Raw genomic sequence first — 55,825 nt, forward strand, 5'->3', positions numbered from 1 at the left:
CGCCGGTTTCGACTGCACGACCTGCTGCCGCGGCTGACGCGCGCGATGGTGCTCTGCAAGCCTTGCCCGGAGCCGATGCTGCGCTTGGCGAGTAATTTTCTTCACTGAGGTTCGACGCTAATCAGGTACTTCTATACCAAAGACCGTCCCGCCGATGAAACGGCAGCGCGCCACACCACGTACTACGTGAACCGACAACTTCCTGATTGCTACCAGGAAGGATTGACGCTGACTCGTGGCCACGTCGCCGAGCTCAAGCATCTCCTTGAAATACGGGATGGTCACATCAAAATGATGTACGCCGAAAATACCGCGATGCGCAAAGCACAGGACGGAGGTTTCTCGGGCCATCTGCTCTACCTCTTGAAGAAAGCCTACGTGCGCTACTGGAAATAGAAGACAAGTCGGCATGACGGCGGCCGACGATGTGGGACAATGCAGCAGCAGATGCCGAGCGATACGCAAGCCTGCGTGTTGCGTACAGTGAGCGTCAGGCACGGACACAGATGGCAGATATGGACATCAACGCACATAACATGAGCCGACTGGATGTATTCGATCGTTCCGCGGTCGGTCTTGCTCTTGGATTGATTGGTGCAAGCGGACTGCTGCTCGCCCTTGCCGATACGGGGCTGCCGGTGCCTCGGGCGGTCTTCGCTGTCCTGTGGTTGGCACTCTGGGGTGTGGTTCTCGCTGCAGTGCTGGTGCAGCCCATAGCCATCGCAAGGCGTGGCAGCTGGCACCAATGGTGGCCGCTGATGGTGACGCTGCTGCTGTTCATCTATGCCGCGATCAGGCTTGGCGGCAGCAGCTTCGCGATCGACGACGAACTGACCAGCTGGAACTACTGGGCGATCCAACATTTTCTTTCGATGCCTACGGACTACGCTTACACGCAAGCAGCGTATCCGCAGTTATTCGCCGAATGGGTGGGATCCATCTATCGCGCTCTCGGCTCCTTCGATCAGCAGGCGACGGCGCGCGTGACGATCTCGCTGGCCACGGTGATGCTGGGGTTGCTCATGATGCGTGCCAGCGCGTTGGCGGGCCGGTACGGATCATGGCTGGCCGCGTTGCTGCTGCTGGTGCTGTGGTTTTCAGGGTTCCGACTTTCATTTATGCGCGGGCTTGCCGATCCCCTGATGGTGGTGGCCTTGCTGGCGTCGGTGCACTATTTCCTGGAGTACGCGGCCGAGTCGGAGCGTCCTTTGGCATTCTGGTGGTGCGCGCTTGCCGCTGTGGTGGCGAGTTACGCCAAACAGCCTGCGTTGATATGGGGCTGCGTGGTGTTGCCAGTGATTTGTGCATGGTGCGTCTGGCGCAAAGGCTGGAAGCCATGGACCTTCGGGCTTGCGTTGCTGTCTGCTGGTGCAAGCGCGGTTTGGCCGCTGGCGATTGGCCGGGGGTTCCAGAACAACCAGGGGGTTATTTCACGTTCTCTGGGCGACAGGGAGTTGTTGCAGCAGTTGGTTCACTCGGCACACAGCTATTTGCTCGATCGGCCGCTTGTTCTGCTGCTGCTCGCGGCCAGCGCCATCACTTGCTGGTCCAAGCCACTTCTGCGTGGCATCTGGTTGCTGCTGTTGTTGCCGATGCTGCTGGCCTGGTTCATCTGGGGGTCGTACGCATTCCGGCTGGGCATGCACGTTGTTGGCCTGGCCGGGTTGCTTCTTTTGCATGCTTGCAACCGTAAATCGGTTCTGAGCGACTCCAGGCAAGCATGGTCATGGTCGTCTCAAGCAGCCCGGCGTGCCTATGGCGCGCAGGCGGCTATGCTGGCGGTGTTGGCGTTGACGACATTCGGCGCGCTCGCTGTGGCGGCGAAACGCAAGCTGGATCTGGAGCACGGTACGGACCTCACGATTCGCCATTACTTCGAGGCGAGCGCCGATACGGTGCTGGCCATTTACCGAGGCAAGCAGCCTGTCTGGGTCAGCAGCAACTATCTCAATGGCATTTTCTACGGCAACAACCCTGTGATCGTGCCGCTTTACACCAAAGATGGATATTCCAGGCACCGCATGCTGAAGGAACTGATGAACAGCGGGGCGGCGTACGCCTTCTCGGCCGGGAAGGTGCCTTATGGCGCGGCTTCGGCCGTTTTGCTGCAGACCGCCGCGGCTTGTCCGCAGGCTTTCCGGGAAATCGTTCATGGACGGAATGCTTTCGGTTACAAGGTCTTCAAGCTGGATGTCCCCCTTCTGCGGACGGGTGCCTGCCAGTCATGAGGCACTCCGGCGATATCGATCAACCAAGTCTGTCGTCAAATGAGGCAGGAACAGCCGTGACCGTTAACGGATTGCCGCCGGCTGGCGCCCATGACAAGCGGCAGTGGTTCAAGTCGCGTGCGCTTGCAGCGGTATTTTCGCGCGACCTGTTGTTGTCTTTGGCGTCGTCCGGGCTGGATGTAGGATTGTTTCTGCTGTGCTGCTCCATGGGCCTCGACATTGCTGCCGCCACGTTCTGGGCCCGAGGTTTTTCAGTCGTATTCAATTTCGTCGGATGCAAATATCTGGTTTTTTGCCGCACTTCTCGACAAGAAATTGTCCGTGAAATCCTGTCGTACGCCGTACTTGCCTTGCTGCTGGTGATGGCATCGGCGTGGCTCGTGCGTACATTGCGCGAACAGACCGGGATGGCTTTGGCCATGTGCAAGCTGGTTGCCGATGGCGGACTGTATGGCGTCGCCTTTCTGATCAAGCAGCTGGCGATTTTCCAGCCCGGGCAGCCCGGGCCGGATACCGCGATGCAGGCTGATTGATGGGGTGACGACGCAAATCACGGGATCTTCGAGATTTCCTTGCGGGAAGCGGAGGCAACATCCCGAAATGGCTGGTGTCGTTTGCCACCCCGGTCCTGGAAGGAACCGCTGAAGCGTTCCAACTCCGGTTGGATCAATGTTCCCTGGGGCTATCCAATTGTGCGTCGCAATGGTGCTAACACGATCATGTCCGCCCTCTATTGGGGCAGGGCAGGCCTTACGGTATGAGGCCTGCCAGGTTCAAGTGGCTGACTGTGGCCGTTTCCCCCGGTGGCACAAGTATTGCTCCGCACCATAGCGAAGAGACCACAACCGATGCTGCCTGTTGTTGGCAGACATGGCTGCGCGTCATGGCAATTGTTGAAGCGTCGAGGTGGCTATGAAGCTCGTTGTGATGGGCAACGACATGGTGGGCCACAAGCTGCTGAAGGAGCTGATGGCCGCACGGCATGCGAGTACCGGGATCCTGTGCGCCGGTGAATGCTCTGGGGCGCCCGGGCGCGCTGCGCAGCGGGGCGATGACGCCCAAGTGCCGGTTCGATGAGCGTGGCCGGCGCACGCGCGTTGTCACGCGGGAAACCTCGGCTGGTGGTGATCGGCAATGGCATGGCGGGAATGCGCACGGTGGAGGAGCTGTTGCAGCTCGCCCCCGATCTGTACGACATCGCGGTGTTCGGCGCCGAGCCCTACGGCAATTACAACCGCATCCTGCTGTCGCAATTGCTCAGCGGCGAGAAGGGCGCCGACGAGATCATGCTCAACACGAAGGCGTGGTATGCCGAACACGGCATCGCCCTGCACGCGGGCGATCCGGTGGTGGCGATCGATCGCCGCCGCAAGCGCGTGCGTTCGCGGCACGGTGTCGAGTTGCCCTACGACCGGCTGCTGATCGCCACCGGCTCGCAGCCGATCATGCTGCCGCTGCCAGGGAAGGAGTTGCCGGGCGTCATCGGATTCCGCGGCATCGGTGACGTCGAGTGCATGCTCGCGGCCGCCCGCGCACATCGCCGCGCCGTGGTGATCGGCGGCGGACTACTCGGTATCGAAGCGGCTAATGGACTGTCGCGGCAAGGCATGCAGGTGACCTTGATCCACCGCGGCAGCGTGCTGCTCAACCAGCAGATCGATGCCGATGCGGCCGGGCTGCTCGGCCGCAACCTGCGCGCGCGCGGGCTGGCCTTGCGGCTCGATGCGGAAACGGTCGCGCTGTACGGCGGTGAGCGGGTCGAAGGTGTCGCGCTGGCCGACGGCGAGCGCATCGATGCCGATCTGGTAGTGATGGCGGTGGGCGTGCAACCGGACACGGCGCTGGCCCGATCGGCTGGGCTGCACTGCGAACGCGGCATCGTAGTGGACGACACGCTGCAGACCTACGATCCCGGCGTCTATGCGGTCGGCGAGTGCGTGCAACACCGCCAGGCCACCTTCGGCCTGGTCGCGCCGGTATGGGAACAGGCGCGGGTGTGCGCGTCGCATCTGGCGCGCTTCGGTCATCGCCGCTACCGCTCCACGCAGACCGCCACCAAGCTCAAGGTCACCGGCATCGATCTGTATTCGGCCGGCGATTTCCTGGGTGGCGCGGGTACTGAGGACCTGGTGTTGCGCGATCCGCGTTGCGGTGTCTACAAGCGGCTGGTGCTGAAGGACAACCGGGTGATCGGTGCGGTGCTGTACGGCGACGTGCAGGACGGCGGCTGGTACTTCGAGCTGATCCGCAACGCCACCGACATCACTCCGTTCCGCAGCCGTCTGCTGTTCGGCAAGCGCTATTGCCAGGCGCTGGACGAGCGGCAAACCCGGGCCGTGGCATGAGCGCGACGGCCACCACCTGCCCGTATTGCGGCGTGGGCTGTGGCGTGCTGGCGCACGTCGATGCGTCCGGCGCGACTCATGTGGAAGGCGATCCACAGCATGGCTCCAATCTGGGCCGCCTGTGCGTGAAAGGCGCCGCGCTGGGCGAAACCGTCGACCTGCGCGGCCGCCTGCTGCACCCGCTGCTGCGCGAGTCCGGCGCCCTACCGCGCCGCGCGAGCTGGGACGAAGCGCTGGACCGCGTGGCCCAGGGCTTCCGCCGCGTGATCGATGCGCACGGCCCCGACGCGGTGGCCTTCTATGTATCCGGCCAGTTGCTCACCGAGGACTACTACGTCGTCAACAAGCTGGCCAAGGGCTGGCTCGGCACCGCCAACATCGACACCAATTCGCGCCTGTGCATGTCTTCGGCGGTGGCCGGGCACAAGCGCGCGTTCGGCGAAGATCTGGTGCCGGGTTGTTACGAGGACCTGGAGCTGGCCGAGCTGGTCGTGCTGATCGGCTCCAACACCGCGTGGTGCCATCCGATCGTGTACCAGCGCATCGCCAGGGCCAAGGAGGCGCGGCCTTCGCTGCAAGTGGTGGTGATCGATCCGCGCCACACCGCCACCTGCGAACTGGCCGACCTGCATCTGCCGCTGAAGCCCGGCACCGACGTGTGGCTGTTCAACGGCTTGCTGGCCTTTCTGTTCCGGCATGGCGCGATGCACGCCGGCTTCGTCGACAAGCACACGCAGGGTTTCGAAGCAGCGCTGGCAGCGGCCGAATCGGATGCCGGCGATCCAGCCGAAGTGGCGCGTATCTGCGGCCTGCAGCTGGCCGACCTGCTGGCCTTCTATCGTTTGTTCGCCCGTCACGAGAGAACTGTCAGCGTGTTTTCTCAAGGCGTGAACCAGGCTTCCAGCGGCACCGACAAGGTCAACAGCATCATCAACTGCCACCTGCTCACCGGACGCATCGGCAGCCCCGGCATGGGGCCGTTCTCGATCACCGGCCAGCCCAATGCGATGGGCGGGCGCGAGGTGGGCGGCATGGCCAACATGCTGGCGGCGCATATGGACCTGGACCGTCCGGTGCATCGCGACATCGTGCAGGCGTTCTGGCAGTCGCCGCACATCGCCACGCGTCCAGGGCTGAAAGCGGTGGAATTGTTCGAGGCGATCGAGCGGGGCACGGTGAAGGCGGTATGGATCATGGCCACCAATCCGGTGGTGAGCCTGCCCGACGCCGACCAGGTCAAACGCGCGCTGGCCCGCTGCGAGCTGGTGGTGAGTACCGACATCGTCGCGCAAACCGACACCGGCGCTTTCGCCCATGTGCTGCTGCCCGCGCTGGGCTGGGGCGAAAAGGACGGCACGGTCACCAATTCCGAGCGGCGGCTTTCGCGCCAGCGCGCCTTTCTGCCGGCACCGGGCGAGGCGCGCGCCGACTGGCGCATCGTGTGCGACGTGGCGCAGCGCATGGGGTTCGACCGGGGTTTCGCGTTCGGGGCGCCGCACGAGATTTTCGACGAGCACGCGCGGCTCACCGCGTTCCGCAATCGCGCTCCGCGTGACGACGCGCCAATGGCAGCACGCCGTGTGCTCGACCTCGGTGGTCTGGCCGGACTGGATCGCCAGGCCTACGACGCGCTGACGCCGGTGCAGTGGCCGGTGTGCGCGGCGGGCGAGGGTACCGCCCGACTGTTCGGCGACGCGCGCTTCGCGCATGCCGACGGACGCGCACGCTTCGTCGCCACTGTCGCGCGCCTGCCCGTGCATGCGCCGGACCGCGAGTATCCGTTGATCCTCAACACCGGTCGCGTGCGCGACCAGTGGCACAGCATGACGCGCACCGGCAAGTCGCCCCGGCTTGGCGGGCACATCCCCGAGCCGTTCATCGACATGCATCCGCGCGACGCTTTGCTGTGCGGTGTGCGCGAGGGCGAACTGGCACGGATAGGTTCGCGCTGGGGCACGATGGTGGCCCGCGTGCAGCATGGCGGCGGCATCCTGGCCGGCAACGCGTTCGTGCCGATCCACTGGAACGACCAGTTCGCGTCGGATGCGCGGGTGGGCAGCGTGGTGAATCCGGTGGTCGATCCGATCTCCGGCGAACCCGAGTTCAAGCACACGCCGATTCGGGTCGAACCGTTCCCGGTTCGCTGGCATGGCTTCGTGCTCAGTCGCCGGCCATTGGCGACGGATGAGCTGACCTACTGGACGTCCGTCCAGGGCCAGTGCTTCCTGCGCTACGAGATCGCAGCCCGCGAGTTGCCGTCGGGATGCGGTGCATGGGCGCGTGCCTGTCTCGGCGCCGGCGACGCCGAAGCGGACTGGCTCGAATACGAAGATCCGTCAGCCAGGATCTACCGTGCGGCACACGTCGTGGATGGCCGCGTCGAAGCCTGCGTGTTCTTCTCGCCGCGTCCGGACCTGCCTTCGCGCGCGTGGCTGTCCGGGCTGTTCGCTAAGGAGCGGCTGGAGGACATCGACCGTGTCGGCCTGCTGGTCGGCGAACCGCTGGAGGCCGGTGCCGATACCGGCACTATCGTGTGTTCGTGCTTCGGCGTGGGGCGCAACACGCTTCGGGAGGCGATCCGCACGCAAGGCCTCAGGACGCCGGCACAGATCACCGCGAGCCTGCACGCCGGGGGCAATTGCGGTTCCTGCGTACCGGAGCTGAAGCAGTTGATTACCGAAGTGCACGCGGCGGCCAACGCATGAACCGGCATCTTGCACGGTGCACCTCAGCGCAGTCGCTCATCCTGCGCGGCGCCAAGACGGCGGATCAGCGCCTGGGTGAGCGGCTTCAAGTAATAGCTGCCGCCCGGAATCACCTGCGGCTCGATGCCGTGCGCGACGAGAAGTTCCGCTACCAGCGGGCCCACGGCCGCCACCATGGTGCGCGCCAGTGCCTGGCGCAGAAGGTCGTCCCGGCCGTGCTCGGTGGCCACGCGGAACAGCCGCGTCACCTGCTGCATGCTGGTGAAGGCGATCGCATCGATGCAGCCATCGAACATGCGCTCGATCAACCCCAGCACCTCGCCATCGGCCGCGCCATCGACATAGACATAGGGCGCCACCGGCAGCGGATGCGCGCCGGCGGCGATCAGGAAATCCATCAGCGGCAGATTCGGTTCGCTGCCGTACAACTGCACGCCGATGCGGCGGCCTCGCAGCGGGCATGTCTGCAGCAGCGCGATCACCCCGGCGGTCGTCGCCGGCTCGGCGACCAGCTCCGGCTTCAGTCCCAGCTCGCGCAGCACGCGGCCCGGCTTGGGGCCGCGTGCGATCGTGCGCACCTCGCCGAGACGCTTCACGAATGCCGTGCGCAGCTCGGGAACATGCCGTTCGAGCGCATCGAGCAGGCGGCGCAAGCCTTCGCCGGTGAACAGGATCAGGTCGTCGCAGCCTTCCGCGCAGAAACGGCGCAGCCAGTCCAGTACCGGCGCCGGATCCGGCGCATCGCGGATATCGACCAGCGGGCAACGCAACACTTCGGCGCCGCGACGTTCGAGCAGCGCGGCGAACACATCGAGCTCGCGCGACTCGGGCACCGCAATGCGGCGGCCGCGGAGGCTGGAGCCGATTTCAGCAGGCATAACTTCAACAGGCTTGGGCATCGAAACGTTTCGGTCGAGGCGGACGGGCGCACAAAGGCTGTGCCGTGCAGGCATCGTAGCAAGCAATCCGTAACCGCAGCGTCGGCACACGCGTTACGCAGTCGTGATGTCATCCATGGACTCACCGGCATCGCCGATGCATCGATGAAGGCGGCGAAGCCATGAAGCTCTATCCGCTGTTCGCCAATCTCGATGGCCGCCGCGTTCTGGTGGTCGGTGGCGGCGTGGTGGCCGAACGCAAGGTCGCCCCGCTGCTGGCAGCCGGCGCGCAGGTGATCGTGGCTGCGGCCGCGTCGACGCCTGCGCTGCGGAACCTGGCGGCGCAGGGGCGGATCGAGCTGCGGCCGGACGAGTTCGAGGTGAACTGGCTGGACGCGGTCTGGCTGCTGGTGGCCGCCACCTCCGATCAGGCGCTCAATCGGCGCCTGGCGATGCTCGCGGAACAACGGCGGATCTTCGTGAACGTCGTCGACGACGCGACGTTGTCGAGTTTCCATGTGCCGGCCGTGGTCGATCGTGCGCCGCTCACCATCGCCATTTCCAGCGGTGGCGCGGCGCCGATGCTGGCGCGCCTGATTCGCGAACGGCTGGAAGCGTTGCTCGACCCGTCGCTGGGCTTGCTGGCCGCCCTTGCTGCGCGCTGGCGCGAGCGCATCCGGGCGCGCCATCCCGATCTTGCCGGAAGGCGGCGCTTCTACGGAGCCTTGTTCACCGGGCCGGTGGCAGCGCTCCTGCGTCGGGGCCGATCCGGACAGGCCGAGCAGGCGACGGCACAGGCGCTCGCCGAGCCGCCGCAGATGACCGTCGGTTCGGTGGTGCTGGTGGGCGCCGGCCCCGGCGATCCGGGCCTGCTCACGCTGCGCGGCCTGCGCGCCTTGAACGAGGCCGACGTGATCCTGCATGACCGCCTGGTCAGCGCCGAGGTGCTCGAACTGGCGCGCCGCGATGCCGTACGCATCGCGGTGGGCAAAGAGGCCGGTCGTCATCACACCGTGCAGGACGACATTCACCGGCTGATGCTCGAGCATGCGCGAAGCGGCAAGCGGGTGGTGCGCCTGAAAGGCGGCGACCCCTTCGTGTTCGGCCGCGGCGGCGAGGAACTCGAATTTCTTCGCCGGCACGGGATCGCCTACGAAGTGGTGCCGGGCATCACCGCGGCGCTGGCGTGCGCCGCGTACGCCGGCATTCCCCTGACGCATCGCCGGCACGCACAGGCGGTGCGATTGGTGACGGCGCACTGCCGCGATTCGCTGGATGCGCTGGACTGGGCCGCGATGGCGCAGGAGCGCCAGACGCTGGCGGTCTACATGGGCGTCGGCGAACTGGAAACCTTGCAGACCGGTTTGATGGCGCATGGCCGCGCACCGGAAACGCCGTTCGCACTGATCGAAAATGGTTCGCGCGCGGATCAGCGCGTGATCACCGGAACACTGGCCGACCTGGTCGCGAGCGCCGCACGGCACGCCGTGCACTCGCCGGCCTTGCTGATCCTCGGCGACGTCGCCGCGCTTGCGCAGCGCCTGTCGTGGTTCGGCGCGGAGCCCGTATGAGTCGCCGCCACCGGCTCGGCTGCCTGCTTGCCATGGCCTGCACGCTCGCCGCGCACGCGAGCCAGACCGAGCCGCCTCGGGAAATGACGGTGGCCGCCGCCGCCGACCTGCGCTTCGCGCTGGATGACGTCATTGCTGCCTATTGCCGCGAGCATCCGAAGGACAGCATCCACGTGACCTATGGCTCCTCCGGCAAATTGTTCACGCAGATCGAGCAGGGCGCGCCGTTCGAGCTGTTCTTCTCCGCCGACAGCGACTACCCGAGACAACTGGTGGCGGCTCGTGCCGCCGGCGGCGACCCGGTGCCCTACGCCATGGGACACATCGTGATCTGGAGCGCCAGCGTCGATGCGAGCAAGTTGACCGTGACGGATTTGCTCAAGCCGTTCTTCCGGCACATCGCCATCGCCAATCCGCAGCACGCGCCGTACGGACAGCGTGCCGAACAGGCGCTGCGCTCGGCCAAGCTGTGGGAAGCGTTGCAGCCACGGCTGGTCTATGGCGACAACATCGCGCAAGCCGCGCAGTTCGCCGTCAGCGGCGACGCCCAGGTCAGCATCGTCGCGCAATCGCTCGCGCTCGATCCGCAGATGGCGAAGCGGGGCAGCTACGCGGTCGTTCCGCAGTCGCTCTACCAACCTCTGCTGCAGAGTTTCGTGCTGACCCGGCGCGGCGCCAGCAACGCGCTCGCCCGGGACTTTGCGCGATACGTGCAAGGCGCACAGGCGCGCGCCGTGCTGGGCCGCTATGGCCTCGGCCTGTCTGCTGCTGCGACGGAGCATTGAGCCGCCATGACCGAACTTTCCGCCGAAGACTGGGCAGCGTTCGCCCTGACCATGCGACTGGCAGCGACCGTCACGACGTTGCTGCTGATGTTCGGCACGCCGCTCGCATGGTGGCTGGCGCGAGGGCGTACGGCGTGGCGGCGGCCGGTTGCCGCCCTGGTCGCGCTGCCCCTGGTGCTGCCGCCCACGGTGCTCGGCTTCTACCTGCTGCTGCTGCTGGGGCAGCGTGGTGCGGTCGGTCGGCTGATGGCGGCACTCGGTCTGGGTGCGTTGCCATTCACGTTCGCCGGGCTGGTGCTGGCCTCGATGCTGTATTCGCTGCCATTCGTGGTGCAGCCACTGAGGAATGCGTTCGAGGCGATCGGCCAGCGACCGTTCGATGTGGCGGCGAGTCTTGGCGCAGGGCCGCTGGACCGTTTTTTTTCGGTGGCGTTGCCGCTGGCCTGGCCGGGCTTCGTGACCGCGATGGTTCTCGGCTTCGCGCATACCGTCGGCGAGTTCGGTGTGGTGCTGATGATAGGCGGCAACGTGTTCGGCCGCACCCGCGTGCTGTCGATGCGCATCTACGATCATGTCGAGGCCGGCGAATACCTGCAGGCGCATGCCCTCTCGCTGTGCCTGCTGGCGTTTTCCTTCGTGGCGTTGCTGGCCATGCAGCTGTTGCGGCCGCACCGGATGACTGCGCATGACTGATGCCGCCTCCGGTCTGCAGGTGCGCTTGCGGCGCGTGCGCGGCAATTTCGCGCTGGACGCGGCATTCGGCGTGCCGCCGCACGGCATCACCGCGTTGTTCGGTGCGTCGGGCGCCGGCAAGACCAGTTGCCTGCGGGCCATCGCGGGGCTGGACCGCGATGTCGAAGGCCGCGTCGATTTCGGCGGCAACGTGTGGCAGGACAGCGCGAGCCGGCGTTTCGTGCCGCCGCATAGACGCGGCATCGGTTATGTGTTCCAGGAGACCAGTCTGTTTCCGCATCTCTCGGTGGCGGGCAATCTCGATTACGGCCAGCGGCGCTCGCCACGTCGCCGGGCGGTCGATCGCCGGTACTTGGTCGAGCAGTTCGGCGTCGATCGCCTGCTTGCGCGCAAGCCGAACGACTTGTCCGGCGGCGAGCGCCAGCGCGTGGCCTTGGTGCGCGCGCTGCTCGCCGACCCCGTCCTGTTGCTGCTCGACGAGCCGTTGTCGGCGCTGGACGCTTCGGCCCGCGAGGAACTGCTTGATTGCCTGGAACAACGGCACGCGGAGCTCGCCGTGCCGACGATCTACGTCAGTCACGCCCTCGATGAGGTGTTGCGACTGGCCAGCCACGTGGTGGTGATGAATGGCGGCCGTGTCGTGGCGCAAGGCTCTCTGCCGTCGGCGCTGCCCGGCGACGGTCTGCTGCCGGTGGCGGCCGGCCCGCTGGGTGGCGCGATCGAGGGATATGTCGGTCAGGATCGCCGTGCTGGATGCCTCGAGCGCGCCGACGGCGGTCGGGATGGCGCACCGCCCTCACGGTGCCCGCCCACGAGCCGGCTGCTCACGGTCGCCGATGCCGATCGGCTGATTCGCGCAGCCATGCCCGCGTTCGGCAGCGAGCGCGTGGCGCTGGAGGCGGCAGCCGGACGCGTGCTCCGCCAATCCGTGCGTGCCGAGCGCGATCAGCCGCCGTTCGACCGCGTGATGATGGACGGCATCGCCGTAGCCATAGGCGATGGCAGCCGCCGCCGTTTCGAGCGGAGCGGACTGCAGCTTGCCGGGATGGCGCAGCAGTCGCTGGACGATTCCACCGCGTGCATGGAAGTCGCCACCGGCGCCATGCTGCCGCGCGGCTGCGACACGGTGATCCCGGTCGAGCAGATCCGCCACGACGGCAAGTACTGCGTGCTCGCCGAAGGGCACGTCCCTGCGCCGGGACAGTTCGTGCATCCGCGGGGCTCCGATTGCCGCAGGGACGCTCCGCTGCTGGAGCCGGGCATGCGCCTCGACGGTCCCAGCATCGCGGTACTTGCAGCCAACGGCATCGCCGAAGTCGAGGTGGCGACCGTGCCGTCGGTGACCATCGTCGCCACCGGGGACGAGCTGGCCGGCGTCGGCCAGCCGTTGCTCGAAGGGCAGATCCGCGGCTCCAACGATCATGCGCTTGCCGCCACATTGCGTTCGCACGGCTTCGATGACGTGCAGCTGGCCCGTGTGGGCGACGATCTCCCCGCCACCATCGCCGTCCTGACCGAGCTGCTGCGCACTCGACGAGTATTGGTGCTTTCCGGCGGCGTCTCGGTCGGCCCGCGCGACGTGGTGCCCGCGGCGCTGGATGCGCTGGGCGTGCGCCAGGTGCTGCATGGGATCGCGCAACGCCCCGGCAAACCCATGTGGTGCGGCATGGGGCCGCAAGAACAGGTGGTGTTCGCGTTGCCGGGCAACCCCGTATCCGCGCTGGTCTGCGCTGTCCGTCATGTGTTGCCGGCACTGCAGTCGGCGATCGGACTGGTGCCGGCGCCGCCGCCGCAGGTCTGCCTGGAAAGCGCGCTGGACGCGAGCGCTGCCTTGACGCTTTTTGTACCGGTTCGGCTGCGCCAGGACAGCCTGGGCCGAACCATGGCCTGCCCATGGCCGACGGGCACCTCGGGGGATTTCTCCGCGCTGCCGCATACGCACGGTTTCGTGCAGATTCCCTCCGGCCAGACCATCGCTCCTGCAGGCGCGATGGTGGCTTTCCATCGGTGGTGACATGAGCGCACTTCAATCCATCGTCGATCTGCGCACCGTCGACGCGCCGCCGCTGGATCGACGCGGCCGCGCGCTGCGCGACCTGCGCGTCTCGGTGATGGATCGCTGCAATTTCCGCTGCCCGTACTGCATGCCCGAGTCGATGTACGGCGAGCATTTCCGCTTTCTGGGCAACGACGAGCGGCTGAGCTTCGACGAGATCGAGCGACTGTGTCGGCTGGCGGCGCAACTCGGCGTCGGCAAGCTTCGCCTCACCGGTGGCGAGCCCCTGCTGCGTCCGCATGTCGCCGAACTGGTGGCACGATTGCGCCGTATCGACGGCATCGCCGATCTGGCGATGACTACCAACGGCGTACTGCTGGACCGCCAGGCGGCCCGCCTGCGCGATGCCGGGCTCGATCGCATCACGATCAGCCTGGATACGCTGGATCCCGTACTGTTCCATCGCCTGAGCGGCGGCCGCGGTGCACTGGACGAAGTGCTTGCGGGCATCGAGGCAGCGCAGGCGGCGGATTTTCCGCGCGGCATCAAGCTCAACGCCGTCATCCGGCGCGGGGTCAACGAACACGGCGCGACCGATCTGGCCGAGCGTTTCCGCGGCAGCGGCATCGTGCTGCGTTTCATCGAATACATGGATGTCGGCAACCGCAACGACTGGGCCGCCGATGCCGTGGTGCCTGCGCGCGAATTGATCGAGCGGATCGATGCACGCTGGCCGCTGGAAGCCGTTCCCGCGCAATACCCGGGGGAGGTGGCCACGCGGTTCCGCTTTCGCGACGGTGCCGGCGAGATCGGTGTGATCGCCTCGGTCAGCGCGCCGTTCTGCGGCGACTGCACGCGTGCGCGGCTGTCCTCCGAAGGCATGCTTTACACCTGCCTGTTCGCCACCCACGGCACCGACTTGCGCGGCCCGCTGCGTGGCGGCGCCAGCGACGAGGCGCTGCGCCGACAGCTGCGCCAGCTGTGGCTGCAGCGCGCCGACCGCTACAGCGAAGAGCGCGCCGAACAGCGCAAGCCGTCCCGCCGCAAAATCGAAATGCACTATATCGGAGGTTAGATACATGCTCTCGCACGTAGATGACGCACAGCAGCCGCGCATGGTGGACGTCGGCGCAAAACCGGTCACGCACCGTGTGGCGCAGGCGCGTGCACGGGTGACATTCCCCGCCGCCGTCGCCGCGGCTCTGCATGCTGCCGGTTACGTGACGCCCAAGGGCGCCGTGCTGACGGTGGCGCATATCGCCGGCGTGATGGGCGCCAAGGCCACCTCGCAGCTGATCCCGCTATGTCATCCGTTGAGCCTGGATAAATGCGATATCGCGATACGGATGGATGGCGATCATGCGCTGATCGACTGCACGGTGTCCTGCCTGGGCCGTACCGGTGTGGAAATGGAGGCCCTGACCGGCGCCAGCATCGCCGCGCTCGCGATCTACGACATGTGCAAGGCGATCTCGCACGACATCGTCATCGGCGACATCCGCTTGATGAGGAAAACCGGCGGCAAGCGGGACATCGACCATGCGGCGGTCGAGGCGGCGGCATGAGCGCCCGGCGCGCGCCGCCCATTTTCGGTCTGCTGCTTGCCGGCGGTGCCAGCCGGCGCATGCGGTGCGACAAGGCGCGGGTTTGCTACGGCGGCGAGCCGCAGCTGACGCGTGCCTGGCGCTTGCTGGAAGCTGTTACAACGCAAGCTTTTGTCTCGGTGCGTGCGGAGCAGCGGGACGATCCGTTGCGCGCCGGACTGGCGCAGATCGTGGACCGCTACGAGGCGATCGGTCCGGCAGCCGGCATTCTCTCGGCGCAGGCGACGCACCCCGATGTCGCATGGCTGGTGATCGCCTGCGACCTGCCCCTGTTGAACGAGGCCACGCTGCGGCGGCTGGTGGATGCGCGCGATGCGGCCGGGGACGCCACCGCGTTCGCCAGTAGCTGCGATGCCATGCCCGAGCCGTTGTGCGCTTTGTGGGAGCCGTCCAGCCATGCCTTGCTCAAGCGGCAGGTCGACGAGGGCCGCCACTGCCCGCGCAAGGCGCTCATGCAGTCGCGCACGAAGCTGCTGCCTGCGCCCGGCGACGCACTGGACAACATCAACACCCCGGAGGAGTTCCAGCGAATGCAGCACCGCATCGAGGCGCAGCCATGATCAACGTCACCTTGCATTACTACGCACAACTGCGGGAACAGGCCCGCACCAGCGGCGAACAACTCGGCACCTCGGCGACGTCGTTGCGCGACTTGTACGACGAGCTGTGCGCGCGCCATGGTTTCACCGTGCCCGCCGACGCGCTCAAGGTGGCGGTGAATGCGCGATTCAGCGAGTGGGACGTGACGCTGCGGGATGGCGACGCCGTAGTGTTCATTCCGCCGGTGGCCGGCGGATGAAACGGTTCAGCCTCACCGACGAAGCGGTCGATCCCGCACGGCTGGGCGCATCGCTGCAGCATCCGGGCAGCGGCGGCTTCTGCGCGTTCGAGGGGTGGGTGCGCGACAGCAACGAAGGGCGTGCCGTCGGCGGGCTCGAGTACGAGGCTTATGCCGAACTGGCGCTGGCCGAGGGCGAACGCATCATCGACGAAGCCATCGCACGTCACGGTGTCATCGCCGCGCGTTGCGTCCATCGCACCGGCCGTCTCGCCATCGGCGATCTCGCGGTATGGATCGGCGTGTCGTCGGCGCATCGCGACGAGGCATTCCGTGCCTGCCGCTACGTCATCGACGAGATCAAGCACCGGCTGCCGATCTGGAAAAAAGAACATTACATCGGCGGCGATACCGCCTGGGTGGCGTGTTCGCACACGCATCGCGAGCACGAGCACGGCTCGCTCACGGCATTCGTGCCGGACTATTCGCGTCAGACCCGCTTGCGCGAAGTGGGCGAAGCCGGCCAGGCGAAACTCGCCGCGGCGCGCGTGCTGGTGATCGGTGCCGGCGGCCTTGGCTGTCCGGTGCTCGGCTATCTCGCCGGTGCAGGTATAGGCACGCTGGGGATCGTCGATGGCGATCGCCTCGACGCCAGCAATCTGCATCGCCAGACCATGTACGACGCGCGCGATATCGGCCAACGCAAGGTGGATCTGGCTGCACGGCGCATCGCCTTGCTCAACCCGTCCGTGGCCGTACGGACCTACGCCGAACCGCTGCATGCCATGAACGTGGTCGATGTGTTCGAGCAGTACGATCTGGTCGTGGAATGTACCGACGACATCGCCAGCCGCTATCTCAGCAACGATGCGTCCATCCTCACCGGTACGCCGTTGATCCTGGCCAGCGTGTATCAATACGAAGGCCAGCTGCAGGTCGTCACCGCGGAGCCCGGCGCGCCATGTCTGCGTTGCCTGTGGCCGCAGCCGCCCGCGCCCGGCGCGGTCGCCACCTGCGTCGAATCCGGCGTGCTCGGTCCGGTGCCCGGCGTGCTGGGCGGCATGCAGGCGGTCGAAGCGCTGCGGCTCCTGCTCGATCTGCCGCGTGCGCCCGATCACGCGCTGCTGCTGGTGAATCTGCTCGATGGCGGCAGTCAACGCCTGCCCATCGATGCCGCCAAGGGCTGCGCGATGCACCGCGGTTGCGCCGAGGCGGCGCATCGCGGCTTGACCCTGGCGCAGAGCATGCATGACGTGGATATCGCCTTCGACAGTCTCGACCAAGCCGTCGCCGCCGGTTATGCGCTGGTGGATCTGCGGGAGCCGGCGGAGATCGATGCGCAACCGCTGCCGGCACCCTCGCAACGATGGCCCTTCGCGCGGGTCACGGCGCTGGCCGCCGAACTCCGCAGGCGGCCCACGCTGCTGGTATGCGCCTCGGGTCGTCGCAGCGGGGTGGCGGCACGGGCATTGCGCGGGCAGGGGATGTCCGCGGTCCATTCGCTGTCCGGCGGACTTGCCGCCTTGGCGGCGGCGCACGATCGCGCCACGCGATGAGGCGGAACCGCCGCATATGATCGATTACGCACAAGCCCTGCAACGCCTGCTGCAACAGGTTATGCCGCAAGCGGCCGAAAGTTGCCTGCTGGCGGACGCTGCCGGCCGGATCTCGGCCGGCGCTGTGCACAGTCCGATCGCATTGCCGACGTTCGATCATGCGGCCATGGACGGTTATGCGTTGGCGGCAGACGAGCCGCTGCTCGCCGGCTCGGAGCATGCGGTGAGCGGTTCGCGGGCGGCAGGCGACGGTGCATGCGCAAGCGGTGGCGAGTGTTGCGAAATCATGACCGGCGCGCAGCTGCCCGCCGGCCTGAACAGCGTGGTCGCCGTGGAAAACACGCACATGCTGGAGACTCACGCCGATGGCACGCCGGCACGCATTCGGCTGCTGCAGGCACTCGCTCCCGGTCAGAACGTCCGCTATGCCGGATCGGATGTGGCGCCGGGCACACCGGTGCTGTCTGCCGGTGCGCGTCTCGACAGTGCGGATGTGATGCTGCTCGCCGCGCTGGGCATAGGGCGGATCGACGTCGTACGCCGTCCACGCGTCGCGATCGTCGGCACGGGCAAGGAATTGCAGGCCGACGCCACGCAGCCGCTTGTCTCCGGCCGCATCCACAATTCCAATGGTCCTTATCTTGTCGCCGCGTTGCGCGCAGCGGGCGCGCACGTGCTCTTGTGCGAGACCGTCGACGACACGCCGGCGACCTACATCGATGCACTGCGGCAGGCAGTCGATGCCGGCGCCGATCTGGTGATCAGCACCGGTGCGGTTTCGATGGGGCGCCACGACTTCGTGCCTGCAACGCTCGATCGCCTGGGCGCGCAACAGCTGTTTCACGGTGTGGCCATCCGCCCCGGCAAACCGCTGCTGTGCGCGCGACTGGTCGCTGGCCCGCTGATCTTCGCGATGCCGGGTACGCCGATGGCGGTCGCGGCGGCGATACGCTTCTTCGTCTCGCCGATGTTGCGCGCCATGGCCGGGCAGGCGGCGGAGCTGCCGTTGCATGCCGTGCTCGATACGCCGCAGCAGCCCAAGCCCGGCCTGCGCCATTTTCTGCGCGCCACGCTTCACCAGGATCGCGACGGTCGTCTGCACGCACGCGTGCTCGCGCAGCAGCAGCCTTTCCGCATCCGGCCGTTTGCCGAGGCGGGTGCGTGGGTGGTGCTGCCTGAGGGTGCAGCGGATTGCGCGCGCGACTCGATGGTCGAGGTGGTCGGTCTGCTGCATGGCCATCCACCGCGCATCGATCCGCCGCCACCTTGATTCAGGCCGCGGAGCATTCGCGCATGAAATGGCAAATCGAAAATCAGCATCTGCGGGTCCGCATCGACGAAGATGAGTTGGCGAGATTGTTGCGCGGCGAAGTCGTCGAAGCACGGACGCGATTCGCCGGTGCCTTTGTCGTGCACGGCGAGCTGCGCCTGGATTCGGGCGACGCGCCCACGCTGTCGGGGCAGGCCGACGCCTGGAGCATCGCCTTGCCCGAAGCGGCCGTCCGCGCACATGCGGCGCGGCTGCCCAGCCGGGACGGACTGCGCTACACGCTTTCCGGAAAGCACCATGAGCAAGCACTGGAACTGCTGTTCGATGTGGACGTGCGCGACAGCGTGGGACGACGTCGTGCGCCCGCGTCCGGTTCCTGATTTTTTGAGAGGCGGGGAGTCATTATTGTGCACCGCAATGGTGCTAACCCAGGCCTGCTTGAACGCTTGCGTAGCGTAAACGGGTGCGTCACGTACGGGCCGCTTTCGCTGGAGGCCCGTATTTCAAGTGTTCTCCGGCATGGCATGTGTCTTGCACCGCGCAACATGTCGCGATACCGGCGCGGACTATCTGCAGCCGGCATGTCTCGCGATCCACCAAGGCGTGTTGGAGGTGTGCGTGCAAGGCAAGGCCACCCGTATCGATCTGTTCAATCTCCGCACGCCGCAGATGCGTGCATTCCATCTGAGCTGGCTGGGCTTCTTCGTCTGTTTTTTTGCGTGGTTCGCGTTGGCGCCGTTGATGCCTTTGATCAAAGGCGAATTTGGCTTGAGCAACGATCAGCTGGCCAACATCAATATCGCTGCCGTTGCCGTCACGGTGCTGGGGCGCCTGCTGATCGGCCCGATGTGCGATCGGTATGGCCCCCGGCGAACCTATACCGCGCTGCTGCTGGCGGGATCGATTCCGGTGTTCGGTATCGCCTTCGCGCATAGCTACCAGACGTTCCTGTTCTTTCGTCTGGCGATCGGCATGATCGGCGCCAGCTTCGTGATCACCCAGTACCACACCTCGGTGATGTTCGCCCCCAACGTGGTGGGCACCGCCAATGCGGCCAGCGCAGGCTGGGGCAATGCGGGCGGCGGGGTCACCCAGTCGGTGATGCCATGGATATGCGTGGCGGTGGTGGCGTTGGGGGTGTCGCAGGCCGGCAGTTGGCGAGTGGCGATGCTGCTGCCTGGCATGTTGATGGTGATCGTGGGCGGCTTGTACTGGAGGTTCACCCAGGACTGTCCGCAAGGCGACTATCGCGAACTGCGCGCGCGCGGCATCACTCCCGACAACGGCAAGCGCGGTGGCTGGGCGGTGTTTCGCCTGGCGATGCGCAATTACCGCGTGTGGCTGTTGTTCGTGACCTATGCCTGCTGTTTCGGCATCGAGCTTTTCGTGCATGGGGTGGCCGCCAGCTATTACGTGGATCGTTTCGGCATGAACTTGCGCAGCGCGGGGCTGGCGGCGGGAAGCTTCGGCCTGCTGGCATTGTTCGCGCGCGCGCTTGGCGGCATCGTGTCGGATCGTGTGGCGCGCAAGCGCGGGTTGATCGCCCGCACGTGGCTGCTGTGCATTCTGATGCTGGGCGAAGGGCTGGGCCTGCTGTGGTTCTCCGGCATGCAGAATGCCGGACTGGCGGTGGTCGCCATGCTCACCTTCGGCCTTTTCATCCACATGGCATGCGGCGCCACCTATGCGCTGGTGCCGTTCATCGATCGCCAGGCACTGGGCGGGGTGGCCGGCATCATCGGCGCGGGCGGCAACGTGGGCGCGGTGGCGGCCGGCTTCGTGTTGAAGAGCACCGGCTCGGTGCAACACACCTTCATGCTGCTTGGCGGCTTCGTCATCGTCGGTTCGCTATGTGCACTGGCCGTGCGCTTCAGCAGCGAGCACGTGGCGCGCGAAGAGCGGCTTTATCAGGAAGCCTTGCGGCAACATCACGGCGCGCGCGGCATGCATGCCGCGCCTGCCGCGCTGGCGGTCGATTGAACCGGTGCACCTACGGGAGGTAGCTATGAAGCTTGTTGTGATCGGCAACGGCATGGTGGGCCACAAGCTGCTGGAGGAGCTGATGGCCAGCCGGCATGCGGACCTGGAGATCACCGTACTCTGCGAGGAACCGCGGCCTGCTTATGATCGCGTGCACTTGTCGGAATTCTTCGCCGGCAAGACCGCGGAAGACCTTTCGCTGGTCACGCCGGGGTTCTTCGAGCAGCCGGGCCTGCAGCTGCGGCTCGATGTCCGCGCCGCACGCATCGACCGCGTGCTAAAGCAGATAACCTGCGCCGACGGCGAAATCATTCCCTACGACAAACTGGTGCTGGCTACCGGCTCCACGCCTTTCGTGCCGGCCATCCCCGGCAACGACAGGCCCGCTTGCCTGGTCTATCGGACGATCGAGGATCTGCAGGCGATGACCCAATGGGGCAGGCAATCCAAAGTCGGCGTCGTGGTCGGCGGTGGCTTGCTGGGCCTGGAATGCGCCAAGGCGCTGCACGACCTGGGGCTGGAAACGCACGTGGTCGAATTTGCGCCCCGGTTGATGACGGTGCAGGTCGATGACGGCGGCGGCCGCATGCTGCGGCGGAAGATCGAAGAGCTCGGCGTCGTCGTGCACACGCAGAAGAACACGCTGGAAATCGTCGACGGCGAGGCTGCGCGCCATCGCATGAAATTCGCCGATGGCGATCACCTTGAGGCGGATCTCATCGTGTTCTCCGCGGGCATCCGTCCGCGCGACGAACTGGCCCGGCAGAGCGAACTGGGTGTGGGCGAGCGCGGCGGCATCCGCATCGACAACTACTGCCGCACCCGCGACTGGGATGTCTATGCGATCGGCGAGTGCGCACTGTGGCGCGGCAAGATCTTCGGCCTGGTAGCGCCGGGCTACGAGATGGCGCGCATCGTGGCGGCCCATCTCGGCGCACTGCTCGAGCGCAAACAGACGTCCAGGCTTTCCGAGTTTTCGGGCGCCGACATGTCCACCAAGCTCAAGCTGATGGGCGTGGACGTGGCGAGCATCGGCGACGCCCACGGCGACACGCCTGGCAGCCGCGTCTACCAGTTCAGCGACGAGCGCCGCCAGGTCTACAAGAAGCTGGTGGTGTCCGGGGACGGCAAGCAGCTGCTGGGCGGCGTGCTGGTCGGCGACGCCGCCGAATACGGCACGCTGTTGCAGATGATGCTCAACGGCATCGAGTTGCCCGAAGCGCCGGAGTTCCTGATCCTGCCATCTTCGGATGGCAAGCCCAGACCGGGCCTGGGCGTCGATGCCTTGCCCGCTTCGGCGCAGATATGCTCGTGCAACAATGTCTCCAAGAGCCAGCTGTGCGAGGCGGTAGGCGCCGGCGCCACCTCGATCGGTGCGCTGAAAACGGCGACCAGGGCCGGTACCAGCTGCGGCGGCTGCGTGCCGCTGGTCACGCAGATTATGAAGTCGGAGATGAAGCGCCAGGGCCTGGCGGTGAACAACCATCTGTGCGAGCACTTCGCCCATACGCGGCAGGAGCTCTATCACCTGGTCAGGGTAGGGCGCATCCGCCACTTCGGCGAACTGCTGGCGCGCCACGGTAGCGGTCTGGGCTGCGACATCTGCAAGCCCGTGGCGGCGAGCATCTTCGCGTCGTGCTGGAACGAGTTCGTGCTGCAGGCGGAGCATGCCTCGCTGCAGGATTCGAACGACTATTTCCTGGCGAACATCCAGAAGGACGGCAGCTATTCCGTGGTCCCGCGCATGCCCGCCGGCGAAGTGACTCCGGACGGCCTGATCGCGGTGGGCCAGATCGCCAGGAAGTACGGCTTGTACACCAAGATCACCGGCGGCCAGCGGGTGGACATGTTCGGCGCGCGGCTGGAACAGCTTCCATTGATATGGGAGGAATTGATCGCGGCCGGTTTCGAATCGGGTCATGCGTACGGCAAATCGGTGCGTACCGTGAAATCCTGCGTGGGCTCCACCTGGTGCCGCTATGGCGTGCAGGATTCGGTAGGCGCGGCGGTCGACCTGGATCACCGCTACAAAGGCCTGCGCTCGCCGCACAAGTTGAAGTTCGCGGTGTCCGGCTGCACCCGCGAATGCGCGGAGGCGCAAAGCAAGGACGTCGGCGTGATCGCCACCGAGAAGGGCTGGAATCTCTACGTCTGCGGCAACGGCGGCATGAAGCCGCGCCATGCCGAGCTGCTGGCCGTGGACCTGGATACGCCCACCCTGATCAGGTACATCGACCGCTTCCTGATGTTCTACATCCGCACCGCCGATCGTCTGCAGCGCACCAGCGTATGGCGCGACAACCTCGAGGGCGGCATGGATTACCTCAAGGACGTGATCGTGCACGACACGCTGGGGATCGCCGCAGAACTGGAGGCGGAAATGCAGCAGGTGGTGGACAGCTACGAATGCGAATGGAAAAAGGCGGTCAGCGACCCGCAGACACGCCGCCGGTTCCATCACTTCATTAACAGCGACGCGGCCGACGGCAACGTCGCATTCGTACCTGAGCGCGAGCAGATCCGGCCGGCCACGGTCGAGGAGAAACGCACTCGCCTGGGACGCATTCCAATGACGGTCGAGATGGAGTGAAGCATGAGTTACGGTGCAGCGAAGCAAGGCTGGGTGCGGGTATGCTCGCTCGCGGACATCGTGCCCGACACCGGAGTGTGTGCGCTTGTCCACGGCGAGCAGGTGGCGGTGTTCCGGATCGGCCAGCGCGACCTCTACGCGATCGACAACTTCGATCCCATTGCAAATGCAGCGGTACTTTCGCGCGGGCTGATCGGCAGCCTGGGTGAGCGCGTCGTGGTTGCTTCGCCGATCCACAAACAGCATTTCGACCTGCGCAGCGGCGAATGCATCGAGGCGCCCGAGCACTCCGTGCGCGCCTGGTCGGTGCAATTGGGCGACGGCGACCAGGTGTTGATTCGGTGAACCTGACCCGCCCGGATCTTGCGGTGGTGAAGATCGGCGCGGGGCCGGCCAAATCAGCGTGGGCGGCTCTGGGTGGTTCCCGGTGCCGCCTTTTCTTCGGGGTCGTCCTCCGGATGCCACGGACGTCCCAGCCTGCGTTCGATGTATTCACGGATCAGCCGGCGTACGACCTGCGACGACGTCGCATCTTCTCCGGCGCACAAGCGTTCGAATACCGCCTTCTTCCTGGGGTCGATCAGGATGGTCAGGCGGGCGGTCCGGCTTTCTATGGGCATGCGTTTGGATTCAATTTTCACTGGAAGCGACTTCCACGGTTGGAAAAGACCATTCATGTGCGCAGGCTTTCCTTCGCCGCTCTTGAACGGGCGATAAAAGTCCGCGTCGAAGGGAGAAAGTATCGGACATCATGTTCGTCACCCTCAGCGGCGCTTGCGCGACTCCAGGCTTGAGTGCGGGTTCACCAGTTTGGAGGCTACGGCGTCGAAGATGGGATTGGCGTGGCTGGGCACTTCAAGGTAGCGGCTGATCGCGGCCGCGGCCAGGTTGGCGATTTCCAGCGGTAGCGGAAGCCTGGGCTCCGACCAGAGCCGCAATTCGAAGTCGGCGAGGCTGGAACTGTCGCCTAGACGGTCCCGTGTGTCCTTGAAGGCCTCGAGCAGGTTTTTGCCCTGATCCTTCTCGCGGGGAGCCGCGATCAGGACGCCGCGTGCGCGTTCACGGGCATCCTTCAAAAACATTTCATAGGCTGACAGGCACCCGGAAAGGGATCGCCGATACAGGGCAGGCTCAGGCGCCACGCTTTTTTCGCGATCGGGTTCCACCACCGCGGCGATGAAGCGCACCGGCAGCCGTGTGATCAAGGTCGCCAGCGTGCTCTCCTCGGCGCTCGCGTCACGGCTGAAAGGGAGGCTCAACTGGGGCGCCACATCCTGTACCCAGGATCGGGCAACCGGTGTCGCTCCGGTCGAGAACATTTCCGTACGCAACGCGACCAGCGCCGTACAGCTGCTGGTGAGACGTGACCACGCATCCGGCAGCGTCGGCCAGAACAGAACCTGCACGAACGCCTTCGCCAACGTGGCCTTGTGATGAGCGGCATGCTCGCCGAGAAAGGCGATCTGTTCGGGACTCAGGGCCGTCGCCGCCGTCCTGGCCGACGCAAGGGGTTTTTTTACCGTGCGCTTGGCGACGCTGGAGCCGCGAGCGCCGGTTGCGCCGAACTCCGCCAGGGCGGCCTTCGCGGGCTGTTTCTTGCCCGCTTCCACCATCTTATCGAGTGTGGTCATGGGCTTTCGCCTCCGAAGGGCTCACTTCTTTGTTGGTGAAGCCCGTCGGGCCACCACGGCTGGCCCGATTTGCGGCACGACTTTCTAGTGACATTCGAGTTCCATCAGTCTTACACTGAAGATGTTTCCAATGGTAATCACATTATCATGAATGACACACCTGCCGGTCTTTCGTCAGCTCCCGCTATTTCGGTCGGCGCGGTGGCGGGCGAAGTGGTGGAGCGCCGGGGGTGAACCTGTTTTTCGTTCTTTCACATATGACGGTCCTGCTCGGCCTGGTGGCTGTGTGGCTGGTGCTGGGCCTCGCGGGGTTGGTGCGCTCGCACCGTATGGCCTGGGTGGCATACACCTTGTTCCCGCTGGGCGCACTGGTTGCCCTGGGCATCGCCGCGGTGGGTTTTTCCGCCCTCACCGACGGCTTCGTGGTGGAGCAGGTGGTCCTGCCGCTCGGATTGCCGGACTTGCCGTTCCACGTCCGGCTCGATGCGCTCTCCGGCTTTTTCCTGTTGCTGCTAGGCAGCGTCGGCGCCGGCATTTCGGTGTTCGCGGCCGGCTATTTCCGCGCGGGCGAAGGGACCTCGCCGGGCCTGCTGTGCCTGCAATACCACACGTTTCTGGCCAGCATGGCGATGGTCATCCTGGCCGACGACGCCTACCTGTTCATGGTGGCCTGGGAGACGATGGCGCTCAGCTCGTATTTCCTGGTGACCACGCAGCACCGCATCCCCGAGATCCAGCGGGCCGGCTTTCTGTATCTGCTGATGGCGCACGTGGGGGCGCTGGCGCTGCTGCTGTGCTTCGGCGTGTTGCAAGGCGGCAGCTGGCTGATGACGTTCGATGCGATGCGCGGCGCCACGCTTTCCCCGGTGTGGGCCGGCGTGGCGTTCGGGCTGGCGTTGTTCGGTTTCGGCGCCAAGGCGGGGCTGGTGCCTTTGCACGTATGGCTGCCGGAAGCGCATCCGGCCGCGCCATCGCCGGTGTCCGCCATGATGAGCGGCCTGATGCTGAAGGTGGCGATCTATGGCCTGCTGCGCATCAGTTTCGATCTGCTCCACGGCGGCCCGTGGTGGTGGGGCATGCTGACCCTGGTGCTGGGGTTGGGCACGGCGCTGTTCGGCGCGGTGTTCGCCGCCGTGCAGACCGACATGAAGCGGCTGCTTGCCTATTCCTCGATCGAGAACATTGGCTTGATCGCCGCCGCCATCGGCCTGGCCTTGTTGAGCTATGCATTCGGTATGCGTCTGCTGGCGGCGCTGGCGCTGGCGGCGGCATTGCTGCATGCATTGAATCACGCGCTGTTCAAGAGCCTGCTCTTTCTCGCCACCGGCTCCGTGCTGCACGCCACCCATGAGCGCAGCCTGGGCAAATTGGGCGGCCTGATCCGCCGGATGCCCTGGGTCGCCACCCTGGCCTTGATCGGCACCCTGGCACTCGCCGGGTTGCCGCCGCTCAACGGTTTCGTGTCCGAGTGGCTGCTGCTGCAGGCGTTCTTGTCGACACCGTCCATTCCGCACGCGTTCGTCAACATGATCGTGCCGGTAGGAGCCGCCGTGGTGGCGTTGACCGCCGCGCTGGCCGGCTACGTGATGGTCAAGTTCTACGGCGTGATCTTTCTGGGCCAGCCGCGCGAACCGTCGTTGATGCAGGCGCACGATGCCGGCTGGCTCGAACGGCTGGGGCTGGCCTGGCTGGCGTTGGGCTGCATCCTGATCGGCGTGTTTCCGCAAGTCGCGCTGAATGCCATTGCCGCCGTGACGCAGGTGCTGGTGGGTACGGTGATCCGGCGCGGGCCGGCGCTGTGGTGGATCGCCCCGGTGGCGCGGGCGCAGGCTTCCTACAGCGGCCTGTGGCTGCTGCTCGGCATGGCCGGCACGATCGCGGTGATGTTCGTGCTGGTGCGGCGGATGTATCACGGCCGTGTGCGCCGCACGCCGCCGTGGAATTGCGGCTACCCCGCGCTGACTCCGCGCATGCAGGACACCGCCGAAGGGTTCGGCCAGCCGATCCGGCACATGTTCGGGCCGTTCTTTCGCATCGAGCGCGAACTGCCTGCGCCGGACGACCGCGCCCCGCGCTACCGCATCCAGATCGACGACCGATGCTGGCACGGGCTTTATCTGCCGCTGGCCCGCGCCGTCGGCTGGCTGGCCGATGCGGTCTCCGTGCTGCAGCGTGGCCGTCTGGCCGTCTATTTGATGTACAGCTTTCTTACCTTGCTGGTCTTGCTGGTATTCGTCCTGTGAATGCGCTCGCGATCTTCAGCCAGTTGGGTGGCGCGGCGCTTGCCGTTGCGCTGGCGCCCGTGCTGGCGGGCTGGGTCGCGCAATGCCGGGCCTGGCTGCAGAATCGGTCGGCACCTCCTTTGCTGCAGCCCTATCGCACCTTGCGCAAGTTGTTCCGCAAGGACGCGGCACTGGCCACGTACGCCTCGCCCTTGTTCCGCGCCACGCCCTACGTCGTGTTCGGCACGATGGCCATGGCGGCGGCGATCATTCCTTCGGTGACCACGGACCTGCCGATGGCGCGCGTGGCCGATGCAATCGCCCTGGTCGGCCTGTTTGCGACGGCGCGCGTGTTCATGGCGCTGGCGGCGATGGATATCGGCACGGTGTTCGGCAGCATGGGCGCGCGGCGCGAGATGATGATCGGCTTTCTCGCCGAGCCGGCGTTGCTGATGGTGCTTTTCAACGCCTTCCTGATGTTCGGCAGCACGGCGCTGCCGACGGTGGTGGAAGGTACCTTGAACGCCAGGGGGCTGGCGCTGCACCCGAGTCTGGCCTTCGCCGGTGTGGCTTTCGTGATGGTGATGCTGGCGGAGAACGGCCGCATCCCGATCGACAATCCGGCGACGCATCTCGAAGTGACCATGATCCACGAGGCGATGCTGCTCGAATATTCGGCGCGTCACCTGGCACTCATGGAATGGGCGTCCTGGCTGAAGCTGTTCAATTACGCCTGCATCGGCTTCGCGCTGTTTGTGCCGTGGGGTATCGCGCTGCATGCGAACGGGCCGCTGGCGTTGCTGTTCGCCGTTGCATGGCTGGTGCTCAAGCTGGTCGTCGCCGGCGCGGTGCTGGCGGTGATCGAGACGGTTTCCGCCAAGTTGCGCATCTTCCGCGCGCCGGAATTCCTGAGCATGGCGTTCCTGCTGGCCGTGCTGGGACTGCTCGTCCATCTGCTGTTGCAGTCCTGAATCATGCCTACGCTGACTCTCGCCAATCAGTTCCTGCACGTCCTCGCCGCCGGCCTGCTGATGATCTCGTTCGGCATGTTGGCGCAGCGGCGCACGCGCCGACTCATCGTGCTGCTGGCGTGGCAGGGCGCGGTGCTGACCGCATCGACGCTGCTGGTGGCGATCAGTGCGCATCTGCCGGACCTGTATTACTCCGCCGCGCTGACCCTGGTGGAAAAGGTCTGGCTGATGCCGTGGATCCTGATGCGGCTCATGCGCCGCCTGGGTATCGAGGGCGACAGCGATCCGCTGGTGAACATTCCGACCCTGATGCTGGTGGGGCTGGGCCTGGTGATTTTCGCGTTCGGGCTGGCCCAGCCGATCAGTTCGCTGGCCACCACGGTGACCCGCCAGACCCTGGGCATCGCCATGGCGGTCATACTACTGGCCTTCCTGATGATGATCGCCCGGCACAAGGCGGTCACCCAGGTGATCGGTTTCCTGGCGATGGAAAACGGCTTGTTCTTCGCCGCCACCAGCACGACCTATGGCATGCCGATGGTGATCGAACTGGGCATCGCGCTGGACCTGCTGATCGGCGTGTTCATTTTCGGCATCTTCTTCTTCCAGATCCGCGAGCAGTTCGACAGCCTCGATCTGCATCAGCTCGAAGCACTCAAGGAGGACTGACGTGGAGCTCGTGCTGGTACTGGCTATCCCGGCGGTTGGCGCCATCCTGCTGGCGCTCGTCGGCGCGCAGCAGCGCGCCGCGGAACTCAATGTCGTCATCAGCTTCGCCACGCTGATCGCCGCCGCCGCCCTGGTCCTGCGTATCATCGGCGCAGGGCCGATGACGGTGGCCCGCGAGCAGTTCTTCGTCGACCCGTTCAATGTGTTCCTGATCGCGCTGACCGCGCTGGTGGGTTTCACCACGGCGGTGTTCTCGCGGCCGTACATGCGCATCGAGGAGGATCACGGCCGCCTCAACGCGCGCCGCCTGCGGCTGTATCACAGCATGTACCAGCTGTTCATGACCGCGATGCTGGTGGCGCTGTCGACCAACAACATGGGGCTGCTGTGGGTCGCGATGGAAGCGGCGACGCTGTCGACCGTGCTGCTGGTGTCGCTGTACCGCACCCGCGCCAGCATCGAGGCGGCGTGGAAGTACTTCATCCTGTGCGGCGTCGGTATCGCACTGGCCTTGTTCGGCACCATCCTGCTGTATTTCGCGGCCGAGCATGTGCTGGGCGGGGCGGGGATGAGCGCCCTGCTGTGGACGCATCTCAATGCCGTGAAGGGGCAGCTCGATCCCACCGTGATCGGACTGGCTTTCGTGTTTCTGCTGGTCGGCTACGGCACCAAGGTGGGTCTCGCGCCCTTGCACAACTGGCTGCCCGATGCCCATGCCGAGGGCCCCACGCCGGTTTCGGCTGTGTTGTCGGGGCTGCTGCTCAACGTGGCGATGTACGCAGTGGTTCGCTGCAAGATTCTCGCCCTGGGCGCGATGCATTCGGCGGTGCCCGGACGCATGCTGATGGGTTTCGGCCTGTTCTCCACGTTGCTGGCCGCGTTTTTCCTGTGGCGCCAGCGCGACATCAAGCGTCTGTTCGGCTATTCCTCTATCGAGCACATGGGCATCATCACGTTCGCGTTCGGCATGGGCGGTCCGCTGGCGAACTTCGCGGCGCTACTCCACATGACCGTGCACTCGCTGACCAAGTCGGCGATCTTTTTCGCCGCCGGCCACGCCTCGCAGATCGCGGGCACGCAGCGTATCGCGGGCATTCGCGGTCTGCTGGTGGTCAGCCCCAGCGTGGGCTGGGGGCTGATGCTGGGATCGCTGGCGATACTCGGCATGCCACCGTTCGGCGTGTTCACCAGCGAGTACCTTATCCTGACCACGGCGATGCGCGATTATCCATGGGCCACGCCGGTCCTGCTGGCCGCCCTGGGTGTGGCGTTCGCCGCGATCTTCGGCCACCTGCAGCCGATGGTGTTCGGCGAGACCGACGCGCGGCCGCTGCCTCATTCGCCTGCGCTGGTGCCGGTGTTCGTCCATCTGTCGATCGTGCTGATGCTCGGCGTGTACATGCCACCCGCACTCGCCGAATGGTATCGCGTGGCGGCACACCTGATCGGATGAATCATATGTGGCCGGACTTCCTCGACTCTGAAAGCGTGGCGCTGCGTTCCAACGCGGCGGTCTGCCGCGTGCTGGCCGACGCCAGCCGCTGGACCGGCGCGGCTGACGCGCTGCACGAGGCGGGCGCCAGCCTGCTGTCGTTATGGGGCAGCGACGATCGCGATGTCGACCGGTGCTTTCGCATCCGCGCGGCCTACCTGTTGCCCGATCGCGTTGTCGTGATCGAACACGCGATGCCCGCCGAGAGTGCGATATACCCCTCCCTGACACCGGCTTTCCCGGTGGCCGACCGCATGCAGCGTGCGGTCCACGACCTGCTCGGCATCCGTGCCGAAGGCGGCGACGCGCGTCCATGGTTGCGCCATGGCGGCTGGCCGGACGACGTGTTTCCTCTGCGCCGTGACGTCGGTTCGGTGCAGACCTATCCGCTAGTCAGCGCACCGTATCCATTCGTGCCGGTCACCGGCGAAGGCGTACACGTGGTGGCGGTGGGACCCGTCCATGCGGGCGCCATCGAGCCGGGGCGTTTCCATGTCTCTGTGGTGGGCGAGAAGGTGCTTCGCCTGGAGGAACGTCTGGGCTACACGCACAAAGGTGTCGCCAAGCGTTTTGAGAGCTTCGGCCAACACGACGGCCATCGCCTGGCGGCACGGCTCAGCGGGGATTCGACGGTAGCCTTCGGCTGGGCTTATTGCGCCGCGCTCGAATCCATCACTGCCACCAGCTTGTCGCCGCGTGCCGCTGCGTTGCGCGCCCTGGCGCTGGAACGCGAACGCATCGCCAATCATCTGGGCGATCTCGGCGCGATCGGCAACGACGCCGGCTTCGGTTTCGGGCTGACGCAGTTCTCGAGCTTGAAGGAGCAACTGCTGCGCCACAACGAGGAAGTGTTCGGCCAGCGTTACCTGTTCGATTTCGTGGTGCCCGGGGGAGTGGCCTGCGATCTGTCGGTGCGGGCGATACCGGTCCTGCTCGACGAAATCGCGATGCTCGAACGGGCCGTGCATGAACTGCGTTCCATCTACGCCAATCACGAAGGCCTGCAGGATCGTTTTCTCGGTGCCGGCCGGCTGACGCCCGAGCAGGCCCGGGCACTGGGAGCCATCGGCCTGGCCGCGCGCGCATCGGGCATCGCTCGCGATCTTCGCGTCGACCAGCCATGGGCGCCTTACGGCAAGTTGGCGCCCGTGCTGGCGACGCGCGCGGAAGGGGATGTGGCGGCGCGCGTGCAGGTGCGTTTCGACGAAACGCTGGAGTCGCTGCGGCTGTGCCGGCAATTGCTGGACACGCTGCCGCATGGCGACCTCTGCGTTGCAGTTCCGCCGGCGCCGGCCGGCCAGCTGGGACTCGGTCTGATCGAAGGGTGGCGCGGCCCGGTGATGGTGGCGTTGGAAGCCGGTCCGCAAGGCCGTATCCGGCGATGCCATCCACATGATCCTTCGTGGCAGAACTGGCCGCTGATCGAGGTCGCGCTTCTGGGCAATATCGTTCCCGACTTCCCTCTCATCAACAAGTCATTCAATCTCTCCTACAGCGGACACGACGGGTAAGCGGGCATGTTCGATATCCTTTCACGCATCCGCCGCGTCGGCAGTTTGAGCGAGCCTCTGCCGGCGCCTGACTCGGACACTGAGCTGACCGCCATCCAGCGCGAACTGCACGACGTGTTCGGACGTGCCTTGTGTATACGCCATGTCGACGCCGGCTCCTGCAATGGCTGCGAACTCGAGATCCACGCGCTGAGCAATCCGTACTACAACCTCGAAGGCGCAGGCATCCGGTTCGTCGCCAGCCCCCGGCATGCCGATCTATTGCTGGTCACCGGGCCGGTGTCGGTCAACATGGAAGAAGCGCTCAGGCAGACCTATGAAGCGATGCCTGACCCCAAGTGGGTGCTCGCGGTGGGGGACTGCGGGGCGTGTGGTGGGATATTCAATGCCAACTATGCCGTGCGCGGTCAGATCAGCGATGTGATTCCCGTCGATGCCGTGGTCAACGGATGCCCGCCCGGTCCGCTGGCCATCCTGCGTGGTCTCGTGCACATCACCCGGAACCTCGATCGCCCGCGTCCCTAGGGATGCGCCACCGTTTCCGGCTCGAACGTACGGAAGTGCCATGACTCGCAACGACCGTAAAATCGACGAATTGCGCCGGCGCATCCCGTCTTTCACCTGCATCGCCGGTTGTCACGACTGCTGCGGACCGGTGACGGCGTCGCCGGAAGAAATGGCGAGGCTGCCTGTCAAGACCGAGGCCGAACACGCGAGCGCGCTGGCCGAGCTGAGCTGTCCGCACCTGGGGCGGCATGGTTGTGAGGTCTACGGGGAACGTCCTCTTATCTGCCGCCTCTTCGGGACGACGCCACGTTTGCCGTGCCCGAATGGCCGGCGGCCGGTGTACATGATCGACACAAAGACAGAGCAAGAGATTCATCGGTTTCATGCGCGCACCAGACAAGTGCTCGTCTGACGTTCGAGACTGAAGCCAGTCGAGGTTCCCGTGGCCAGGTATCGAGAGGTTGCAGGTAGGCGGCGTGCAATGGGAACGCGATCCCGGCTTTTATCCACAGCGGTTGTGCACGTGTCCGATGAAAGCCTGTGGACAACGTCGCTGAGACCTTTTGTCGACAGGTACTTGGCACGGCGTGCCGACATTTTGCGCAGTGCTCGCCGGTTCGGCGCGAAGTAATCCACAGCGATTGTGGAACGTCGGCGGTAAAGCCTGTGGACAACTAGGCTATCTGTCTGACCGCAAAGGCGCTCGTGACGGCTTGCGCGAATGGTGCCCAGTGACTGCGCCGGTTCATGCGAGCCTGGTCGCCAGCGACAGCAGCCACAGCGACGAAACGCCCAGCCCGCTGCCGATGAGGATCGCGGCGAGCACATCGCTGGGATAATGCAGTCCCAGAACCACCCGCGAGGCGGCCACCAGGGTGGTGAAGCCGAGCAGCAACGGTGCGAGTTGCGGATACCATGCGAGCGCGACGATGGTGAAGCCCACCGCCTGCAGGGTGTGCCCCGACGGAAAGCTGAACTCGTCCAGCGCCGGCACATGGGCGACCACGCCGGGGCAGGCCCGGAACGGACGCGGTCGGTGGGTCCAATGCTTCAGCCTGCGATACAGCATCAGCGCGACGAGTCCGGTGACGGCCATGTGCGCGGCCGCGGCAAGTCCGCGCCGACCGCCTACGACCGCCAGCACGGCCATCAGTGCATACCAGAACACGCCGTCGCCGAGCCGGCTGATCGCGCCGAAGAACGAGCCCACGGCGCGGCGCGCGCCCCAGCGGTTCGCCGCCAGGCAGACGCGGCGGTCCAGCGCGAGACGTGGCGAACCGATCGACAGCTCAGGCGTGTGCAGCGGTGGCAAGGTGTTCATGATGATTCTCCTCGGCCATTTCGCGCAGCAGGATTTCGAAATCGCGTATCACTGCGTCGGGAGAGAGCCCGGCAACACCGATGTGGGCGGCACGACCCATGTGCCGGATCAGGCCGGGGTTGCTGGCCAGCCGGGTGGCTGCGCCGATGAAGGCCGCTGCGTTGCCCGCCTCGATGCAGTACCCGTTGACGCCGTCGATCAGGTGTTCGCGCGCGGCACCTTCGGCATACGCCACTACCGGCAGGCCGGCGGCCAGCGCTTCGAGGATCACGTTGCCGAAGGTTTCGCTGAGGCTGGGGAACGGAAACAGGTCGGCGCTGGCGTAGTGTCGCGCCAGGGCTTCGTCGCGCTGCGTGCCGGCAAAGATGAAGTCCGGGTTGGCAGCTTCCAGTGCGGCGCGTGCGGGGCCATCGCCGACCCAGACGTAACGTGCCTTGGGCATACGCTGCTGGATCGCGCGGAACGCCTGCACCGCCAGTTCGAGGTTCTTTTCCGGTGCGATACGTCCTACGTACAGCACCACCGGAGTGGCCGCGTCGACGCCCCAGGCGCTGCGCAGATCGTCATCGCGCCGGTTCGGATGAAACAGTTGCGTGTCTACCGCACGGCGCAGCAGGCGAGCGTTGCAGATACCCATGGCGTGCAGCTCGCGTGCGAGGGCGTCGGTCGGCACCAGGGTGGCGGCGGCGCGCTGGTGAAAACGGCGCAGATAGCCGCGCACCAGCGGCGTGAGCAGGCCCAGGCCGTAATGATCGGCGTAGCTGTCGAAACGGGTATGGAAGCCGCTGCTGACCGGAATGCCCAGTCTGGCCGCCGTACGCACGGCCGACCAGCCCAGCGGCCCCTCGGTGGCGACATAGATCGCATCGGGACGCTGCTGCCGCCAGTGCTGACGCAGCGTGCGGCCGGCGGGAAGGCCGAAACGCAGGCCGGGATAGCGGGGCAGCGCGCCGCCGCGCACGCTGAGCACCTCGATGCCTGGTTCGTCCTGGTGTGGCTGCGGCTGGCGCGGCCGGATCAGATCCACCTGATGGCCGCGGGCGGCCAGACCGGTGGCGAGGCTGTGCACCGTCAGTGCGACACCGTTGATTTCCGGAGGATAGGTTTCGCTGATGATGCCGATGCGCATGACGATACCTGTGCTGGCTTGGCACAGGTTCGGCCGTTGGCGTTGCGCCGGTGTGGCGAGTGGATGACGTCGCGGTGACGATGTCACCCGTTCCGGGTGCCCTGATTTGGTTCGTCATCCCGGAATCGCGAAGCGATATCCGGGACCCGGCGCCTTTGCGCGGCGATGTGTCATGCGAAAGACAGGGCATTTCCGCCTGATCAGCCATGCGATTGTCAAAGACCGCGGGAAATGACGAAAACAGAGGGTGATCAGGCCTTTCCATCAGTGTGCAGTCCGCGCAGGCCGGCTTACACTGGTCTTACGTCAACGTGGAGAGCAACGATGAAACGTACCCTGCTTGCGCTTGTCCTGACGGGGCTGGTCGGCAATGCGACGGCTGCCGAAGCTCCGGCCCTGCCGACGACCAAGGCCCCCGGCGACGCGGCGGTCTACATCATCTCGCCCAGCGACGGCGCCAGCGTGGGCCGGCAGTTCACCGTACGTTTCGGTCTCAAGGGCATGGGCTTGGCGCCCGCCGGCGTCGCCAAGGAACATACGGGCCACCACCATCTTCTGGTCGACGTGAAGAAGCTGCCGCCCGCCGGCCAGCCGATTCCGAAGGACGACAACCAGCTTCACTTCGGCGGTGGCCAGACCGAAACCACGTTGGACCTGAAACCCGGCACGCATACGTTGCAGCTGGAACTCGGCGACGAGAACCATGTGCCGTTCGATCCGCCGCTGGTGTCGAAGAAGATCACCATTCACGTCAAGTGAGCTTCGGGCGCCGCCGGCCAGCCGGTTGCTGTCAGCGTCCGAAGTAGACGGAAACGCCGAGATTGGTTTGCCATTCGGGCGCTGCTCCATCCAGCCGGTGATCAAAGCCGGCATCGAATTGCACACGAGGAGTGATCATCCATGCCAGCCCCGCACCGGCCAAAGTGCCGCTGCCCTGATCCGGCGCGTGCAGCCACGCGGTTTCGGCATACAGCGTCAGTGTCTTGCTCAGCGCATAGTTGTCGCTGACCGCAAGGAGGCTGCTGTCGGCGCCGCCGCTGCGCACGTCCTGGAGATAAAGGCCCAGCGAGTGGTGCTCGCTCGCCTGCAGGTTGAACTGCGCCCCAAGCAGGTATTGCCGCCTGGTGCTGCGGAATGCTTTCGCACCGTCGGTGAATTCCACGCTGCCCAGCAAGCCCCAGCTGAAGGCCTGGTTCGAGGACGGCAGCGCCAGCTTCATTCCCAGCACAGTGTCGCCACGGCCCTGGCTGCGAAGGTCACTGCCGGCGCCGCTCTGTCGCAGCGAGTTCCACGACGCGCCGCCCAACTGCAGTTCCAGAGGGCCGCCGACACCGATGCGCAGCAGGCTGTCGGCGCTGTATTGCGAACTGGTGATGCCGTCCTGCCGATCGCGATTCCAGTCCGGCAGTCCTTGTTCGACGGTGATGTCGCCGAGGCCAAGCACGGCCGGCGTGAATCCATAGCCGGGGCGGTCGTAGCCCGGGTTGTCGGCCAGCGCAGGCAGGGCAACGCCCAGCATGAGCGTGGCGAAGATCACCCGGCGCATGTTTCGGCGCGCATGCAGGTCGCGGCAGAGGTTTGTGTCCCGGTATCGGCTAAAATCCATCGATTCGCTTCGCATTCTTTGAGTTCCCATGACCGTCCGTACCCGCTTTGCCCCCAGCCCTACCGGTTTCCTGCACATCGGCGGTGCGCGCACCGCACTGTACTGCTGGCTTGAATCGCGACGCCGCGGCGGCGAATTCATCCTGCGCATCGAGGATACCGACCGCGAGCGTTCGACCGACGAGGCGGTGAAGGCCATCATCGACGCCATGCACTGGCTCGGCCTCGATGCCGACGAGGGCCCGTTCTACCAGACCCAGCGGCTGCAGCGATATAAGCAGGTGGCCGATGAGCTGGTCGCCGCCGGCAAGGCCTATTACGCCTACGAGAGCAAGGAGGAGATCGAGGCGATGCGCGAGGCCGCGATGGCGAAGGGCGAGAAGCCGCGCTACAACGGCTACTACCGCGATCGCAACGAGCCCTTGCGCGACGATCCCGATCGCGTGATCCGTTTCCGCAATCCGAGCGAAGGCTCGGTGGTGTTCGACGACAAGGTGAAGGGCCGGATCGAATGGGCGAACGCCGAGCTGGACGATCTGGTGATCTTCCGCTCCGATGGCTGGCCGACCTACAACTTCGCGGTGGTGGTCGACGACATCGACATGGGCATCACCGAGGTGATCCGCGGCGACGACCACGTCAACAACACGCCGCGGCAGATCAACATCTACCACGCGCTGGGTGCCAAGGTGCCGGAATTCGCGCACCTGCCGATGATCCTGGACAAGGAAGGCAAGAAGCTGTCCAAGCGCACCAGCGCAGTCAGCGTGATGGACTACCGCGCCGACGGCTTCGTGCCGCACGCGCTGCTGAATTATCTGGTCCGGCTGGGCTGGTCGCATGGCGACCAGGAGATCTTCTCGCGCGAGCAGATGATCGCGCTGTTCGACATCAGCGACGTGAACAAGGCGGCTTCGCGCTTCGATACCGAGAAGCTGGCGTGGCTCAACCAGCATTATCTGAAGACCGACGAGCCGCAGTCGCTGGCGGCGGAATTCGAATGGCATCTGGCACGTACAGGCATCGACACCACGCACGGCCCGGCCCCGGTCGACGTGATCGTGGCGCTGCGCGATCGCGTGCACACGCTGAAGGAAATGGCCGAGCGCGCGAAGATCTGGTACGGGCCGATCACCGAGTGGGACGACAAGGCGGTCGTCAAGCATTTGAAGAACGACAGTGCGGCGGCGGTGCTCGACGCGGCCAGATCGTTGCTGGCCGATTGCGAGTGGAAGCCCGAGGCCATCCATCGGGTGATCGAGCAGGTTGCCGCGAAGCTGGAACTCGGCATGGGCAAGATCGCCCAGCCGCTGCGGGTGGCGATGACCGGCACGCAGGTGTCGCCGTCCATCGAGCACACGATCTATCTGGCCGGTCGCGCCGAGGCGCTCAAGCGCATCGGCGACGCGGTCGCCATGGTGCAGGATTGATCGTCCCGTCATGTCGATGACGCACTGACATCGGCATGGACGAACTGCTCGCCAGGGCCACCCAGGGCGTCGACCCCGACGCGCCGGGCGCGTTCTGGCGCATCTTCGTCAACCTGTTGAATATGCTGCCGTGGGCCGCCATCTTCTGGTGGAACCTGCTGTTCATCGCCGTCGGCGCACTGCTCGGCTGGTGGCGCGGTCGAACGGCAGAAGGCATCGTGTGGGCGCTCGTACTGGGGCCCATCGGCTGGATCGTGATACTGGCCAGGCCCCGGCCCAAACCGCGCGCCGGGCCGCCGCCGCTTCGATCTTGAGCCTTCCTTTCGGTCTTGAGCCTTCCTGGATCGGCACGATGCCGGGGCGACACAAAACAGCGGTGTATGATCATCGGCAGAGGTGGATCCCTTGAGCAACGACGCTGCACACAGCCCGCACACGCATCATCCGCATCACCATGATGCCAAGGGGTTCGTGCGTGCCGTGGAACATGCCAGCGAGGAACGCGGCCTGCGCCTGACCCCGCTGCGCAAGGAGGTGCTGGAACTGATCGCGGCCGCGCACAAGCCGGTCAAGGCATACGACCTGCTTGACCAGCTGCGTGAGAAGCACGGCAACGCTGCGCCCCCGACGGTCTACCGGGCACTGGACTTTCTGCTGGAGAACGGTTTCATCCACAAGCTGGAATCGATCAATGCCTTCGTCTCCTGCCATCACCCGACCGAGGCGCATCAGGTGCCGTTCCTGATCTGCGATATCTGCTCCAGTGCGCAGGAAGTCTGCGATGAGCGGGTGGCCGAGCTGATCGAGGCACAGGCCAGGACGCTGGGCTTCAGGCCGCAGGCGCAGACGCTGGAAGTGCACGGCACCTGCAAGCACTGCCGCAAGGCGTGAGCCCTCGGTTTCCGACGGTGGCGTCAGTCAATGTTATAAAGTAACATGACCGGCACCGGGCAAAGAGTCACCCATTCGGTGACGCCAGGGCAGCTGATGGATTCCGAGCAGGCAAACACAACCCGCTGGTGGCGTATCGCCGATCGCGTCGGAGCGGTGGCGTCTTTCCTGTGCGCGATCCACTGCGCGCTGCTGCCGTTCGTATTGGTGCTGTTGCCGTTCGTAGGTCTGGAATTCCTGGCCGACCACCGCTTCGAGCGTGGCTTCGTGCTGTTTGCCAGCACGCTGGCGCTGTTTGCCCTGGTTCGTGGCTTTCGCCGGCATCAGGAACCGCTGCCGTTGCTGCTGGCGGCCCCGGGACTGGTGTTGCTGCTGCTCGGCGTCACCTTCGCCGAAAACTATTCGGTCATCCTGCACAGTGTGATGGTGACCTGCGGCGGTTTGCTGCTGGCCAGCGCGCATTTCGTCAACCTGCGCCGGGACAGCCGCCACCGGGATGACCATGTACATGGTCCGCAATGCGCGCACTGAACGGCATGCTCGGGTGGCCGGTGATTGTGTAACGGCAGCCGCTGTTCCTAGCATGTACGCATGAGTACCGCCCACACCCATCAGCACGACCACACGCACGAGCGAGAACATATCGGCCTCGGTAGCGGGCGCAGCCGCAAGCTGCTGTTCGCGTTCGTGCTGACCACCGCGATGATGGTGGCGGAGGTGATCGGCGGCGCATGGTCAGGCTCGCTGGCCCTGCTCGCGGACGCCGGCCACATGATGGTCGATGCGCTGGCGCTGCTGCTGGCACTGGTCGGCGCATGGATGGCGATCCGGCCGGCCGATGCGCGACGCAGTTATGGCTATGGCCGTATCGAAGTGCTGGTCGGTTTCGTTAACGCGCTGAGCCAGTTCGTGCTGGTCGGCTGGATCGTCTACGAGGCGGTGACGCGCCTGCTGCATCCGGGCGTCATCCTGTCCGGCGTGATGCTGATAGTGGCGGTCGTCGGCCTGCTGGTGAACCTGCTGGTGCTGCGTATCCTGCACGGACATGCGCACGACGACGTCAATCTGGCTGGCGCCAGCCTGCATGTGCTGGGCGATCTGCTCGGCTCGCTGGGGGCGGTGCTGGCCGCGCTGGCCATTCGCTGGTTCGGTTGGTTGTGGGCCGATCCGGTGCTGTCGATGCTGGTGGCGCTGCTGATCGTGAACAGCGCATGGCGATTGCTGCGGCTGTCCGCCCACATCCTGCTGGAAGGCGTACCCGACGGCATGGACAGCGCCGAAGTCGAGGTGTCGCTGCGCGGAGCGGATGCCTCGATCCGCGACATCCATCATCTGCATGTGTGGCAGCTGGCTTCGGGTTCGCGCATGGCCACCTTGCATGCCGAGCTGAATGAGCCGGCCGATAGCGCACGGGCGCTGCAGGCGATCAAGCAGATGTTGCTGGAACGCTTCGACATCCAGCACGTGACCGTGCAGGTCGATCCGGGCGAATGCCTCGACCAGTCCAAAAGCTGTGCCGGGCATAATCATGGCTGACTATGGCGGTAGAGCCCGACCTGCTATAATGGTCGACCATTCATTCCACGAATCAAGGAGTTCCCATGGGTAAGGGCGATCGCAAGACCCGTCGCGGCAAGACTTATCGCGGCAGCTACGGCAATACCCGTGCGCATACCGTGTCGCCGGCTGTCGTCGGCGCCAAGCCGACCGTGACCAAGCCGGCCGCCGCCAAGAAAGCCGCGCCGAAGAAGAAATCGGCCTGAGCCGTTCCGGCCCGGGCCGGACTGCCAAGAACCCCGCCTCGGCGGGGTTTTTTTTTGATTCTTCCGGCGTGCCCGCCGAAATCCCCCAATGACCTTTTTGGGGGTTCGGCTAAGGGTAGGAGCCCGCTTGCGGGCCATGCTCTTGTTCTGAATCTCCCCAGCCTCCAAAGCTTTTGCTCTGGGTCTTTCCAACCATCAAAGCAGGAGCATCGCCCGCGAGCGGGCTCCTACCAGGGTTCCCTCCGGGGGTTTGCGGTGGTGGCGGACGCTGTGTATGATGCGATCCATCGTGTTAGCGCGTTAGTACATTATGAAGCGTCGGTCGCTGGATCCCGAAACACCCGTCGAGTCGGCCAAGCTGAGTCTTTGCGAGGCCTTGCTGTCCTTGAAGAACGCCGATGAGATGGGTGCCTTCCTGGGTGACCTGTGCACACCTGCCGAGATGGAGGTGCTGGTGGATCGCTGGCGGGTGGTGCCGTATCTGCTGGAAGGCATCGCCTACCGGGAAATCCACGAGCGCACCGCGGTCAGCATCACCACCATCGGGCGTGTGGCGCGCTATCTCAACCAGGGCAACGGCGGGTATCTGGCCGCGGCGGCACGGGCGGCGCGTCGGCAGTCGCTGGCCGCGAAGAAGGCGAAGGCATGAAGACGCGCGACCGTTTACGCATCGCGATGCAGAAATCCGGCCGGCTCACGGAGCCGGCGCTTGAGCTGCTCACCCGTTGCGGCCTCACTTTCCGGCAAAGCCGCGACAAGCTGTTCTGTTTTGGCGAGGGCGAGCCGGTCGACCTGCTGCTGGTACGTGACGACGACATTCCCGGATTGATCGCGCAGGGCGTATGCGACCTCGGCATTGTCGGACGCAATGTGCTGAGCGAGTTCCAGCTCACCGCCGGGCGCGAACTGGCACCGCTCAACGAGCTGCGCCCACTCGGTTTCGGTCGCTGCCGGCTGTCGATCGCGGTGCCGCAGGAGCTGGATTACCAGCTGCCGCGGCACCTGGAAGGCCGACGCATCGCCACCACCTATCCCGGCCTGCTCGGCGAATGGCTGCGCACGCATGGCGTGAACGCCGGCGTGGTGACGCTGGCCGGTTCCGTCGAGATTGCGCCGAAGCTGGGCACGGCCGACGCGATCTGCGATCTGGTGCAGAGCGGCGGCACGCTGGTGGCGAATCAGCTGCGCGAGACCGACGTATTGCTGGAGAGCGAAGCGGTACTGGCAGGCCCGCTGACGCTGCCGGTGGATGAGCGCGGCGACATGCTGGAGCTGCTGATGAAGCGGCTGGACGGCGTAATCCAGGTGCGCGAGTCGCGCCTGCTGCTGTTGCAGACCTCGCGGCATACGCTGGAGGCGGTCACCCGACTGCTTCCGGGCGGCCCGCAACCGACGCTGCTGGCGGTGGCCGGCCAACCGGACCAGCTGATGCTGCAGGCGCTGTGCGCCGGCGAGGTGAGCTGGCGGCAACTGGAAGAAATCAAGAAGGCTGGCGCACGCGAGATGTACGTGTTGCCGGTGGAGAAGATGTTGGCATGAGCGGGTTGGCATGAATCGTATCGACTGGAATGCATTGGACGAGACCGCACGGGGCGAGGCCTTGGCGCGCCCCGCACAGTCCCGTGCCGATGAGCTGCGTCAGGGCGTCGGACAGATCATCGCCACCGTGCGCGAACGCGGCGATGATGCATTGCGGGAACTCAGCGCGAAGTACGACCGCTGTACGCTGGACCCGATCGAGGTGGATGAGTCCGAATTCGTTGCGGCCGAAGCGTCGCTGGATCCCATCCTCAAGGCGGCCATCCACGAGGCGGCTGCTCGCATCGCGTTGTTCCACCGCGCCGCCGCGCCGCAGCCGGTCGGCGTGGACACCGCGCCCGGCGTGCGGGTGGAGCGCATGCTGCGCCCGATCAGCCGGGTCGGCCTGTACGTACCGGCCGGCAGCGCACCGCTGCCGTCGACTGCGCTGATGCTCGGTGTTCCGGCGCAGATCGCCGGTTGCCGCGAGGTGGTGCTGTGTTCGCCCGCACGCGCGGATGGCCGCTGCGACGAAGCGGTGCTGTATGCCGCGCGCGTCACCGGCGTGCACAAGGTATTCAAGCTGGGTGGCGCGCAGGCGATCGCGGCGATGGCATATGGCACGGCCAGCGTGCCTCGCTGCGACAAGCTGTTCGGTCCCGGCAACTCCTGGGTCACCGAGGCGAAGCTGCAGGTGTCCACCGATCCGGATGGCGCGGCGATCGACATGCCGGCTGGCCCGTCGGAGGTGCTGGTGATCGCCGATGCCGATGCCAACCCGGTGTTCGTCGCGGCCGATCTGCTGTCACAGGCCGAGCATGGTCCGGATTCGCAAGTGATCCTGTTGAGCCCGTCCACCGAACTGCTGGACCAGGTGGCCAGCGAGGTCGATCGGCAATGCGCCGAGCTGCCGCGCGCGGCCATCGCGCAGAAGGCGCTGGCGCAGAGCCGACTGATCGCCGTCGACTCGCTGAGCCAGGCGATCGCGGTGAGCAATCGCTACGCGCCCGAGCATCTGATCCTGCAGGTGGCCGAGCCACGGGCGTTGCTGGATGGCATCGACAGCGCCGGTTCGGTCTTCCTGGGTCAATGGACGCCCGAATCGGTGGGCGACTACTGCAGCGGCAGCAACCATGTATTGCCGACCTACGGTTATGCGCGCAGCTACAGCGGCGTCTCTGTAGCGAGCTACCAGAAACAGATCACCGTGCAGGAAGTCAGCGCCGATGGCCTGCGCCATATCGGTCCGTGCACGGCAACGCTGGCGGCAGCCGAGCAACTGGAAGCCCATCGTCGTGCCGTGACCTTGCGGCTGGCAACATTGGAGACACCATCATGAACGTGCTCGATCTGGCGCGGCCGGAAATCCGCGCGATGCAGCCGTATTCCTCCGCGCGCATGGAGGCCAGCGGCGGCCAGGTATTCCTCAACGCGAACGAGTCGGCGTGGGCGCCGGTGGGGGACCACGGCCTCGGCTGCAATCGCTATCCCGACCCGCAGCCGGCGGCATTGATCGACGCGCTGGCCGCACTTTATGGCGTGCGCCGCGAGCAGCTGCTGACGGGCCGCGGCAGCGACGAAGCGATCGATCTGCTGGTGCGCGCGTTCTGCCGCGCCGGCGAAGACGCGATCCTGATCCAGCCGCCGACCTTCGGCATGTACGCGGTCTGCGCGCGGATCCAGAACGCGGGCGTGATCGAGGTGGCGCTCAAGGCCGATTTCACGCTGGACGTGAGTGCCATACTCGCCGCCGTGACGCCGGCGGTGAAACTGGTCTTCATCTGCACGCCGAACAATCCCACCGGCCAGCTCGTGCCGCGTGCGAGCGTCGAACGGCTTGCGCAGGCGCTGGCCGAGCGTGCATTGCTGGTAGTGGACGAGGCCTATGTCGAATTCGCCGATGCCGGCGATGCCAGCGTGGCCGGCCTGATCGATCGTTACGACAACCTCGCCGTATTGCGCACCTTGTCGAAGGCCTGGGCCCTGGCCGGCGCGCGCATCGGCAGCCTGCTGGCGAATGCCGAGGTGATCGCGCTGCTCAAGCGGATCATGCCGCCGTACCCGCTGCCGCTGCCGTGCGTGGACGCGGCACTGATCGGATTGTCCGGCTGGGGGCAGGCGAACGCGCGCGAGCACGTCGCCATCGTGCGCGAGCAGCGGGAGCGGCTGGGGGGCGCATTGCGCCGGCTGCCCGGCGTGCGGGAGGTGCTGCCATCGCAGGCGAATTTCCTCGCCGTGCGTTTCGACGATGCGACGGCGGTTTACCGGCAACTGCTCGCTGCCGGCATCGTGGTGCGCGATGTGCGCCGCTATCCGAATCTCGGCGATGCGCTGCGCATCACCATCGGCACGCCGGCGGAGAATACCCGCGTGCTGGCCGTACTGCAGGAGGCCGCCACATGCGCCTGAACGCGTTGTTGTGGGAGCGACTTCAGTCGCGAATGGCGTTGCCTCAACGCACGGCTTTCGCGACTGAAGTCGCTCCCACACTCGCGACCGAAGTCGCTCCCACAGGTGTATCGATCCGGAGGTCGCAGTGAGCCGCAAGATTCTCTTCGTCGATCGCGACGGCTGCCTGATCGAGGAGCCGGCCGACGAGCAGATCGACAGCTACGAGAAGCTGGCGCTGCTGCCGGGCGTGATCGCCGCGCTGCAGCGCTTCGTCGCCGCCGGCTATGAGCTGGTGATGGTGACGAACCAGGACGGCCTTGGCACCGACAGCTTCCCCGAGCCGCACTTCAGCGGTCCGCATGAATTGCTGATGCGCATTCTCGCCTCGCAGGACGTGCGTTTTCGCGAGGTGCTGATCGACCGCAGTTTCCCGCATGAGGGCAAGGACACGCGCAAGCCCGGCGTGGGCATGTTGCGGCATTACCTGGCCGACGACAGCTGGAGCCGCGCCGCCTCGGCGATGGTCGGCGACCGCGAGACCGATCTGCAGTTCGCCGCGAACATCGGCGTGCGCGGCTGCCGCGTCGGCCCGCTCGGCATCGGCTGGGACGAACTGGCGCACCAGCTGCTGGATGCGCCGCGCACGGCAACCGTGGTGCGCAACACCAGGGAAACCCGCATCACCGTCAGCGTGGATCTGGACAAGGTGGCCGAGCCGAAGGCGCATACCGGGCTGGGTTTCTTCGATCACATGCTGGAGCAGATCGGCAAGCACGGCGGTTTTGCGCTGGAGCTGAATTGCGACGGCGACACCCATATCGACGAGCACCACACCATCGAGGACTGCGCGCTGGCGCTGGGGCAGGCATTGAAGCAGGCGCTGGGCGACAAGCGGGGCATCGGCCGCTACGGCTTCACCTTGCCGATGGATGAAGCGCAGGCCGGCGCGGCACTGGATCTGTCCGGGCGCCCGTACTTCGTGTTCGAGGGCAGCTTTCCGCGCGAACGCGTGGGCGAAGTGCCGACCGAGCTGGTGCCGCACTTCTTCCGTTCGCTGTGCGAGACGCTGGGCGCGAATCTTCAGCTCAGTGTGCAAGGCGACAACGCGCACCACATGGTCGAGGCTTGCTTCAAGGTCGTGGCGCGCGCCTTGCGCCAGGCGATCCGCCGCGAAGGCAGCGAGCTTCCCAGCACCAAGGGCACATTGTCATGAGCGTCGTGCTGGTCGATGCCGGCGGCACCAATATCGGCTCGGTGCGCTATGCGCTGCTGCGGCTTGGCGTGGACGCCGCACTGACCGCGGATGCCGCCACGATTCGCGCCGCCGACAAGGTGATACTGCCCGGTGTCGGCGCCGCCGGTCCCGGCATGGCGCGACTGCGCGAGCTGGGGCTGGTCGAACTGATGCGTTCGCTGACCCAGCCGGTGCTCGGCGTATGTCTGGGTATGCAGCTGTTGTGCGCGTACTCGGAAGAGGGCGATACCGAATGTCTCGGCATTATCCCGGCGACGGTGCATCGCTTCGCCGAGGCGCCCGGCCTGCGCGTACCGCACATGGGCTGGAACCGCCTGGTCGCTAAAAAGTCGCACCCCTTGCTGACCGGGCTCGGCGATGACGACCAGGCCTACTTCGTACACAGCTATGCGGTGCCGGTGGGCGACTGGAGCGTGGCCACCAGCGACTACGGCGAGGTGTTCTCGGCGGTGATCGCGCGCGACAACTTCCACGGCATGCAATTCCATCCCGAGCGTTCCGCCGCGGTCGGCGCGAAGCTCCTGCAGAATTTTCTCGCGCTATGAACTGTGAAGTGATTCCCGCGATCGACCTGCGTGGCGGCCAAGTGGTGCGCCTGAAGCAGGGTGACTACGCGCAGCAGACTACTTATGCAGCCGACCCGCGCGAACTCGCGCAGCGCTATGCCGCTGCCGGAGCGCGCTGGCTGCATCTGGTCGATCTGGACGGTGCCCGTTCCGGCAACCTCGACAATCTAGCCGTCATCCGCGCCATTGCGGCCGATGGCATGCAGATCCAGGCCGGTGGTGGCGTGCGCGAGGAGATTGATCTGCAGCGTCTGTTCGATGCCGGCGTGCATCGCGTGGTGCTGGGCAGCGTGGCGATTCGCGATCCCGAGCTGGTCGCCGGCTGGCTGGCCAAATACGGCGCCGAGCGGCTGACCATCGCGCTCGACACACGCCGTATCGGCGGCCGCTGGGCGTTGCCCAGCGCTGGCTGGACCGAAGTCGAGGCGCGCACGCTGGACGAACTGGCGCCGTGGTACGCCGCACGAGGCGCCCGTCATCTGCTGTGCACCGACATCAACCGGGATGGCATGCTGGCCGGTTTCAATCTGGAGCTGTATCGCCATCTCGCCGAGCAGGTACCGCAGCTGGTGGTGCAGGCCTCCGGCGGCGTGCGTTCGCTGGACGATATTCGTGCCGCACGCGAGGCTGGCGCGCAGGGCGTGATACTCGGCCGTGCGCTCCTGGAAGGTCGCTTCACGCTGCAGGAGGCGCTGACATGCTGAGCCGCCGAATCATCCCCTGCCTGGACGTACGCGACGGAAAAGTGGTCAAAGGCGTGCGTTTCCGCGATCACGTGGTGATGGGCGAGATCGTGGAGCTCGCGCTGCGCTACCGCGACGAAGGCGCCGACGAACTGGTGTTCTACGACATCACCGCCAGCCCGGAAGGTCGCAGCGTGGATCGCGGCTGGGTCGAGCGGGTGGCGCGGGTGATCGACATTCCGTTCTGCGTCGCCGGCGGCATCCGTTCGGTGGACGAGGCGCGCGCCGTGCTGTACGCGGGCGCGGACAAGATCTCGGTAAACTCGCCGGCGCTGGAGCGGCCTGCATTGATCGACGAGTTGGCCGGGGCGTTCGGCGTGCAGTGCGTCGTGGTCGGCATCGACTCGCTGCGCGATGCGGACGGCGAATGGCGCGTGCGCCAGTACACCGGCGATCCCGGCAAGACGCAGGCACTGGCGCGCAGGACGCTGGGCTGGATGGTCGAGGCGCAGCGGCGCGGCGCCGGCGAGATCGTGCTCAACTGCATGGGTAGCGACGGCGTGCGCCGTGGCTACGATCTGGAACAGTTGTCGGCGGCGCGCGCGGTCTGCCGAGTGCCGCTGATCGCCTCCGGCGGCGCGGGTACGCCGGAGCATTTCCGCGATGCGTTCATCGGAGCCGATGTCGACGGTGCACTGGCGGCCAGCGTATTCCACTCCGGCGCGATTTCCATTCCCGACCTCAAACGCTATCTGCGCGGGCAGGGCGTGGCAGTGCGATTGCAAAGCTTTTAGCAGTGAGTGAAGAGGAGTGAGAAACGAGAGGGATGCCTCGAACGCTGCATGCTTTACTCGTTTCTCACTTCTCTTCACTCGTTTCTCCAATCAACGAGTCAATTTCATGAACGCCATCGACGCGAATCCGCGAAAACCTGACTGGGCCAAGGGCGACGGTCTGCTGCCGGCGATCGTGCAGCACTGGCGCAGCGGCGAGGTGCTGATGCTCGGCTTCATGAATGCCGAGGCGCTGGCGCGGACCCAGGCCAGCGGCCAGGTCACGTTCTACAGCCGCAGCAAGCAACGGCTGTGGACCAAGGGCGAGAGCTCCGGCCACGTGCTGGCGCTGAAGTCGATCCGCCTCGACTGCGATGCCGACACCTTGCTGGTGCAGGCCGAACCACATGGACCGACCTGCCATCTGGGCACATCCAGCTGCTTCGGTGAATCCGTGCACCCGCCGCTGGGCTTCCTCGCCGTGCTCGATGCGCTGGTCTCGCAGCGACATGCCGAACGCCCCGAGGGCAGCTACACCACCAAGCTGTTCGATGGAGGCATGCGCCGGATGGCGCAGAAAGTCGGCGAAGAAGGAGTCGAGACGGCGCTGGCCGCCGTGGCGCAGAACGATACCGAACTGCTGGGCGAAGCCGCCGACCTGATCTTCCATCTCACCGTGGTGCTGCATGCGCGTGGGCTATCACTGACCGATGTCGTGGCATTGTTGGCCAAACGGCATAACGCGCGCCACAGGGATTGATCGGAACCTCGAGAGTTCGCAGCGAAGGGTTGGCATACGCCGGTCAGCCTCCGCTCCACCGTCGCACAACTTCGTCGCGATAACTCCGGCTCATGCGCAATTCCCGGCCATCCCGCAGCCGCAACATAGCGTCACCATTCGCCAGCGGCTTCATTTCTTCGATGCGATCAATAGCCACGATCATGCGCCGATGGATGCGGACGAATCGGTTCATGTCCAGTGCTGTCTCGAAATCAGTCAAGGTTCGGCGGACGAGTTGTTTGCTGGGCCCGGCATGCAGCGCCAGGTAATTTCCATGGGTTTCCAGCCAGTCGATGCTGGCCTGCTCCACGAAGCGCAGGCGTCCCCCTGTCTTGATCGAAATGCGTTCGGCGGGCGCGGTTTCCTCGACGGCTGCATTTGTGGCGACGGCGGTGTTCACCCCATCCGGACGTCGAATAAACCGGATCAGATGGGCGATAGTTGTAAATGCGCAGAGCGCGAATACGAGTAGCGTCCAGTTCGCGGCAAGTTGGCTGTGGACTTCGGCAAGCGACGGAGCAAGTTGCCGTTCGAACCCCCATGCCACGAGAAAACAACTGACGACGATCAGCAGGAGGGCCAGGCACGTGTTGCAGATCAGATGGATCGCGGCACGTTGCCAAAAATGACTACCCCCGACCAGAGGTACCCGGCGGGTGAGCCATGTGAGCAGCGGCGTTACCGCAGCCCCAAGGATCGCTGCTCCCGTGATGCGGATAGTCTCGAGGCCGAGCGGCAACACATAACCCGCCTGCGACGCGCGCAACACGTTATCGGGTTCGAGTGCCAGCAGAAACACCAGCCAGTACAGAAAGCCGCCGAAGAGCGGTGCCGACCAATGCCGCGACGGGTCGAACCGGCGGCGAAATTCGACTGTGACGTGGTCAATCATGGTTGCGCCAGTTTGCGATGCTCGCCTCAGGCTGTCCACACAATGCACCGGTTCATCCCATTGGTGACGAACCGGAGGGCATTCGGGATGATCCGGGCTATCTGACAGCTTCGAGCTCGAGCAGACTTCGGCACTCCCTCGTTGGTGGGAGCAGGCCATGCCGTGGTTTTTAAGTCATCGATCGACAGATCATTTGGAAACATCCGCCGGCACCGATAGCCGCGCGCGCAATGGTCGGCGCAGACTCTATTTCCCGCATCGCAGGTTGTTGTGCGTGGTCGTTCTTGCCTTTCTCGGGTCGTCCGTGTCGGTTGCCACGCCTGTCCGGATCGACAGCGGTCTGATCGAGGGTGTGCAGGAGAACGGCGTAGCCGTGTTCAAAGGCATACCTTTCGCGGCGCCGCCCATCGGGCCGCTGCGGTGGCGTGCGCCGCAAGCGCCTGCGGTGTGGTCGGGCGTCAGATCGGTCAACCAGTTCGCGCCGATCTGCATGCAACACGGCTCCTATCCCGAAGACGCGCCGCCGGAGCGCATGAGCGAGGACTGCTTGTACCTCAACATCTGGGTGCCGCCGCATTCAGCAGGCCGCCCCCTGCCGGTCATGGTATGGATCTATGGCGGCTGTTTGATGAACGGGTCGGCATCCACACCGCTGTACGCTGGCGACATGCTCGCGCGCAAGGGCGTCATTGTGGTTACCGCGAACTATCGGCTCGGCGTGCTGGGATTTCTGGCGCTGCCCGATCTGAGTCGCGAATCACCGCAACATGTGTCCGGAAACTATGGCCTGCTCGACCAGCTCGCAGCATTGCGCTGGGTACAGCGCAACATCGGTGCATTCGGCGGCGACCCGACACGGGTGACGGTGTTCGGACAATCGTCGGGTTCGATTTCGATCAGCGCGCTGACGACTTCTCCGCTCGCCAAGGGCCTGTTCCAGCGCGCGATCGGTGAGAGCGGTGGATTGTTCGAGCCGGTCGATCTGGCTCCTGGTTTCAAGTTGGTCGACGCCGAACAGGACGGTAGAGCTTTCGTTGCCAAGAGCGGTGCACGCACGCTGGAGGATCTGCGCGCCATGCCGGCAGAGGACGTGATCAAGACTCGCTTCAATGCGCACCTGATCATCGACGGCTACGCTTTGCCGCGGGCTCCGTACGACGCCTACCGCGAGGGGCAGCAGAACAATGTTGATCTCCTGATTGGCTCGAATGCGCGCGAAGGCCGGTTGTTTCTCGCTGATCAAGCGATCACGGCTGCCAATCTTCGCGAGGTATTGGATAACGACTTCTCACGCCCGATTGTTTCGCTGGTAGGCCCCGGATCGGTAGCCAATGACCGGCAGGCTCGTTCAGCCTTCGTGACATTCGAGGGCGAAATGCGGTTCGGCTGGGACATGTGGGCATGGGCGCGCCTGCAGGCCGACGCAGGTAAACGACGTGTATTCCTTTACCGGTTTACGCAAAGCCCGCCCTATCGTGTCGGCGACAAATACTATGGCTGGGGAGCCAGCCACGGCATGGAGATGCCTTATGTGTTCGGCCATCTCGATCAACAGGCGTTACCGTTGGCGCTTGCGGATCGCAGGCTCGCTTCCGTCATGTCGACGTACTGGACCAACTTCGCGAAATCCGGCAATCCCAATGGGGCTGGGATGCCGACCTGGCCCGCATTCACCGAATCGAATCCGCAAGCGATGCTGCTGGGCGAAATTATCGCACCAGGACCGATTCCCGACCTGACCGACCTACGGCGTATCGATCGCCTGTATTGGACAGCACGTTTCGTGGCGCGTCATGCCTATTTGCTCCTCGCAGTGACTGCATTGGGCGCGCTTGCTTTGATCTTGGGCATTATCAAATTCGTTTGCAGGCGATATCGACGGTCGTCAAAATAAGCAAGTACTTAAAATGCGCAGTTAGTGAACGCAGCCTTCTGGCGCAAGTAGGTGCGGATAGCTACTCGGCGCATGCGTACCGTGGCGTAGATATGCTCAGGTGAACTACTGCGTCGCCGCCGGGTTGGTGGAGGTCGCCGGCATCGCCGGCTTGAACGCCACCTTTGGCCCCGGGGTGAAACCCTTTCGCCACAAGGCAAGCTGCTCGGCGATGCCGCTGCCCACGTCGATCTGCGGCTCGGACGGGGTCAGTTTGTCCTGCTGTTCCCACTGGCGAATCTCGCCGCTGGCCTGCTTGAACGCATCGATGAAATCCGGTGTGCGGTTCAGCGCGTCGACCAGCCATGCCTTGCCGAAGTAGGTGACGTCCGAATCGCTGCCGCAGCCGAACGAACTGCGGTCTGCACGGGCGGCGGTCAGTACCAGCGTGCCGGGACCCTGCAGTGGCGGCACGAAGCCGCCGGAGTAGCAGGCGTTGACGACCAGCACCTTCCATTTGAACTTGTGCATGGCCAGGATGCCGGCGAGATCGTCGGCGCCGAGCTGATCCAGCGGAAGCGGATCCATGTCGACCAGCAAGGTGTGATCTTCACTGCCGTGACTGGTGACGTAGAGCAGCAGGATGTCCTGATCCGGCCGCATCACCTTGCCCAGGCCATCGAGCGCGGCGTCCAGATTGCTCCAGCTGGCCAGCGGATGGCTGGTGAGGCTCGCCGGATTGTTTTCCAGCACCAGGCTGTGGGCGGTGGCACCGAAACGTTTGCCGAACAGCTGTGCGGCGTACTCGGCTTCGTTGCGGAACACGTCCTCGCTACTGTCGCCGGCGAACGCCAGCAGGTACAGGTTCGGTTTGCCGGCCACGCGCGGAGTGAGCTGCGCCAGTGCGTTGCGGACCATCCGCGGCTGTGCATAGAGCACCTGTTCCGGGGTGGGGCCGGCGTTCGGCCAGTCATCGCCGTTGTCGGCGGGGGCTTCGGTCGATGCCGACAACGGCACGCTGCTGCCGGACGAGGCTGCGGCAGGGGCACTGGCGGAGGGCGCAGGCTGGTTGGCGATCGAAGGTAGTGCGGCGCGGCCAGGCAACAACAACATCAGCAGCACGCCAGCGGCGAAGGCAAGCAGGACGGTCAGGATGGTGCGCATGCTGGGATTGCCGCCTGAGTTCAGAGGGTGATCGCATCAAAATCGCGAAAGGCACGGTGACGCGGCTCGCCCGGCCACGGCAGCGGCTCCCTGATCAGCCAACCGGTGTGGAAACCGGCGGCTTGCGCCGCATCGAGTTCTTCCACGATGTCGGACAGGAACAGAATATGCCGCGGCTGCTCGTCGATCGCCGCGGCGATGCGCCGGTAGGACTCGGTCTCGCGCTTGGGGCCGGTCTCGGTGTCGAAGTAGCCGGCAAACAGCGGCGTCAGGTCGCCGGCTTCGCTGTAGCGGAAGAACAACTGCTGTGCCGGTACCGAACCGGAGGAATAGACGTACAGGCGCAGTCCGTCCGCGCGCCATTCGCGCAGCCGCGCGGCGACTTCGGGGTACAGGTGGGCGCGGTAATCGCCGGCGGCGTAACCCTCCTTCCAGATCATCCCCTGCAACGCTTTCAGCGCGGTGGATTTGCGGTCTTCATCGATCCACTGCTGCAGCAACTCGATGATGTACTGGCGGCTTGCCTCGACCAGGCCGGCTTCCTCGGCCGCTTCATGCAGCCAGTGCTGCACTTCGGGCTTGTCGCCATGGGTTTCGATGAAAGCCGGCAGCCGCTTGCGGGCATAGGGGAATAACACGTCGCGCACGAAGCTGATCGAGCTGGTGGTGCCCTCGATGTCGGTGACGATGGCGCGGATCTCGATCATCGTGTGGCCGCCTGGCGTGGCTGCATGCGGGGAAAGTGCAAGGCGATGTCGTCCCCGGTGAATTGCGCGACCCAGCCTTCCTTGTTGGTGAACAACCGGATCGCCACGAAATAAGGCGATTCGCTCATGTCGAACCAGTGGCGGGTACCGTCCGGCACGCCGATCAGGTCGCCTTGTTCGCACAGGACGTCATAAACCTTGCCTGCGATGTGCAGCGTGAACTGGCCGGCGCCGGCGACGAAGAAGCGCACTTCGTCCTCGCTGTGCGTGTGTTCGCTGAGGAATTTCTGGCGCAGCGCCGCGCGCTCGGGATGATCGGGTGTCAGGCTGATCACGTCGACGGCCTGATAGCCTTTCTCTTTCTTCAGCCGGTCGATGTCGCTGCGGTAGGCGGCGATCACCTCGTCCTGGCTGGCGCCCGGCACGATGGCGTGGCTGGTTTCCCACTGTTCGAAGCGAACGCCGACCCGACCCAGTTCGCGGGCGATCGCGGCGTGTTCGTGATGTTCCGTCAGCGGCGATTGCGGCCGGGATTCGTCGAAGATGCGCAGGCGGCTCATGATGCCCTCAATTTTTTCAGATCCAGTTCGCAACCGAGCAGAAACTCCAGCGCCTCCAGATGACGCTCGGCCTCGGCCATGTCGCGACCCCAGGTGTAGATGCCGTGGCCGTCGATCAGATACGCATGCAACGTCTTGCCCGCGTCCAGCCAGGCGTCGATCCGGGCGACCAGTTCGGGCATGTGCTGGGTATTCGGAAACACCGGAATCTCCAGTGTGTCCTCGTGGGTGTGGTGTCCGGCGATCGCCTTCTGCAATTCCCAGCCTTGCAGGCGGATGACGCCATCGCCGGCGAACAGGCGCGAGGCTACGCTTTGCGTGCGCGAGTGGGTGTGCAGCACCGCGCGCACTTCCGGCCAGCGCCGGTAGATCTGGGTATGCAGCGCCGTCTCGGCGCTGGGTCTGGCATCGGTGCCGACGGCATGCCCGCTCAGGCCCACCAGCATGATGTCGTTGCGGCCGAGGCGGCCCTTGTGCCGGCCGGATACGGTGATCGCTGCATGCTCCGCATCGATCCGCATCGAGAAATTGCTGCTGGTGGCGGGCGTCCAGCCGAGAGCTGCCAGCTCACGCGCCGTGCCCGCGATGCTGTCGGCGCACGCCTCGAACAAGCTGACGGGAATCGTGGCGGGCAGGGTTTGGCTCATGGTGTTTGGACGTCCAAATGGGCGTCGACTATACCATGCGGCGGACCCTCACCTGGCTGGAATGAGAGCCATTCTCGCCAGTCAGGCAAAAGTGCATTCACAAGGCGTACCATCGGTAGGAATCCGGCGCTGGGTGCGCTGGATAGATACCGATGGAGGTTTGTCCATGTCGAACGAACAAGATATCGAATCGCGTCGCCGATTCCTCAAGGTGGCTGCCGGCACCACGGTGGCGGCTGTCGTCATTGGCGGTCTGCCGCGCTTTGCCCGTGCAGCCGATCTGCCACCGCTGACCGAAGCGGATCCGACGGCCAAGGCGCTGGGTTACGTGGAAGACGCCAGCAAGACGGCCGACGCGAAGCACAAGGCCGGCGACAATTGCTCCAATTGCCAGTTCTATTCGGGCGGCCCCACCGGTCGGGGTCCGTGCCAGTTGTTCCCGGGCAAGTCGGTGAATGCGAAAGGCTGGTGCGTGTCGCATACACCGAAGAAAGCCTGACCGCATCCGCGGTTGGTGCAACCCAGGGAGGCCGGCCGCATCGCCGGCCTTTTTGCTGCGCGCAATCGCTGCATCCGGGTGCGGGGCGTCGGTGGACTCGCGAATGGAAGGGGTTGCCGCGGGCTGCGGATAAAAGTGCGGCCCGGCGCATCAGGCTGAGGAGCTTACCCACCTGACACGCCGGGCCACGATCCGGGGCCCACTGCCAAGTGATCAACCCGCGGACTGAGGATCATACTCCCGCGATCGGGGAATGGGCGGCCAGCCACCGAAATTCTATCGAAAAATTCTCGTTAAGCTGTTTGAAAACAATAAGTTATACGAGAATTTTAGGCCAATCCTGCGATAAAAGCGTCATAACGCCATTGGCGTCGTTTTCCACAGATATCGCAGATATTCGAAGCTTTTGGGCGCTATTCGGTGCCGTTGGCGACAATCAGCAAATCATGTCTGTGGCTGATTTCGCAGATGACTGTGTCGGCGGCCATAGCCGAAATAGATCGTCATGCCGATCACGGTCCAGATGCCCAGCATCAACCACTGGTACCAGTTTTCCCAGTACAGCAGGCCAAGACAGCTGAGCACGCCGAGTACGCAGGTGACCGGTGCCCACGGCACGCGGAACGTGCGTGGCAGGTCAGGTTGAGTGCGGCGCAGGATCAGCACCCCGGCGCAGACGGCGACGAAGGCGATCAGGGTACCCATCGAGACGAGATCGCCGAGTATGTCGAGCGGGAATACCGCCGCCAGCGCGGCAATGCCGATGCCGGTGATGACGGTGTTGATATGCGGCGTGTGATAGCGAGGGTGGATCCGGGAGAACACCTTGGGCAGCATGCCGTCGCGGCTCATGATCATGAAGATGCGCGGCTGCGCGATGATCATGACCAGAATGACCGAGGACAGCCCGATCAATGCACCGACTTCGACCACCCAGCGCAGCCAGCCGAGCTCCGGGTGCGCCCTGACCGCCGTCACCACGGGTTCGGCGGTGCCGAGCTGGTCGAACGGCAGCAGTCCGGTGATCACCGCGGCTATGCCGATATACAAGACGGTGCAGATGGCCAGCGAGGTCAGCGTGGCGATCGGCAGATCGCGCTGCGGATTCTTCGCTTCCTGCGCGGCGGTCGAGGTGGCCTCGAAGCCGATATAGGCGAAGAACACCAGGGTCGCCGCCCGCATGATGCCGGACCAGCCGTATTTTTCCGAACTCTGGTTCGGCGGAATGAAGGGATGCCAGTAACTCGGGTTCACGTAATGCCAGCCGGCGACGATCACGATCACGATCAGGCTGACCTTGAGGATCACCATCGCGAGATTCGCGCCGCTGGATTCCCTGATGCCGACATAACACAGCCAGGTCAGGGTCAGCACGATCGCGACCGCAGGCAGGTT

Annotated in this window: 56 protein-coding genes and 1 pseudogene (1 of these 57 cut by a window edge); 44 read left to right on the forward strand and 13 right to left on the reverse strand. The window is 65.3% G+C overall.

Annotated elements, in window-relative coordinates; genetic code table 11:
* Positions 1-117 precede the first annotated feature (117 nt).
* The gene (locus tag ACFPPB_RS08520) at positions 118-351 is read right to left on the reverse strand and encodes a hypothetical protein (RefSeq protein ID WP_377326311.1); all 234 of its coding nucleotides are present in this window, start codon (positions 349-351) and stop codon (positions 118-120) included.
* 74 nt (positions 352-425) lie between these two features.
* On the opposite strand from ACFPPB_RS08520, the gene ACFPPB_RS08525 reads away from it, so the two are divergent.
* From ACFPPB_RS08525 to ACFPPB_RS08540, 4 genes are all read left to right on the forward strand, one after another.
* The gene (locus tag ACFPPB_RS08525; RefSeq protein ID WP_377326313.1) at positions 426-2,228 is read left to right on the forward strand and encodes a hypothetical protein; all 1,803 of its coding nucleotides are present in this window, start codon (positions 426-428) and stop codon (positions 2,226-2,228) included.
* A 56-nt stretch (positions 2,229-2,284) separates the two neighbouring features.
* Positions 2,285-2,761, forward strand: coding sequence for a GtrA family protein (locus ACFPPB_RS08530; protein WP_377326315.1), 477 nt, complete (start codon positions 2,285-2,287; stop codon positions 2,759-2,761).
* A gap of 540 nt (positions 2,762-3,301) precedes the next feature.
* Positions 3,302-4,573 carry an NAD(P)/FAD-dependent oxidoreductase gene (locus ACFPPB_RS08535; protein ID WP_377326316.1) on the forward strand — a complete coding sequence of 424 codons (1,272 nt, stop codon included), beginning with the start codon at positions 3,302-3,304 and terminating at the stop codon, positions 4,571-4,573.
* Positions 4,570-7,278, forward strand: a complete 2,709-nt coding sequence (locus ACFPPB_RS08540) for a molybdopterin-dependent oxidoreductase (RefSeq protein ID WP_377326318.1) — start codon at positions 4,570-4,572, stop codon at positions 7,276-7,278. The genes ACFPPB_RS08535 and ACFPPB_RS08540 overlap by 4 nt, the downstream gene beginning before the upstream one ends.
* A gap of 23 nt (positions 7,279-7,301) precedes the next feature.
* Here the strand turns inward: ACFPPB_RS08540 and ACFPPB_RS08545 are convergent, their stop codons facing one another.
* Positions 7,302-8,177, reverse strand: a complete 876-nt coding sequence (locus ACFPPB_RS08545; RefSeq protein WP_377326320.1) for a uroporphyrinogen-III synthase — start codon at positions 8,175-8,177, stop codon at positions 7,302-7,304.
* A gap of 161 nt (positions 8,178-8,338) precedes the next feature.
* Here ACFPPB_RS08545 and cysG point away from each other — a divergent pair, with 161 nt between their 5' ends.
* The 15 genes and pseudogenes from cysG (at position 8,339) to nirD (ending at position 23,324) form a co-directional block, all read left to right on the forward strand.
* Positions 8,339-9,727, forward strand: coding sequence for a siroheme synthase CysG (cysG, locus tag ACFPPB_RS08550; RefSeq protein WP_377326322.1), 1,389 nt, complete (start codon positions 8,339-8,341; stop codon positions 9,725-9,727).
* Positions 9,724-10,512, forward strand: a complete 789-nt coding sequence (modA, locus tag ACFPPB_RS08555) for a molybdate ABC transporter substrate-binding protein (RefSeq protein ID WP_377326324.1) — start codon at positions 9,724-9,726, stop codon at positions 10,510-10,512. The genes cysG and modA overlap by 4 nt, the downstream gene beginning before the upstream one ends.
* A 6-nt stretch (positions 10,513-10,518) precedes the next feature.
* Positions 10,519-11,205: a molybdate ABC transporter permease subunit gene (gene modB / locus ACFPPB_RS08560; protein ID WP_377326325.1), complete on the forward strand. Its 687-nt coding sequence runs from the start codon at positions 10,519-10,521 to the stop codon at positions 11,203-11,205.
* Positions 11,198-13,219, forward strand: coding sequence for an ATP-binding cassette domain-containing protein (locus ACFPPB_RS08565; RefSeq protein WP_377326327.1), 2,022 nt, complete (start codon positions 11,198-11,200; stop codon positions 13,217-13,219). The genes modB and ACFPPB_RS08565 overlap by 8 nt, the downstream gene beginning before the upstream one ends.
* 1 nt (position 13,220) lies before the next feature.
* Positions 13,221-14,276 (forward strand): GTP 3',8-cyclase MoaA, encoded by a 1,056-nt coding sequence (moaA, locus tag ACFPPB_RS08570; protein ID WP_377326329.1) that lies wholly within the window; start codon positions 13,221-13,223, stop codon positions 14,274-14,276.
* A 4-nt stretch (positions 14,277-14,280) separates the two neighbouring features.
* Entirely contained in the window at positions 14,281-14,766 is a 486-nt protein-coding gene (moaC, locus tag ACFPPB_RS08575) for a cyclic pyranopterin monophosphate synthase MoaC (RefSeq protein ID WP_377326331.1), read from the forward strand.
* On the forward strand, positions 14,763-15,365 hold the full coding sequence (locus ACFPPB_RS08580) for an NTP transferase domain-containing protein (protein ID WP_377326333.1): 603 nt from the start codon (positions 14,763-14,765) through the stop codon (positions 15,363-15,365). The genes moaC and ACFPPB_RS08580 overlap by 4 nt, the downstream gene beginning before the upstream one ends.
* The gene (locus ACFPPB_RS08585) at positions 15,362-15,604 is read left to right on the forward strand and encodes a MoaD/ThiS family protein (RefSeq protein WP_377326335.1); all 243 of its coding nucleotides are present in this window, start codon (positions 15,362-15,364) and stop codon (positions 15,602-15,604) included. Before ACFPPB_RS08580 ends, ACFPPB_RS08585 begins: the two co-directional genes overlap by 4 nt.
* Positions 15,601-16,005: pseudogene (locus ACFPPB_RS08590) on the forward strand (molybdenum cofactor biosynthesis protein MoaE); the annotation flags it as partial. The gene ACFPPB_RS08585 and the pseudogene ACFPPB_RS08590, both read left to right, overlap by 4 nt.
* Positions 15,982-17,139 carry a ThiF family adenylyltransferase gene (locus tag ACFPPB_RS08595; RefSeq protein ID WP_377326512.1) on the forward strand — a complete coding sequence of 386 codons (1,158 nt, stop codon included), beginning with the start codon at positions 15,982-15,984 and terminating at the stop codon, positions 17,137-17,139. The pseudogene ACFPPB_RS08590 and the gene ACFPPB_RS08595, both read left to right, overlap by 24 nt.
* 16 nt (positions 17,140-17,155) lie before the next feature.
* Entirely contained in the window at positions 17,156-18,409 is a 1,254-nt protein-coding gene (locus ACFPPB_RS08600) for a molybdopterin molybdotransferase MoeA (RefSeq protein WP_377326337.1), read from the forward strand.
* Complete coding sequence (locus tag ACFPPB_RS08605; protein ID WP_377326339.1) at positions 18,406-18,789, forward strand: hypothetical protein; 384 nt, start codon at positions 18,406-18,408, stop codon at positions 18,787-18,789. The genes ACFPPB_RS08600 and ACFPPB_RS08605 overlap by 4 nt, the downstream gene beginning before the upstream one ends.
* A 151-nt stretch (positions 18,790-18,940) precedes the next feature.
* The gene (locus ACFPPB_RS08610; protein ID WP_377326341.1) at positions 18,941-20,389 is read left to right on the forward strand and encodes an MFS transporter; all 1,449 of its coding nucleotides are present in this window, start codon (positions 18,941-18,943) and stop codon (positions 20,387-20,389) included.
* Between the two features lie 25 nt (positions 20,390-20,414).
* A complete protein-coding gene (gene nirB, locus ACFPPB_RS08615) occupies positions 20,415-22,979 on the forward strand; it encodes a nitrite reductase large subunit NirB (protein WP_377326343.1) in 2,565 nt (854 codons plus the stop codon).
* A 3-nt stretch (positions 22,980-22,982) separates the two neighbouring features.
* The gene (gene nirD / locus ACFPPB_RS08620) at positions 22,983-23,324 is read left to right on the forward strand and encodes a nitrite reductase small subunit NirD (protein ID WP_377326345.1); all 342 of its coding nucleotides are present in this window, start codon (positions 22,983-22,985) and stop codon (positions 23,322-23,324) included.
* Between the two features lie 53 nt (positions 23,325-23,377).
* On the opposite strand, the gene ACFPPB_RS08625 is transcribed toward nirD, so the two are convergent.
* Positions 23,378-23,656 (reverse strand): ribbon-helix-helix protein, CopG family, encoded by a 279-nt coding sequence (locus ACFPPB_RS08625; protein ID WP_377326347.1) that lies wholly within the window; start codon positions 23,654-23,656, stop codon positions 23,378-23,380.
* 87 nt (positions 23,657-23,743) lie between these two features.
* Complete coding sequence (locus ACFPPB_RS08630) at positions 23,744-24,610, reverse strand: hypothetical protein (protein ID WP_377326349.1); 867 nt, start codon at positions 24,608-24,610, stop codon at positions 23,744-23,746.
* Between the two features lie 230 nt (positions 24,611-24,840).
* Between ACFPPB_RS08630 and hyfB the strand changes: the two genes are divergently transcribed.
* The 7 genes from hyfB to ACFPPB_RS08665 are packed head-to-tail and all read left to right on the forward strand — an operon-like array spanning position 24,841 to position 32,394.
* Positions 24,841-26,853, forward strand: a complete 2,013-nt coding sequence (hyfB, locus tag ACFPPB_RS08635; protein WP_377326351.1) for a hydrogenase 4 subunit B — start codon at positions 24,841-24,843, stop codon at positions 26,851-26,853.
* Positions 26,850-27,803 carry a respiratory chain complex I subunit 1 family protein gene (locus ACFPPB_RS08640; protein WP_377326353.1) on the forward strand — a complete coding sequence of 318 codons (954 nt, stop codon included), beginning with the start codon at positions 26,850-26,852 and terminating at the stop codon, positions 27,801-27,803. Before hyfB ends, ACFPPB_RS08640 begins: the two co-directional genes overlap by 4 nt.
* Before the next feature lie 3 nt (positions 27,804-27,806).
* Positions 27,807-28,472, forward strand: a complete 666-nt coding sequence (locus ACFPPB_RS08645) for a formate hydrogenlyase (protein ID WP_377326355.1) — start codon at positions 27,807-27,809, stop codon at positions 28,470-28,472.
* 1 nt (position 28,473) lies between these two features.
* A complete protein-coding gene (locus ACFPPB_RS08650; protein WP_377326357.1) occupies positions 28,474-29,925 on the forward strand; it encodes a hydrogenase 4 subunit F in 1,452 nt (483 codons plus the stop codon).
* Positions 29,922-31,475, forward strand: a complete 1,554-nt coding sequence (locus tag ACFPPB_RS08655; RefSeq protein ID WP_377326359.1) for a hydrogenase large subunit — start codon at positions 29,922-29,924, stop codon at positions 31,473-31,475. The genes ACFPPB_RS08650 and ACFPPB_RS08655 overlap by 4 nt, the downstream gene beginning before the upstream one ends.
* Positions 31,476-31,481: 6 nt before the next feature.
* A complete protein-coding gene (locus tag ACFPPB_RS08660; RefSeq protein ID WP_377326361.1) occupies positions 31,482-32,000 on the forward strand; it encodes an NADH-quinone oxidoreductase subunit B family protein in 519 nt (172 codons plus the stop codon).
* A 40-nt stretch (positions 32,001-32,040) separates the two neighbouring features.
* Positions 32,041-32,394: a YkgJ family cysteine cluster protein gene (locus ACFPPB_RS08665; RefSeq protein WP_377326363.1), complete on the forward strand. Its 354-nt coding sequence runs from the start codon at positions 32,041-32,043 to the stop codon at positions 32,392-32,394.
* 333 nt (positions 32,395-32,727) lie between these two features.
* On the opposite strand, the gene ACFPPB_RS08670 is transcribed toward ACFPPB_RS08665, so the two are convergent.
* Entirely contained in the window at positions 32,728-33,303 is a 576-nt protein-coding gene (locus ACFPPB_RS08670) for a phosphatase PAP2 family protein (protein ID WP_377326365.1), read from the reverse strand.
* The gene (locus ACFPPB_RS08675; protein ID WP_377326367.1) at positions 33,272-34,432 is read right to left on the reverse strand and encodes a glycosyltransferase family 4 protein; all 1,161 of its coding nucleotides are present in this window, start codon (positions 34,430-34,432) and stop codon (positions 33,272-33,274) included. The genes ACFPPB_RS08670 and ACFPPB_RS08675 overlap by 32 nt, the downstream gene beginning before the upstream one ends.
* Positions 34,433-34,756: 324 nt before the next feature.
* On the opposite strand from ACFPPB_RS08675, the gene ACFPPB_RS08680 reads away from it, so the two are divergent.
* Positions 34,757-35,191 carry a DUF4399 domain-containing protein gene (locus ACFPPB_RS08680; protein ID WP_377326369.1) on the forward strand — a complete coding sequence of 145 codons (435 nt, stop codon included), beginning with the start codon at positions 34,757-34,759 and terminating at the stop codon, positions 35,189-35,191.
* Between the two features lie 31 nt (positions 35,192-35,222).
* On the opposite strand, the gene ACFPPB_RS08685 is transcribed toward ACFPPB_RS08680, so the two are convergent.
* A complete protein-coding gene (locus tag ACFPPB_RS08685; RefSeq protein ID WP_377326371.1) occupies positions 35,223-36,038 on the reverse strand; it encodes a transporter in 816 nt (271 codons plus the stop codon).
* Between the two features lie 28 nt (positions 36,039-36,066).
* Here ACFPPB_RS08685 and gltX point away from each other — a divergent pair, with 28 nt between their 5' ends.
* The 15 genes from gltX to hisIE all read left to right on the forward strand — a co-directional run bounded on the left by gltX (position 36,067) and on the right by hisIE (position 48,067).
* Entirely contained in the window at positions 36,067-37,467 is a 1,401-nt protein-coding gene (gene gltX, locus ACFPPB_RS08690) for a glutamate--tRNA ligase (RefSeq protein ID WP_377326373.1), read from the forward strand.
* A gap of 35 nt (positions 37,468-37,502) precedes the next feature.
* Complete coding sequence (locus ACFPPB_RS08695) at positions 37,503-37,781, forward strand: hypothetical protein (RefSeq protein ID WP_377326375.1); 279 nt, start codon at positions 37,503-37,505, stop codon at positions 37,779-37,781.
* Positions 37,782-37,872: 91 nt separating this feature from the next.
* The gene (locus ACFPPB_RS08700; RefSeq protein WP_377326377.1) at positions 37,873-38,358 is read left to right on the forward strand and encodes a transcriptional repressor; all 486 of its coding nucleotides are present in this window, start codon (positions 37,873-37,875) and stop codon (positions 38,356-38,358) included.
* A gap of 96 nt (positions 38,359-38,454) precedes the next feature.
* On the forward strand, positions 38,455-38,889 hold the full coding sequence (locus tag ACFPPB_RS08705; RefSeq protein ID WP_377326513.1) for a MerC domain-containing protein: 435 nt from the start codon (positions 38,455-38,457) through the stop codon (positions 38,887-38,889).
* 60 nt (positions 38,890-38,949) lie between these two features.
* Positions 38,950-39,894 carry a cation diffusion facilitator family transporter gene (locus tag ACFPPB_RS08710; protein WP_377326378.1) on the forward strand — a complete coding sequence of 315 codons (945 nt, stop codon included), beginning with the start codon at positions 38,950-38,952 and terminating at the stop codon, positions 39,892-39,894.
* Positions 39,895-39,959: 65 nt separating this feature from the next.
* The gene (locus tag ACFPPB_RS08715) at positions 39,960-40,121 is read left to right on the forward strand and encodes a 30S ribosomal protein THX (RefSeq protein ID WP_072760782.1); all 162 of its coding nucleotides are present in this window, start codon (positions 39,960-39,962) and stop codon (positions 40,119-40,121) included.
* Positions 40,122-40,431: 310 nt separating this feature from the next.
* A complete protein-coding gene (locus ACFPPB_RS08720; RefSeq protein WP_377326379.1) occupies positions 40,432-40,770 on the forward strand; it encodes a YerC/YecD family TrpR-related protein in 339 nt (112 codons plus the stop codon).
* On the forward strand, positions 40,767-41,660 hold the full coding sequence (gene hisG / locus ACFPPB_RS08725; RefSeq protein WP_377326380.1) for an ATP phosphoribosyltransferase: 894 nt from the start codon (positions 40,767-40,769) through the stop codon (positions 41,658-41,660). The genes ACFPPB_RS08720 and hisG overlap by 4 nt, the downstream gene beginning before the upstream one ends.
* Positions 41,661-41,670: 10 nt before the next feature.
* A complete protein-coding gene (hisD, locus tag ACFPPB_RS08730; protein WP_377326381.1) occupies positions 41,671-42,978 on the forward strand; it encodes a histidinol dehydrogenase in 1,308 nt (435 codons plus the stop codon).
* Complete coding sequence (gene hisC / locus ACFPPB_RS08735) at positions 42,975-44,048, forward strand: histidinol-phosphate transaminase (RefSeq protein WP_377326382.1); 1,074 nt, start codon at positions 42,975-42,977, stop codon at positions 44,046-44,048. The genes hisD and hisC overlap by 4 nt, the downstream gene beginning before the upstream one ends.
* Before the next feature lie 127 nt (positions 44,049-44,175).
* Positions 44,176-45,243, forward strand: a complete 1,068-nt coding sequence (hisB, locus tag ACFPPB_RS08740) for a bifunctional histidinol-phosphatase/imidazoleglycerol-phosphate dehydratase HisB (protein WP_377326383.1) — start codon at positions 44,176-44,178, stop codon at positions 45,241-45,243.
* Positions 45,240-45,830, forward strand: coding sequence for an imidazole glycerol phosphate synthase subunit HisH (hisH, locus tag ACFPPB_RS08745; RefSeq protein ID WP_377326384.1), 591 nt, complete (start codon positions 45,240-45,242; stop codon positions 45,828-45,830). Before hisB ends, hisH begins: the two co-directional genes overlap by 4 nt.
* Positions 45,827-46,555 carry a 1-(5-phosphoribosyl)-5-[(5-phosphoribosylamino)methylideneamino]imidazole-4-carboxamide isomerase gene (gene hisA / locus ACFPPB_RS08750; protein ID WP_377326385.1) on the forward strand — a complete coding sequence of 243 codons (729 nt, stop codon included), beginning with the start codon at positions 45,827-45,829 and terminating at the stop codon, positions 46,553-46,555. The genes hisH and hisA overlap by 4 nt, the downstream gene beginning before the upstream one ends.
* On the forward strand, positions 46,549-47,328 hold the full coding sequence (gene hisF, locus ACFPPB_RS08755) for an imidazole glycerol phosphate synthase subunit HisF (RefSeq protein ID WP_377326386.1): 780 nt from the start codon (positions 46,549-46,551) through the stop codon (positions 47,326-47,328). Before hisA ends, hisF begins: the two co-directional genes overlap by 7 nt.
* A 106-nt stretch (positions 47,329-47,434) precedes the next feature.
* Entirely contained in the window at positions 47,435-48,067 is a 633-nt protein-coding gene (hisIE, locus tag ACFPPB_RS08760; RefSeq protein WP_377326387.1) for a bifunctional phosphoribosyl-AMP cyclohydrolase/phosphoribosyl-ATP diphosphatase HisIE, read from the forward strand.
* Positions 48,068-48,110: 43 nt separating this feature from the next.
* Here the strand turns inward: hisIE and ACFPPB_RS08765 are convergent, their stop codons facing one another.
* Entirely contained in the window at positions 48,111-48,980 is an 870-nt protein-coding gene (locus tag ACFPPB_RS08765) for a LytR/AlgR family response regulator transcription factor (protein ID WP_377326388.1), read from the reverse strand.
* Positions 48,981-49,137: 157 nt separating this feature from the next.
* On the opposite strand from ACFPPB_RS08765, the gene ACFPPB_RS08770 reads away from it, so the two are divergent.
* Positions 49,138-50,874: a carboxylesterase/lipase family protein gene (locus ACFPPB_RS08770; RefSeq protein WP_377326389.1), complete on the forward strand. Its 1,737-nt coding sequence runs from the start codon at positions 49,138-49,140 to the stop codon at positions 50,872-50,874.
* Positions 50,875-50,979: 105 nt separating this feature from the next.
* Here ACFPPB_RS08770 and ACFPPB_RS08775 read toward each other — a convergent pair whose 3' ends face one another.
* Genes ACFPPB_RS08775 through ACFPPB_RS08790 form a run of 4 tightly spaced genes read right to left on the reverse strand, consistent with a single transcriptional unit; the run spans position 50,980 to position 53,931 of the window.
* Positions 50,980-52,017 carry a C13 family peptidase gene (locus ACFPPB_RS08775; RefSeq protein ID WP_377326390.1) on the reverse strand — a complete coding sequence of 346 codons (1,038 nt, stop codon included), beginning with the start codon at positions 52,015-52,017 and terminating at the stop codon, positions 50,980-50,982.
* 20 nt (positions 52,018-52,037) lie between these two features.
* Positions 52,038-52,724, reverse strand: a complete 687-nt coding sequence (gene mtnC / locus ACFPPB_RS08780) for an acireductone synthase (protein WP_377326391.1) — start codon at positions 52,722-52,724, stop codon at positions 52,038-52,040.
* The gene (locus ACFPPB_RS08785; protein WP_377326392.1) at positions 52,721-53,284 is read right to left on the reverse strand and encodes a 1,2-dihydroxy-3-keto-5-methylthiopentene dioxygenase; all 564 of its coding nucleotides are present in this window, start codon (positions 53,282-53,284) and stop codon (positions 52,721-52,723) included. Before ACFPPB_RS08785 ends, mtnC begins: the two co-directional genes overlap by 4 nt.
* Entirely contained in the window at positions 53,281-53,931 is a 651-nt protein-coding gene (locus ACFPPB_RS08790) for a methylthioribulose 1-phosphate dehydratase (protein WP_377326393.1), read from the reverse strand. Before ACFPPB_RS08790 ends, ACFPPB_RS08785 begins: the two co-directional genes overlap by 4 nt.
* Before the next feature lie 166 nt (positions 53,932-54,097).
* Between ACFPPB_RS08790 and ACFPPB_RS08795 the strand changes: the two genes are divergently transcribed.
* Positions 54,098-54,430 carry a high-potential iron-sulfur protein gene (locus ACFPPB_RS08795; RefSeq protein ID WP_377326394.1) on the forward strand — a complete coding sequence of 111 codons (333 nt, stop codon included), beginning with the start codon at positions 54,098-54,100 and terminating at the stop codon, positions 54,428-54,430.
* A 444-nt stretch (positions 54,431-54,874) separates the two neighbouring features.
* On the opposite strand, the gene ACFPPB_RS08800 is transcribed toward ACFPPB_RS08795, so the two are convergent.
* Positions 54,875-55,825 carry the 3' portion of an amino acid permease gene (locus tag ACFPPB_RS08800; RefSeq protein ID WP_377326395.1) on the reverse strand. It continues 495 nt past the right edge of the window, so 951 of the gene's 1,446 nt are visible here — the last part of the coding sequence; the start codon falls outside the window, past its right edge; its stop codon occupies positions 54,875-54,877.

Source organism: Rhodanobacter terrae, assembly GCF_042657005.1.
In the GTDB taxonomy this organism is placed as follows: domain Bacteria; phylum Pseudomonadota; class Gammaproteobacteria; order Xanthomonadales; family Rhodanobacteraceae; genus Rhodanobacter; species Rhodanobacter terrae.

Bases quoted from the DNA above. Each gene is read 5' to 3' on its own strand.
- gltX (WP_377326373.1), top strand. From the start codon at position 36,067: ATGACCGTCCGTACCCGCTTTGCCCCCAGCCCTACCGGTTTCCTGCAC.
- ACFPPB_RS08520 (WP_377326311.1), bottom strand. From the start codon at position 351: ATGGCCCGAGAAACCTCCGTCCTGTGCTTTGCGCATCGCGGTATTTTC.
- ACFPPB_RS08685 (WP_377326371.1), bottom strand. From the start codon at position 36,038: ATGGATTTTAGCCGATACCGGGACACAAACCTCTGCCGCGACCTGCAT.
- ACFPPB_RS08705 (WP_377326513.1), top strand. From the start codon at position 38,455: ATGGATTCCGAGCAGGCAAACACAACCCGCTGGTGGCGTATCGCCGAT.
- ACFPPB_RS08600 (WP_377326337.1), top strand. From the start codon at position 17,156: ATGATCGATTACGCACAAGCCCTGCAACGCCTGCTGCAACAGGTTATG.
- hisG (WP_377326380.1), top strand. From the start codon at position 40,767: ATGAAGACGCGCGACCGTTTACGCATCGCGATGCAGAAATCCGGCCGG.
- modB (WP_377326325.1), top strand. From the start codon at position 10,519: ATGACCGAACTTTCCGCCGAAGACTGGGCAGCGTTCGCCCTGACCATG.
- ACFPPB_RS08795 (WP_377326394.1), top strand. From the start codon at position 54,098: ATGTCGAACGAACAAGATATCGAATCGCGTCGCCGATTCCTCAAGGTG.
- ACFPPB_RS08660 (WP_377326361.1), top strand. From the start codon at position 31,482: ATGTTCGATATCCTTTCACGCATCCGCCGCGTCGGCAGTTTGAGCGAG.
- ACFPPB_RS08675 (WP_377326367.1), bottom strand. From the start codon at position 34,432: ATGCGCATCGGCATCATCAGCGAAACCTATCCTCCGGAAATCAACGGT.
- ACFPPB_RS08770 (WP_377326389.1), top strand. From the start codon at position 49,138: ATGCCGTGGTTTTTAAGTCATCGATCGACAGATCATTTGGAAACATCC.
- ACFPPB_RS08580 (WP_377326333.1), top strand. From the start codon at position 14,763: ATGAGCGCCCGGCGCGCGCCGCCCATTTTCGGTCTGCTGCTTGCCGGC.
- ACFPPB_RS08720 (WP_377326379.1), top strand. From the start codon at position 40,432: ATGAAGCGTCGGTCGCTGGATCCCGAAACACCCGTCGAGTCGGCCAAG.
- ACFPPB_RS08525 (WP_377326313.1), top strand. From the start codon at position 426: ATGTGGGACAATGCAGCAGCAGATGCCGAGCGATACGCAAGCCTGCGT.
- ACFPPB_RS08680 (WP_377326369.1), top strand. From the start codon at position 34,757: ATGAAACGTACCCTGCTTGCGCTTGTCCTGACGGGGCTGGTCGGCAAT.
- ACFPPB_RS08625 (WP_377326347.1), bottom strand. From the start codon at position 23,656: ATGAATGGTCTTTTCCAACCGTGGAAGTCGCTTCCAGTGAAAATTGAA.
- ACFPPB_RS08765 (WP_377326388.1), bottom strand. From the start codon at position 48,980: ATGATTGACCACGTCACAGTCGAATTTCGCCGCCGGTTCGACCCGTCG.
- modA (WP_377326324.1), top strand. From the start codon at position 9,724: ATGAGTCGCCGCCACCGGCTCGGCTGCCTGCTTGCCATGGCCTGCACG.
- ACFPPB_RS08645 (WP_377326355.1), top strand. From the start codon at position 27,807: ATGCCTACGCTGACTCTCGCCAATCAGTTCCTGCACGTCCTCGCCGCC.
- hisH (WP_377326384.1), top strand. From the start codon at position 45,240: ATGAGCGTCGTGCTGGTCGATGCCGGCGGCACCAATATCGGCTCGGTG.
- ACFPPB_RS08545 (WP_377326320.1), bottom strand. From the start codon at position 8,177: ATGCCCAAGCCTGTTGAAGTTATGCCTGCTGAAATCGGCTCCAGCCTC.
- moaA (WP_377326329.1), top strand. From the start codon at position 13,221: ATGAGCGCACTTCAATCCATCGTCGATCTGCGCACCGTCGACGCGCCG.
- ACFPPB_RS08710 (WP_377326378.1), top strand. From the start codon at position 38,950: ATGAGTACCGCCCACACCCATCAGCACGACCACACGCACGAGCGAGAA.
- ACFPPB_RS08790 (WP_377326393.1), bottom strand. From the start codon at position 53,931: ATGAGCCAAACCCTGCCCGCCACGATTCCCGTCAGCTTGTTCGAGGCG.
- ACFPPB_RS08565 (WP_377326327.1), top strand. From the start codon at position 11,198: ATGACTGATGCCGCCTCCGGTCTGCAGGTGCGCTTGCGGCGCGTGCGC.
- nirD (WP_377326345.1), top strand. From the start codon at position 22,983: ATGAGTTACGGTGCAGCGAAGCAAGGCTGGGTGCGGGTATGCTCGCTC.
- ACFPPB_RS08535 (WP_377326316.1), top strand. From the start codon at position 3,302: ATGAGCGTGGCCGGCGCACGCGCGTTGTCACGCGGGAAACCTCGGCTG.
- hisC (WP_377326382.1), top strand. From the start codon at position 42,975: ATGAACGTGCTCGATCTGGCGCGGCCGGAAATCCGCGCGATGCAGCCG.
- moaC (WP_377326331.1), top strand. From the start codon at position 14,281: ATGCTCTCGCACGTAGATGACGCACAGCAGCCGCGCATGGTGGACGTC.
- ACFPPB_RS08715 (WP_072760782.1), top strand. From the start codon at position 39,960: ATGGGTAAGGGCGATCGCAAGACCCGTCGCGGCAAGACTTATCGCGGC.
- cysG (WP_377326322.1), top strand. From the start codon at position 8,339: ATGAAGCTCTATCCGCTGTTCGCCAATCTCGATGGCCGCCGCGTTCTG.
- ACFPPB_RS08585 (WP_377326335.1), top strand. From the start codon at position 15,362: ATGATCAACGTCACCTTGCATTACTACGCACAACTGCGGGAACAGGCC.
- ACFPPB_RS08540 (WP_377326318.1), top strand. From the start codon at position 4,570: ATGAGCGCGACGGCCACCACCTGCCCGTATTGCGGCGTGGGCTGTGGC.
- hisD (WP_377326381.1), top strand. From the start codon at position 41,671: ATGAATCGTATCGACTGGAATGCATTGGACGAGACCGCACGGGGCGAG.
- mtnC (WP_377326391.1), bottom strand. From the start codon at position 52,724: ATGATCGAGATCCGCGCCATCGTCACCGACATCGAGGGCACCACCAGC.
- hisF (WP_377326386.1), top strand. From the start codon at position 46,549: ATGCTGAGCCGCCGAATCATCCCCTGCCTGGACGTACGCGACGGAAAA.
- ACFPPB_RS08775 (WP_377326390.1), bottom strand. From the start codon at position 52,017: ATGCGCACCATCCTGACCGTCCTGCTTGCCTTCGCCGCTGGCGTGCTG.
- ACFPPB_RS08670 (WP_377326365.1), bottom strand. From the start codon at position 33,303: ATGAACACCTTGCCACCGCTGCACACGCCTGAGCTGTCGATCGGTTCG.
- hisIE (WP_377326387.1), top strand. From the start codon at position 47,435: ATGAACGCCATCGACGCGAATCCGCGAAAACCTGACTGGGCCAAGGGC.
- ACFPPB_RS08695 (WP_377326375.1), top strand. From the start codon at position 37,503: ATGGACGAACTGCTCGCCAGGGCCACCCAGGGCGTCGACCCCGACGCG.
- ACFPPB_RS08630 (WP_377326349.1), bottom strand. From the start codon at position 24,610: ATGACCACACTCGATAAGATGGTGGAAGCGGGCAAGAAACAGCCCGCG.
- ACFPPB_RS08785 (WP_377326392.1), bottom strand. From the start codon at position 53,284: ATGAGCCGCCTGCGCATCTTCGACGAATCCCGGCCGCAATCGCCGCTG.
- hisA (WP_377326385.1), top strand. From the start codon at position 45,827: ATGAACTGTGAAGTGATTCCCGCGATCGACCTGCGTGGCGGCCAAGTG.
- ACFPPB_RS08655 (WP_377326359.1), top strand. From the start codon at position 29,922: ATGAATCATATGTGGCCGGACTTCCTCGACTCTGAAAGCGTGGCGCTG.
- nirB (WP_377326343.1), top strand. From the start codon at position 20,415: ATGAAGCTTGTTGTGATCGGCAACGGCATGGTGGGCCACAAGCTGCTG.
- ACFPPB_RS08665 (WP_377326363.1), top strand. From the start codon at position 32,041: ATGACTCGCAACGACCGTAAAATCGACGAATTGCGCCGGCGCATCCCG.